The sequence below is a fragment of the Candidatus Thiothrix phosphatis genome, from assembly GCF_035668035.1.
Lineage (GTDB): Bacteria > Pseudomonadota > Gammaproteobacteria > Thiotrichales > Thiotrichaceae > Thiothrix > Thiothrix phosphatis.
Map to the genome: position 1 here is coordinate 1 of NZ_JAYMYJ010000139.1, position 47,029 is coordinate 47,029.

Annotated in this window: 46 protein-coding genes and 2 pseudogenes; 28 read left to right on the forward strand and 20 right to left on the reverse strand. The window is 55.3% G+C overall.

The features are described 5' to 3' along the window. The first annotated feature begins 45 nt into the window (after positions 1-45). A complete protein-coding gene (locus tag VSS37_RS16365) occupies positions 46-1,644 on the forward strand; it encodes a protein kinase family protein (RefSeq protein WP_324696931.1) in 1,599 nt (532 codons plus the stop codon). A 101-nt stretch (positions 1,645-1,745) separates the two neighbouring features. On the opposite strand, the gene VSS37_RS16370 is transcribed toward VSS37_RS16365, so the two are convergent. Beyond that, positions 1,746-2,330, reverse strand: a complete 585-nt coding sequence (locus tag VSS37_RS16370) for a TMEM175 family protein (RefSeq protein WP_324696933.1) — start codon at positions 2,328-2,330, stop codon at positions 1,746-1,748. 70 nt (positions 2,331-2,400) lie between these two features. Between VSS37_RS16370 and VSS37_RS16375 the strand changes: the two genes are divergently transcribed. Beyond that, a complete protein-coding gene (locus VSS37_RS16375; RefSeq protein ID WP_324696934.1) occupies positions 2,401-2,529 on the forward strand; it encodes a hypothetical protein in 129 nt (42 codons plus the stop codon). Then, a complete protein-coding gene (locus VSS37_RS16380) occupies positions 2,526-3,884 on the forward strand; it encodes an MFS transporter (RefSeq protein ID WP_324696936.1) in 1,359 nt (452 codons plus the stop codon). Before VSS37_RS16375 ends, VSS37_RS16380 begins: the two co-directional genes overlap by 4 nt. A gap of 357 nt (positions 3,885-4,241) precedes the next feature. On the opposite strand, the gene VSS37_RS16385 is transcribed toward VSS37_RS16380, so the two are convergent. The 3 genes from VSS37_RS16385 to VSS37_RS16395 are packed head-to-tail and all read right to left on the reverse strand — an operon-like array spanning position 4,242 to position 5,987. Continuing rightward, complete coding sequence (locus tag VSS37_RS16385) at positions 4,242-4,682, reverse strand: protein YgfX (RefSeq protein ID WP_324696937.1); 441 nt, start codon at positions 4,680-4,682, stop codon at positions 4,242-4,244. A gap of 7 nt (positions 4,683-4,689) precedes the next feature. Beyond that, positions 4,690-5,427, reverse strand: coding sequence for an S-methyl-5'-thioinosine phosphorylase (locus VSS37_RS16390; protein WP_324696938.1), 738 nt, complete (start codon positions 5,425-5,427; stop codon positions 4,690-4,692). 2 nt (positions 5,428-5,429) lie between these two features. Next, entirely contained in the window at positions 5,430-5,987 is a 558-nt protein-coding gene (locus VSS37_RS16395; RefSeq protein WP_324696940.1) for a hypoxanthine-guanine phosphoribosyltransferase, read from the reverse strand. A gap of 187 nt (positions 5,988-6,174) precedes the next feature. Here VSS37_RS16395 and VSS37_RS16400 point away from each other — a divergent pair, with 187 nt between their 5' ends. After that, positions 6,175-6,912, forward strand: coding sequence for a hypothetical protein (locus tag VSS37_RS16400; RefSeq protein ID WP_324696942.1), 738 nt, complete (start codon positions 6,175-6,177; stop codon positions 6,910-6,912). A 78-nt stretch (positions 6,913-6,990) separates the two neighbouring features. On the opposite strand, the gene VSS37_RS16405 is transcribed toward VSS37_RS16400, so the two are convergent. The 6 genes from VSS37_RS16405 to VSS37_RS16430 all read right to left on the reverse strand — a co-directional run bounded on the left by VSS37_RS16405 (position 6,991) and on the right by VSS37_RS16430 (position 13,286). Next, positions 6,991-8,016, reverse strand: a complete 1,026-nt coding sequence (locus VSS37_RS16405) for a quinone-dependent dihydroorotate dehydrogenase (RefSeq protein ID WP_324696943.1) — start codon at positions 8,014-8,016, stop codon at positions 6,991-6,993. A gap of 44 nt (positions 8,017-8,060) precedes the next feature. Beyond that, a complete protein-coding gene (gene htpX, locus VSS37_RS16410) occupies positions 8,061-8,945 on the reverse strand; it encodes a protease HtpX (RefSeq protein ID WP_324696944.1) in 885 nt (294 codons plus the stop codon). A 70-nt stretch (positions 8,946-9,015) separates the two neighbouring features. After that, complete coding sequence (gene parC, locus VSS37_RS16415; protein ID WP_324696946.1) at positions 9,016-11,256, reverse strand: DNA topoisomerase IV subunit A; 2,241 nt, start codon at positions 11,254-11,256, stop codon at positions 9,016-9,018. Positions 11,257-11,346: 90 nt separating this feature from the next. Next, a complete protein-coding gene (locus VSS37_RS16420; protein ID WP_324696948.1) occupies positions 11,347-11,847 on the reverse strand; it encodes a cyclic nucleotide-binding domain-containing protein in 501 nt (166 codons plus the stop codon). A 77-nt stretch (positions 11,848-11,924) separates the two neighbouring features. Continuing rightward, positions 11,925-12,812 carry a CPBP family glutamic-type intramembrane protease gene (locus tag VSS37_RS16425; protein WP_324696949.1) on the reverse strand — a complete coding sequence of 296 codons (888 nt, stop codon included), beginning with the start codon at positions 12,810-12,812 and terminating at the stop codon, positions 11,925-11,927. Between the two features lie 159 nt (positions 12,813-12,971). Next, positions 12,972-13,286, reverse strand: a complete 315-nt coding sequence (locus tag VSS37_RS16430; RefSeq protein WP_324696951.1) for an ArsR/SmtB family transcription factor — start codon at positions 13,284-13,286, stop codon at positions 12,972-12,974. A gap of 132 nt (positions 13,287-13,418) precedes the next feature. Here VSS37_RS16430 and oppB point away from each other — a divergent pair, with 132 nt between their 5' ends. The 4 genes from oppB (at position 13,419) to VSS37_RS16450 (ending at position 16,889) form a co-directional block, all read left to right on the forward strand. Continuing rightward, positions 13,419-14,339 carry an oligopeptide ABC transporter permease OppB gene (gene oppB, locus VSS37_RS16435; protein ID WP_324696952.1) on the forward strand — a complete coding sequence of 307 codons (921 nt, stop codon included), beginning with the start codon at positions 13,419-13,421 and terminating at the stop codon, positions 14,337-14,339. 70 nt (positions 14,340-14,409) lie between these two features. Beyond that, entirely contained in the window at positions 14,410-15,258 is an 849-nt protein-coding gene (locus VSS37_RS16440; RefSeq protein ID WP_324696953.1) for an ABC transporter permease subunit, read from the forward strand. Positions 15,259-15,275: 17 nt separating this feature from the next. Next, positions 15,276-16,049 carry an ATP-binding cassette domain-containing protein gene (locus tag VSS37_RS16445; RefSeq protein ID WP_324696955.1) on the forward strand — a complete coding sequence of 258 codons (774 nt, stop codon included), beginning with the start codon at positions 15,276-15,278 and terminating at the stop codon, positions 16,047-16,049. A gap of 54 nt (positions 16,050-16,103) precedes the next feature. After that, positions 16,104-16,889 (forward strand): hypothetical protein, encoded by a 786-nt coding sequence (locus VSS37_RS16450; RefSeq protein ID WP_324696957.1) that lies wholly within the window; start codon positions 16,104-16,106, stop codon positions 16,887-16,889. A gap of 19 nt (positions 16,890-16,908) precedes the next feature. On the opposite strand, the gene VSS37_RS16455 is transcribed toward VSS37_RS16450, so the two are convergent. The 8 genes from VSS37_RS16455 to VSS37_RS16490 form a co-directional block, all read right to left on the reverse strand. Next, positions 16,909-18,474, reverse strand: coding sequence for a methyltransferase regulatory domain-containing protein (locus VSS37_RS16455; RefSeq protein ID WP_324696958.1), 1,566 nt, complete (start codon positions 18,472-18,474; stop codon positions 16,909-16,911). 69 nt (positions 18,475-18,543) lie between these two features. Further along, positions 18,544-19,035, reverse strand: coding sequence for a hypothetical protein (locus VSS37_RS16460; protein ID WP_324696960.1), 492 nt, complete (start codon positions 19,033-19,035; stop codon positions 18,544-18,546). A gap of 92 nt (positions 19,036-19,127) precedes the next feature. Continuing rightward, on the reverse strand, positions 19,128-20,498 hold the full coding sequence (locus tag VSS37_RS16465; protein WP_324696962.1) for a leucyl aminopeptidase family protein: 1,371 nt from the start codon (positions 20,496-20,498) through the stop codon (positions 19,128-19,130). 11 nt (positions 20,499-20,509) lie between these two features. Beyond that, positions 20,510-22,243: a hypothetical protein gene (locus VSS37_RS16470; RefSeq protein WP_324696963.1), complete on the reverse strand. Its 1,734-nt coding sequence runs from the start codon at positions 22,241-22,243 to the stop codon at positions 20,510-20,512. Between the two features lie 99 nt (positions 22,244-22,342). Continuing rightward, positions 22,343-22,720 carry a YchJ family protein gene (locus tag VSS37_RS16475; RefSeq protein ID WP_324696965.1) on the reverse strand — a complete coding sequence of 126 codons (378 nt, stop codon included), beginning with the start codon at positions 22,718-22,720 and terminating at the stop codon, positions 22,343-22,345. Positions 22,721-22,813: 93 nt separating this feature from the next. Beyond that, complete coding sequence (locus VSS37_RS16480; protein WP_324696968.1) at positions 22,814-23,398, reverse strand: DUF1007 family protein; 585 nt, start codon at positions 23,396-23,398, stop codon at positions 22,814-22,816. Positions 23,399-23,433: 35 nt separating this feature from the next. Beyond that, positions 23,434-23,958 (reverse strand): hypothetical protein, encoded by a 525-nt coding sequence (locus VSS37_RS16485; protein WP_324696970.1) that lies wholly within the window; start codon positions 23,956-23,958, stop codon positions 23,434-23,436. A gap of 4 nt (positions 23,959-23,962) precedes the next feature. Beyond that, positions 23,963-24,565, reverse strand: coding sequence for a HupE/UreJ family protein (locus VSS37_RS16490; protein WP_324696972.1), 603 nt, complete (start codon positions 24,563-24,565; stop codon positions 23,963-23,965). A gap of 112 nt (positions 24,566-24,677) precedes the next feature. Here VSS37_RS16490 and VSS37_RS16495 point away from each other — a divergent pair, with 112 nt between their 5' ends. From VSS37_RS16495 to cobB, 7 genes are all read left to right on the forward strand, one after another. Then, positions 24,678-25,388 carry a class I SAM-dependent methyltransferase gene (locus VSS37_RS16495; RefSeq protein ID WP_324696974.1) on the forward strand — a complete coding sequence of 237 codons (711 nt, stop codon included), beginning with the start codon at positions 24,678-24,680 and terminating at the stop codon, positions 25,386-25,388. Positions 25,389-25,448: 60 nt separating this feature from the next. Next, positions 25,449-25,763, forward strand: coding sequence for a putative signal transducing protein (locus tag VSS37_RS16500; protein WP_324696976.1), 315 nt, complete (start codon positions 25,449-25,451; stop codon positions 25,761-25,763). An 82-nt stretch (positions 25,764-25,845) separates the two neighbouring features. After that, a complete protein-coding gene (locus VSS37_RS16505) occupies positions 25,846-27,327 on the forward strand; it encodes a leucyl aminopeptidase (RefSeq protein ID WP_324696977.1) in 1,482 nt (493 codons plus the stop codon). A gap of 49 nt (positions 27,328-27,376) precedes the next feature. Further along, the gene (locus VSS37_RS16510) at positions 27,377-27,805 is read left to right on the forward strand and encodes a DNA polymerase III subunit chi (protein WP_324696979.1); all 429 of its coding nucleotides are present in this window, start codon (positions 27,377-27,379) and stop codon (positions 27,803-27,805) included. Positions 27,806-27,818: 13 nt separating this feature from the next. Continuing rightward, on the forward strand, positions 27,819-28,160 hold the full coding sequence (locus VSS37_RS16515) for a hypothetical protein (protein WP_324696981.1): 342 nt from the start codon (positions 27,819-27,821) through the stop codon (positions 28,158-28,160). A gap of 67 nt (positions 28,161-28,227) precedes the next feature. After that, on the forward strand, positions 28,228-31,053 hold the full coding sequence (locus VSS37_RS16520) for a valine--tRNA ligase (RefSeq protein ID WP_324696982.1): 2,826 nt from the start codon (positions 28,228-28,230) through the stop codon (positions 31,051-31,053). A gap of 16 nt (positions 31,054-31,069) precedes the next feature. Next, entirely contained in the window at positions 31,070-31,777 is a 708-nt protein-coding gene (cobB, locus tag VSS37_RS16525) for a Sir2 family NAD+-dependent deacetylase (RefSeq protein ID WP_324696983.1), read from the forward strand. Positions 31,778-31,803: 26 nt separating this feature from the next. Here cobB and VSS37_RS21875 read toward each other — a convergent pair. Next, positions 31,804-32,025, reverse strand: a pseudogene (locus VSS37_RS21875) (IS1-like element transposase); the annotation flags it as partial. Between the two features lie 103 nt (positions 32,026-32,128). Here VSS37_RS21875 and aroC point away from each other — a divergent pair. From aroC to VSS37_RS16555, 5 genes are read left to right on the forward strand one after another with little or no spacing between them, the layout of a single operon-like run. Beyond that, the gene (gene aroC / locus VSS37_RS16535) at positions 32,129-33,226 is read left to right on the forward strand and encodes a chorismate synthase (protein ID WP_324696985.1); all 1,098 of its coding nucleotides are present in this window, start codon (positions 32,129-32,131) and stop codon (positions 33,224-33,226) included. After that, the gene (locus VSS37_RS16540) at positions 33,223-34,419 is read left to right on the forward strand and encodes an MFS transporter (RefSeq protein WP_324696987.1); all 1,197 of its coding nucleotides are present in this window, start codon (positions 33,223-33,225) and stop codon (positions 34,417-34,419) included. Before aroC ends, VSS37_RS16540 begins: the two co-directional genes overlap by 4 nt. After that, positions 34,400-35,188 carry a biotin--[acetyl-CoA-carboxylase] ligase gene (locus VSS37_RS16545; protein WP_324696989.1) on the forward strand — a complete coding sequence of 263 codons (789 nt, stop codon included), beginning with the start codon at positions 34,400-34,402 and terminating at the stop codon, positions 35,186-35,188. Before VSS37_RS16540 ends, VSS37_RS16545 begins: the two co-directional genes overlap by 20 nt. Continuing rightward, positions 35,188-35,946, forward strand: a complete 759-nt coding sequence (locus VSS37_RS16550; protein WP_324696990.1) for a type III pantothenate kinase — start codon at positions 35,188-35,190, stop codon at positions 35,944-35,946. The genes VSS37_RS16545 and VSS37_RS16550 overlap by 1 nt, the downstream gene beginning before the upstream one ends. Then, complete coding sequence (locus tag VSS37_RS16555) at positions 35,931-36,599, forward strand: SPOR domain-containing protein (protein ID WP_324696992.1); 669 nt, start codon at positions 35,931-35,933, stop codon at positions 36,597-36,599. Before VSS37_RS16550 ends, VSS37_RS16555 begins: the two co-directional genes overlap by 16 nt. Here VSS37_RS16555 and VSS37_RS16560 read toward each other — a convergent pair. After that, positions 36,577-37,002, reverse strand: coding sequence for a sirohydrochlorin chelatase (locus VSS37_RS16560; protein WP_324696993.1), 426 nt, complete (start codon positions 37,000-37,002; stop codon positions 36,577-36,579). The genes VSS37_RS16555 and VSS37_RS16560 overlap by 23 nt on opposite strands. Positions 37,003-37,240: 238 nt before the next feature. On the opposite strand from VSS37_RS16560, the pseudogene VSS37_RS16565 reads away from it, so the two are divergent. The 8 genes and pseudogenes from VSS37_RS16565 to VSS37_RS16600 form a co-directional block, all read left to right on the forward strand. Further along, a pseudogene (locus tag VSS37_RS16565) lies at positions 37,241-37,477 on the forward strand (hypothetical protein); the annotation flags it as partial. Positions 37,478-37,718: 241 nt separating this feature from the next. Then, a complete protein-coding gene (gene hsdR / locus VSS37_RS16570; RefSeq protein WP_324696995.1) occupies positions 37,719-40,187 on the forward strand; it encodes an EcoAI/FtnUII family type I restriction enzme subunit R in 2,469 nt (822 codons plus the stop codon). Between the two features lie 71 nt (positions 40,188-40,258). Further along, positions 40,259-40,516: an AbrB/MazE/SpoVT family DNA-binding domain-containing protein gene (locus VSS37_RS16575; RefSeq protein ID WP_324696996.1), complete on the forward strand. Its 258-nt coding sequence runs from the start codon at positions 40,259-40,261 to the stop codon at positions 40,514-40,516. After that, complete coding sequence (locus VSS37_RS16580) at positions 40,513-40,908, forward strand: type II toxin-antitoxin system VapC family toxin (RefSeq protein WP_324696998.1); 396 nt, start codon at positions 40,513-40,515, stop codon at positions 40,906-40,908. Before VSS37_RS16575 ends, VSS37_RS16580 begins: the two co-directional genes overlap by 4 nt. A gap of 30 nt (positions 40,909-40,938) precedes the next feature. Then, on the forward strand, positions 40,939-42,741 hold the full coding sequence (locus tag VSS37_RS16585; RefSeq protein WP_324697000.1) for a type I restriction-modification system subunit M: 1,803 nt from the start codon (positions 40,939-40,941) through the stop codon (positions 42,739-42,741). Further along, positions 42,741-44,750: a restriction endonuclease subunit S gene (locus tag VSS37_RS16590; RefSeq protein WP_324697002.1), complete on the forward strand. Its 2,010-nt coding sequence runs from the start codon at positions 42,741-42,743 to the stop codon at positions 44,748-44,750. Before VSS37_RS16585 ends, VSS37_RS16590 begins: the two co-directional genes overlap by 1 nt. Beyond that, complete coding sequence (locus tag VSS37_RS16595; protein ID WP_324697003.1) at positions 44,750-46,363, forward strand: AAA family ATPase; 1,614 nt, start codon at positions 44,750-44,752, stop codon at positions 46,361-46,363. Before VSS37_RS16590 ends, VSS37_RS16595 begins: the two co-directional genes overlap by 1 nt. Before the next feature lie 6 nt (positions 46,364-46,369). Then, positions 46,370-47,008, forward strand: a complete 639-nt coding sequence (locus tag VSS37_RS16600) for a hypothetical protein (RefSeq protein ID WP_324697005.1) — start codon at positions 46,370-46,372, stop codon at positions 47,006-47,008. Positions 47,009-47,029 lie beyond the last annotated feature (21 nt).

The window sequence follows — 47,029 nt, forward strand, 5'->3', positions numbered from 1 at the left end:
TAGAGGTTCCCTGTTGACTAGGGACAAGGGCGAGATTTTGGAATAATGTCTATTACAGAAACAAGCTTGGCGTCTTTCTATTATGCCTACGATTTAATGGACTTTGAAATAAATAATGAAAAAAAACATGTGATTCTCGCAGCGGTAGCTCCATGGCTGACGAACCATCCAGACTTTATATCTATGTTTCCACAGGTATTGGGTAGATTTTCGCTAGCAGATTCCCCCTTGAAAGTTATCGATGCATGCCAATCTGGAGGCATTTATTGGATAGTATTTCCTACAGCCAAGGGAGAAGAAACACTCGCCGACACGATCACCCATACATCTGCTTCTTCCTTATCCCCCGTAGAAACACAACATATCTTGCATCATGTGTTACGGGCGAGCAAACAGATTGCCCCTAAAGGCGGGTTCGGATTCTTGGAGCCTGGGGCTATTTTCCACCAAGATGACAGCTACCGGCTTTTGAATGCGCCATTGGCTATTATTTTACGAATATTACTCAGTTCAACAGACGAGGAAAAAAAACAACTAGCCTTGCAATCTGCCTATCTTAGCCCTCAAATTGCCAGTGGCATTCTGCCAACTCCACAAGATGACACCTTTTCGATAGCCTGTATTGCCTATCATCTGCTGTGCGGAACCCATCCATTTGCAAACGCCAACAGCTTGCAAGCGCTTGCTGACCATATGAATCCAACGCCACTCACGCATCTGAAGCCAGAACTACAAGAAAGCCTACAACGCGGCCTATCATTGGAGCGTCACTTACGCCAATCATCCCCATATGAGCTATTACACGCTTTCACAGAAGTGCCTGTGGCACCGGAACCTTCGAAACCTCGTTATTCTTGGTTCCCCAAGACCGCTCTTGCCGCTGGCATAGCTTTTGCGACTGTCATGGCAGGCTACTACTTGCACACACCGCAAACACAACAGACCATCGCCCCACAGCCACCAGAAGTTGCCATAACACCAATAGTAGAAAACGAGGCATCTCCACAAGACCATTCTTCGCCAATGGTAGCTGAATCACACGCCACCACTTCCTCGGAAGGTGATGCCCCATCAGCACAAACACTTCCCGTACCCCAAAAGCAAGCACTATCTGGGAAAGTTTCAGAAATTACCCCTAGCAATCAGGTAAAAAGTAAGCCTACCGAACCCACATTAACATTAACGCCTACAGCAAGCGTCGCATCAGCATTGACGAATAAAAAACTTTCCACCACATCGGCCCCGTTAACAAACAGTGACGTACCTAAGAACAACCAAGCTGAAAAACAACTGGCCAATCAAGATATTAACAACACAGACCCAAGTCGAAACGTTGTTCGCCAACTTGAAACACCTCACGCCCCAATCCCGAGCTGGCAAGAAAAGGTGGCCACAACACTAGCGGATCAGCCTGTTGCTGAAGACCACCAATATCCTTATGAGCCTCGCATTGAGCAATCCGCGACCCTCGCCACACATCCCACTTCTGCATCTCCGTTAAAAGTCATACAGGTAGGAAAAGATTCTTTTGTCATTAAAAGGGCTGGATCCCCACCAGCACATCAAGCCTCAATGCCTGCCCCCTCATACGCAGTAAAAATGTCATCTACTGACAAAAACACCCTTATCATCACTACCGAGTGATCACTCGCCTAATGCTGGGCAATTTTACAAAAAAATGCCCAGCTTTCTTGCATGCACAGGCCACACATCTAGTGACAACGGACATTTGCCGCTCCGCGCTATTAATTGGCTTCGTGAAACAACGCCCGTTCAATCCGTTGGTCTGGGACAATCCACATCAACGCCACCAGCACATAGATAAGCACCGACAGCCCGCTTGCCCACGGCGCGATAAGCACCGCCGCAGCGTAAGCCACCGACGACGACTTGCCCTTCCAATCCTTGTCCACAGCCTTCTTCAGCACAGAATCCACGCCCTGAGAGGCGATAATCAAACGCTGTAACAACCAGTAAGCCAGCGACGCCATGAACAGCACTACACCATAAACCATGGACGGCATGGCACCAAAATGGTTTTCCCCCATCCAACCAGTCGCAAACGGAATCAGCGAAAGCCAGAACAACAGGTGCAGGTTAGCCCACAGGATCTGCCCAGTGACGCGCCGCACTGTATGCAGCATGTGGTGGTGGTTATTCCAGTAAATGGCGATGTACAAAAAGCTCAACACATAGCTGAAAAACACCGGCCATAGTGGCAATAAGGCAGATAATTCCTCGCCATGCGGCACCTTGATTTCCAGCACCATGATGGTGATGATGATGGCGATGACACCATCGCTGAACGCTTCCAGACGATTCTTTTCCATATATATTCCTTTGTATGAGCAGTCTCATGGTATTTACCTGTCTTCACGCCATGGGTCAACAAAACATGGCATGATTCTTCCGGCAGCGGAAAGCACGGTATTACAAATCCGTAATATGGCAGAGGCAAGCTATGCGCAAATCCTGAAAAACCGCTACCATAAGCCGATTTTCCGTTTCACCGAGTTTTGCACCGAATGAATAGTCTGGAATGGCGTGTCACCGCTTCGCTGGCCGCAATCTACGCCGTGCGGATGCTGGGATTGTTCATGATCCTGCCCGTATTTGCGTTGTACGCACAAACCCTGCCCGACTCCACGCCAGCCTTGGTCGGCTTGGCGATTGGCATCTACGGTCTCAGCCAAGCCATTTTCCAAATTCCTTTGGGGCTGTTGTCTGACAAGGCGGGGCGTAAGCCGGTCATCGTTGGTGGCCTGCTGGTGTTCGCCTGCGGCAGCGCCATTGCCGCGATGGCACATTCCGTCTGGCTGATTGTGGTTGGGCGCGCCATCCAGGGCATGGGCGCAGTGGCCGGGCCGACCATGGCGCTCGCCGCCGACTTGACCCGGGAGGAAAACCGCACCCGCATCATGGCAGTCATCGGCATGGTCATTGGCATGTCCTTCATGGGCGGGATGATTCTGGGGCCGATCATCAGCCAGTTTGCTGGTGTGCCGGGCATTTTCTGGTTGACCATGCTGCTGGCGCTATCCGGCATTGCGTTGGTGGTGCTGGCCGTCCCCACCCCCGTCCACAGCACCCAACACCGCGACACCGGCATTATCAAGGGCTATCTAGGCAAGGCACTCAACAACCCATCCCTGCTACGGATGAACATCGGGGTGTTCATTATCCATCTGGTGATGACATCCAATTTCCTGGTGCTGCCCGGCATTTTTGTCAACGATCTGGGGTTGGCACGCCCTGAACACTGGAAAGTGTACCTACCAGTGTTTGCTGGCTCTTTCCTGCTGGCCATCCCACTGATCATCATTGCTGAGAAAAAGCACAAAATCCGCACCCTGCTGCTGGGGAGCACCGCCGCCTTGTTGTTGGCGGAAGTCGGCATGGCGCTGGGGCATACCCATACCGGCTGGCTGCTCGCGTCATTTTTCCTGTTCTTCGTCGGCTTTAACTTCCTCGAAGCGGTGCAGCCGTCATTGGTGGCGAAATATTCTGACGTCAATACCAAAGGCACGGCTATGGGCATCTTCAGCAGTGCGCAGTTCCTCGGCATTTTTGCGGGTGGATCGCTGGGCGGCATGGTTCATCATGCCTGGGGTGAAACCGGCGTCTTCGCTTTTTGCGCCATCGTGGTCGGCGTCTGGTGGTTGTTGGCGCTGCAACTGCCACAGCCCAAATTCTACGCCAGCCAATTGCTGAAACTGGACCCGCTACTATTCTCCGACAAAACACGCTTGCATGAAGATTTGCTGGCCGTGCCGGGCGTCAAGGAAGTCGCCGTGGTCGCCGAGGAAAGCGTCGCCTACCTGAAAGTCGACAAGGAACAGCTGGATCAAAACGCGCTCCGTGCATTTTCGGCAGCGCCCGCATAGCCGCATTTCAGCCAAGATGCGGGCATGTCAGGCAATGGAATCAGTCATAGCCCAGCACCACAACCCGATCCACATCCGTTTCATGCAACCGAATAGGGGAATCAGGATGCACGGGACGCTCTATACCCTGAGTTTGGGGAGGAACGTGTCCCTGAGGGTTTTCTTGCAACGGTTGCTTGTCTTTTTCGTTGTGATTGCTTGAATGCATTGTAGTGCCTGCCTTACTGTTGTTGGATTTAATCTTAAGTAAATAAAAAAATAACATAACTTGGCTGAAAGCCAGCTTGCTGTAACCCCCTTAATTGCTGGAAGGATCATAAACAAGTGGCCGTCAACAGAAAAAATCGCCCTGTTTGCTTACGGCAAGTCCGCCGTGCCGAATTTTACCCTCACCCGCAACTGCCGCCATAGATCCTGTGGCAAACTGTCCGGGAACAGAACCAAACTATACAACTTCCCCGTTTGGGAACGCAGGTTCAGCACACATAACCACGGATGCAAGAAACTGTTGCCCTCCAGCCGGACAAAACGGCTGCCATCAGTTGTGCGCAGCAGGCAATTATCCACTTGATAAAATGTCATCTCCCGCACCGCATACGGAAACGAACGCGTAATATGCAAACGCCAGTAATACCAGCCGGAAAAGACTATCGCCAGCGCCAACAACAACTTTCCCCATAGCGCCATGCCGGGCAGCAACGCCACGGCAAGCATTGTCACGGCATGACTTCCCAGAATAAACGCGGCCAGCCAACGGGAAACGACAGGTTGCAAGTAAAGCGGTGGCTGGCTGTTCACCGGCTGGTCAGCAAATCAGGGCGCGTAGCAACGCCCGGGCGTTCGCCATTCCCGCCACCAGATTCTGGCGGATTTCATCCATGCTGATTTCCTTGCTCTCCTTGCCTGCCGCCCAGTTGGCCACGACAGCGCAACTGGCATAACACAAGCACAACTCACGGGCGAGGGAGGCTTCCGGCATCGCCGTCATGCCGACGACATCACAGCCGTCACGCTCCAGGCGGGCAATTTCCGCCGCCGATTCCAGGCGCGGCCCCTGAGTGGCGGCGTATACGCCGCGCGGAACCACATCCAGATTGGCGCATTCCGCCGCCGTCAGCAATGCGATGCGCATGTCCTGGCAATATGGCCAAGAAAAATCAACATGGGTGACATGGGTCAACCCATCTTCAAAAAAAGTGTGCGCACGGCCATAGGTGTAGTCGATGATTTGGTCGGGAACGGCCAGCCGTGTGGGTGCCATCTCTGGCGTAATCCCCCCAACCGCCGCAATCGCCACGATTTTTTCCACACCCAGGCTTTTCAGCGCCCACAGGTTGGCGCGGTAATTGATCCGGTGCGGCGGAATGGTGTGGGTATAACCGTGCCGGGCTAGAAAGACGATCCGCTTACCTTCGATCATGCCGTGCGTCACCGGGCCAGACGGCTCCCCGTAAGGCGTATGCACCACCTCGCGGTGGATCACTTCCAGCCCTTCAATCTCTGTCATGCCGGTACCGCCGATAACGGCAAATTCAATGCTCATGTTTATAATCCCTTGACTGCGTAAATGCCGTTGGCGTTGCGCCAGTATTCCTTATAATCCATCCCAAATCCAAATACATAGCGGTCGACCAGTTCAAGAGCGGAAAAATTACGCTCAATCCCATCCACCCGGCGGTCATGCTGCTTGTCGGCCAACACCGCCACCTTGACGGACGCCGCGCCCTGTTCCCGGCACCAACTGGCGATTTCCCGCAGGGTATAGCCTTCATCAAGAATGTCATCCACCAGCAACACATGGCGACCTTTCAACGGTGTATCCGGCTTATGCAACCAGGTGATGCTCTTGCTGCCGCTGGTTTTGCCCCGATAACGGGTGGCATGCAGGTAATCCTGCTCCAACGGAAAATCCAGGCGAGTCAGCAGATGCCCGGTGACGATCACCCCGCCGGTCATGACGCATAAAACCAACGGATTCTTTCCACCAAGTTCTGCCGTAATTTCCTCCGCCATACAGTCCAAGACAACCGCGATTTCTGCGGCGGAATGCAGCAGGTCAGCTTCTTCCCGCGCCAAGGCAGCCTGTTCTGGTGTAATGTCCATAAACTTGTCTGCTCCTCCAAAGTAACTGGCGCCATTCTAAACTTAAATCCATCCGGCTTCATGAAAAAACTGTAAATCTTGGAGGGTAGCTATTGCAATAAATCAATCAGAATATTATGATTTGCTTATATTAAGTCCCATCTCTTTAACACGCCAATGGGCGTTTGATCCGCTAGAGGTATATTGCATGAAACAGACCAAAATTGTACTACTCGCTACGCTCCTGGCCGTATCTGGCGTTGCTTCTGCCGACTTTTTTGACGGCTTTGACAACGGCAACGGCGTTGGCCAAGGCACTGGCTCCGGCCAGGCCAACACCAGTGGCTATGGTCAGGGCTATGGCAATGGCGCAGGCGACGTCAATGGTTGGGGTCGTGGCCGCGGCAACGCCGACGGCGATGTTGACTTCAGCATCACGTTCAAAGGCAAAGGCAAAACTGACATGAACTCTGATGTTTATGGCAGTGGCCGGGGCGACACCGCCGCCAACCTGTATGGCAACGGCTACGGTTATGGCAATGGTTACAACAACCTGTACGGCTACACCAACTCTTACACCAACAGCAGCCCATGGGGTGGTTATCCATCATGGGGTGGCTACGGCATGCCTAACATGATGCAGCAAGCTCCTGCAGTCCAGGGGCAAGCCCCTGCCGCTATGCCAATGCAGCAAATGCCTGGTTATGGTTATAGCCCAATGATGATGCCTGGCTATGGTTACGCCATGCCACAGACGCCAAGCTTCGAACAGCTCCAGAAACAGATGGAAGAACAGCGCGCCCAAGCTGAAGCTTTCTTCAAGAAGATGGAAGAACAGCGCAAGGCCATGGCCGCACAGCAACAGCCTGCTGCGCCTGCCGCCGCCCCTGCTGCTGAAGCCAAAACTGAAGCTGCCCCTGCCGCCCCTGCTGCAGAACAGAAGTAAATTGGAATGACAGACACACCCAACGGTGTCGATGCGTAATGACAAAAAGGGGCGTGATTAATCACGCCCCTTTTTCATTTACCGCGTGGATTCCACACACTCGCGGATCAGTTCCGGCCCCCGGTAAATAAATCCACTGTACACCTGCACCAGCGAAGCCCCTGCCGCCATCTTGGCTTGCGCATCCGCTCCGGAAAGGATTCCTCCCACCCCGATAATGGGAATGCGGTTATCCATATCCGCACGGAACTGGCGGATAACCTCCGTCGAATGTTGCGTCAACGGCCCTCCGCTCAGGCCGCCCTGCTCTTCCCCATGCAATAACCCCGTGACAGCCGACTTATCCAGTGTGGTGTTGGTCGCAATCAGCCCGTCAATCGCCACGGACGAAAATACCGCCGCCATTTCACGGATCTCTGTTTCCGTCAGGTCAGGCGCAACCTTGATCGCCACCGGCACATAACGCCCGTGCTGTTGCGCCAATTGCGCCTGTTCCTCACGCAGGGTATGCAACAGCCGCTTCAGCTCATCGCCATACTGCAACTTGCGCAAACCCGGCGTGTTCGGCGATGAAATGTTCACTGTAATGTAATGTGCATGCGGATACGCCTTGCGCAAGCCAATCAAGTAATCATCCTCCGCCTGTTCCACCGGCGTATCGAAATTCTTGCCAATATTGATGCCAAGAATCCCCTGGTAACGGGCTTGGCGAACATTGTCCAGCAGGCGATCGACACCATGGTTGTTGAACCCCATCCGGTTGATGACTCCCTGCACTTCAGGCAGGCGGAACAGGCGCGGCTTGGGATTGCCCGGCTGTGGGCGCGGCGTGACTGTGCCAATTTCGATAAAACCGAAACCGAGCGCCGCCAACGCATCGATGTATTCACCGTTTTTGTCCAACCCGGCAGCCAATCCGACCCGGTTCGGAAAGTCCAGCCCCATTACCCGCACCGGAGCGGAAGCAACGTCCGGCAATTCGCTTCCGCCAGCAACCAGCCCCATGAGGCCAGCCTTATTGGTCAGGTTGAGGGCGTTGAGCGTCAGATGGTGGGCAGTTTCAGCAGGAAGCAGGAACAGGAGGTCGCGCAGGAGTGTATACACAGGAAAATCCCCGGTTTTGACTGGAACCGGGGATTATCGGGGAATCAGGCAGCGTTTTCCAGCGCAGCAATGCGTTCTTCAAGCGGTGGATGGGTCATGAAGATTTTGCGCAAGCCAGTGCCCAAACCACCAGCGATCCCGAATGCCGCCATCTCGCCCGGCAGGTCATTGACGGCATGGGCTTGCTGTAGGCGCTTCAACGCGCTGATCATTTTGTTCCGGCCAGCCAGATTGGCACCTGCCGCATCCGCGCGGAATTCACGCCAGCGGGAGAACCACATGACAATCGCGGTCGCCAGGAAGCTCAGGAAAATTTCCGCCACCATGGAGCCAATCCAGTAGCCGATGCCAACACCGTTATCGTCGTCGTCACGGCGCAGGAAATTGTCAATCGCCAGACCAATCACCCGGGCGAAAACGATCACGAAGGTGTTCAGCACGCCTTGCAACAAAGTTTGCGTCACCATATCGCCATTGGCGACGTGGCCGATCTCATGCCCCAGCACGGCCTCCACTTCATCCGCACTCATATGCTCAAGCAAGCCCTGGCTAACTGCCACCAACGCATTGTTGCGGTTGGCTCCGGTAGCGAAGGCATTGGGTTCCGGCGAATAGAAAATGCCGACTTCGGGCATGCCGATGCCGGACTTTTCAGCCAGACGGCGCACGGTTTCCACCAACCAACGTTCTTGGGCTGTGCGCGGCGTTTCAATGATTTCCACGCCCATACTACGCTTCGCCATCCACTTGGACATCATCAAGCTGATGAAGGAACCGCCAAACCCGAACACGACCGCCATCACCAAGATGCCGCCCATCGTGCCGCCATGCAGATTAATGCCGAACACCGCGCTGATGATATTCAGCGTAATGAACAGCACTGCCATGACGGCCAAGTTGGTCAGCGCCAACATGATTATCCGCATCATTTTTTTAACCTCTATATTGGAATGTCATGCCATGAATATTAGGTGATGCAGACCGCGATTCAAGTTTTCCCTACTGATTACCACCAATCTCCAGACCAGTAACATGCTGGAAGCCTTTCGGCAGCAATTTGCCGCGCTTGCCACGCTCGCCACGGTACTCCTCCAACTCAGCGCCCTTGATGGCTTTGAACTTTTTACCTGCTTGCACCAGCAAGGCTTCATCCTGCGAGATGATAGCGGCGAACAGCAGGGTTTCATCAGCGATCCCCAGCCCGCCCTTTTTCAAGGAAATCAGCTTGTTGCCCTTGCCTTTGGACAACACCGGCAAGTCCCGCAAACTGATCACCAGCAGACAACCGGAGGATGACGCCAACGCCAGCACGTCAGTTTCCCTATTCCTGACCAGCAGAGGCGGCAGGATCATGACATTGTCGCCTGCCGTCAGCGTCACCTTGCCCGCCTTGACCCGACTTTGCATGTCGCCTAACGGACACAGGAAACCATAGCCCTCAGCTGAAGACAGCAGGTGCTGGTCGCTATCCCGACCCATCAGCGCATACCGGAAAATTGCCCCGGCGGGCGGTGCCAGTTTTCCGGTAAGCGGCTCCCCTTGCCCACGCGCCGACGGCAATGCATTGGCGGGCAACGAGTAAGTGCGCCCGGTGCTGTCCAGCAGCACCACCGCCTGACTGGAGCGCCCTCGCGCTGCACACAAAAAACTGTCGCCCTGTTTGTAACTGAGGCTGGCCGGATCAATGTCGTGGCCTTTCGCGGCGCGTATCCAACCCATTTTCGACACCACCACCGTCACCGGCTCGGCGGGCGTCAGCGCGGCCTCATCCAATGCCTGCGCGGCGGCGCGTTCCTTCAGCGGCGAACGGCGGGCGTCGCCATACAGCTTGGCGTCCTCCTTCAACTCCTTGCGGATCAGGTTGGTCAGCTTCTTGTCGGAGCCAAGCAGGGAAAGCAACTCTTCCCGCTCTTTCTGCAACGCATCCTGTTCTCCACGGATTTTCATCTCTTCCAGGCGCGCCAGCTGGCGCAGTTTGGTGTCGAGGATGTAATCAGCCTGTATTTCAGTCAAATCGAAGCGTTTCATCAGCACCGCTTTCGGCTCGTCTTCGGTGCGGATGATGTGGATCACTTCATCAAGGTTGAGGAAAGCAGTAAGCAAACCTTCCAACAAGTGCAGGCGCTTTTCCACCTTGTCCAGACGCCATTGCAGGCGGCGTGTGACGGTCTGACGGCGGAATGCCAGCCATTCGGCCAGAATCTGCCGCAAGTCCTTGACCTGGGGGCGCCCATCCGTACCGATCATGTTCATGTTGACGCGGTAACTGCGCTCCAAATCGGTGCTGGCGAACAGGTGCGACATCAGCATGTCCACGTCCACCCGGTTGGAGCGCGGCACAATCACTAGGCGCACCGGCTGTTCGTGGTCGGATTCGTCGCGCAAATCCTCCACCAGCGGCAATTTCTTCGCCTGCATCTGCCCGGCGATCTGCTCCAGCACCTTGCTGCCGGACACTTGGTACGGCAATGCAGTGATCACAATGTCGCCGTCCTCCAGTTCGTAACGGGCGCGCATCTTGAAAACGCCATTGCCCTTTTCGTAGAGGCTGACGAAATCCACCGCCGGGGTGATGATTTCCGCTTCGGTCGGAAAGTCGGGCGCAGGCACAAACCGGCACAACTCCGGTAGCGTTGCGTAGGGGTGATCCAGCAGGTGAATACAGGCGTCGACCACTTCGCGCAAGTTGTGCGGCGGAATGTCGGTCGCCATGCCAACAGCAATCCCGGTAGCCCCATTCAGCAACACATTGGGCAGGCGCGCAGGCAGGATGGTTGGCTCTTCCAACGTGCCGTCAAAGTTGGGTGCCCAGTTGGCCGTACCCTGCCCCAGTTCCTGCAACAGCACTTTGGCGTAGGCGGTCAGGCGCGACTCGGTATAACGCATGGCGGCGAAAGATTTCGGGTCATCCTGCGAACCCCAGTTGCCCTGCCCATCCACCAGCGGATAACGGTAGGAAAACGGCTGCGCCATCAACACCATCGCCTCATAACAGGCCGAATCACCGTGTGGATGGAACTTACCCAACACATCGCCAACTGTGCGCGCTGACTTTTTATGCTTGGACGCTGCGTTGAGGCCGAGTTCCGACATGGCGTAGACGATGCGTCGCTGCACCGGCTTGAGGCCATCGCCGAGGTGTGGCAAAGCGCGGTCAAGGATGACGTACATCGAATAATCGAGGTACGCCTTTTCGGTGTATTCCTGCAACGGAAGGGTTTCAATACCTTCGTAATTCATGCCAATCCTTGTTCTTTTGGGACAGTTGGGATGGGCGGTATTGTATACGGCCTTCGCCGGGAATAAACCTCTTCCTTTTTTCCTAAAAAATTAATACCGCCCGTGATACTTGGTCACGTAGTTGGTCATTTCCACCAGTTGCAGGTTCATGCGCCGCAGGATGCCGTGCACAGTGCGCATGATGGCGCGCATGACCTGATAGACCAGATGCGGATCCTCATCAAGCAACTTTTCGAGTTCGGGACGGGTCAGGCTAAAGACTTCAACATTGTTCAGGGCGCGAATGGCGGCGCTGTGCTCAAGACCGTCAATAAAACCAAGCTCACCCGCCATCTCGCCGGGACGCAACACTTGCAGCACTACCCAGTCACCGCCCCCCGTCAGTTTGACCACCTCCAGTTCACCGGAAGTAATGATATGGATGGAATCATCCTGTTGCCCTTCTTCAAGCAACATCATGCCTTTTTCAAGGCCACGAGCCGTCACAACACTGGCAAGTTTTTCGCATTGCTCCGGACTCAGTTCGAGACCCAGCGGCGACTGTTGGATGATACTGGCGTTAATAATGAAATTTGGACTTTGGTTAGACATGATGCTCCTCCTCTGCTGTTATGGTATTAGCAAAGTAATGCATCGGGCGGTCTTGCCGTTTGATAATTCTCAAACTTCTAACTTTTACGCCACATAAATACAATCCAGTAGAATGCCGCCGCTATTATTGTAAAGCTGATCAGGCTATTGATAGGGTCTAGTGAGCTGGCCATGAAAATGGACGGCGCGGGCAGGGCTGAATCCTCATAATCCATGATCAGCACGGCAAACAGGTTATTGGCGGCGTGGACGCCAATCGCCAATTCCAGAGAATTGCTTTTGACCGTAATAAATGCCAGAAACAAAGCCAGCAAGAAATACAGCAACGGCACCAGATAAGCGTCTTCCGCCATTTCCGGATTGGTCAGGTGAGCCGCCATGAACAGCAGCGAAGAACCCACAATGGGAATCGCCTTGTTGCTGGTCAGCCTTCCCAATCCCTGCATGATGTAGCCGCGAAACAGCAACTCCTCCGCCGCCGCCTGTAACGGCGTAACCACCAACGCCACCGGCAGGAACAACAGGAACTGCCGCGCATCAAATGTCACCTGATATTCCCCCGGCTTGAACATGGCCTCAACCAACGTAGCCAGTGCAATCAGGGTAAAAAACACCACAAACCCTTGCAGGACACGCCGCCAATCAATTTGCTCAAGCGGGGTCACGACTGTCCGCAGATAGCGTTGATGGACAAAGCGGACAGCGAAATAAAGCCCCAGCAACATGCCCAAAATGGTGAAATTGATGCCAAGATAAGGCCAGATGCTGTCAACCCCTTCAAACCTCAGATTGCCAAGATCAACATTGGTGGAAGGGTCAGAATCGCTTTGCACCATGACAATCAGCAACATCAACGGCAGCGCACCGATAACCTGCCAAAAGAACGCTATCAGTACGATGCTGACAAGGTAACGCCACCAATTATTTTTGCCGAGGCTGGCAAGGGTAAGATAATGTGTATTCATTATTTTTCCTTAATTGTCTAAATCACATCACACAGAGTGTAGCTTATATTTTGCCGAACGTATGTCTTATCAGACAATCCTGTCAAAAATAAAAATCAACAAGAAGCTGATCAACGTGAAAAAGTGATGACAAAAGGATGAAATGAATGGATAAATTGCCTATTTCAAGGAAGAGCAGGCGTCAAGCAGCGCCACATGGGACTCAGCCAGCCGGTAGTAAACCCGATTGGAAACTTTATTGGACGACAGTAAGCCCTTGTCGCGCATAATGGCCAAATGTTGGGAAACATTGCTTTGGGTTGTGCCAACATGATCGACAATGTCCTGAACGGTCATTTCAGTGTTTTTCAGCAGGCACATGATTTTCAGCCGTAACGGATGGGAGGCCGCCTTCAGGGAGCGGCACGCCGCTTCAATGTTGTCATTATCGACCGGCACGCCATCCAGTCTGATGCGATAATCCAGATCACTCATTAATATCACCCGTATCCAGGTAGTCTGTAAAATGTTCGGCTAGCGGGTTAAAAATTGTAAATTAGCATATTAGAATGCGCTAAATTATAGGAACTTTCCACCAGCTTGTCACTTTAAGCCGGAAAAATTATTGTGTTGCAGTATGTATTCAAACGTTTGCTGGGCGCATTGCCCACCTTGCTGATAATCGTCACCCTAGCGTTCTTTCTGGTGCGGCTGGCTCCGGGTGGGCCATTTGACCGCGAGCGCCCGGTTCCACCGGAAATCGCCGCCAACCTTGACCGTGCCTACCATCTCGACCAGCCGTTGCCGGTGCAATACGGCTATTACCTGCTGAACGTGGCACGGGGGGATTTCGGCCCCTCGTTCAAATACAAGGATCACAGCGTCAATGAGCTGATTGCGGCGGGATTCCCCATATCCATGCAGCTTGGCGTCACCGCCATGCTGCTGGCGTTGCTGCTGGGCATTCCCGCCGGGATGCTGGCAGCGCTGAAACAAAACCAGCCACTGGATCATGCAGTGATGGCGTTGGCGATGACCGGCGTCACCATCCCCAATTTCGTGATGGCACCGCTGTTGGCGCTGGTGTTCGGGGTATTCCTGCGCTGGTTGCCGGTGGCGGGCTGGGATCAGGGCTGGAAATCGGCGGTGCTGCCGGTGGTGGCGCTGGCCCTGCCGCAAGTGGCGTATGCGGCGCGGATGATGCGCGCCAGCATGCTGGAAACGCTCAACAGCCCACACATCCGCACCGCGTTCGCCAAGGGTTTGCCGCTGGGGCTGATCCTGCGGCGGCATGTGCTGAAAGGGGCGCTGTTGCCAGTGATCTCCTGGCTAGGGCCGGCAACGGCGGCGATCATCACTGGCTCAGTAGTGATCGAGCAGATTTTTGGCATCCCTGGGATCGGGCGACATTTTGTGCAAGGCGCGCTGAACCGGGATTACACGTTGGTGATGGGCGTGGTGGTGTTTTACGGGGCGTTGATCATCGCCATGAACCTGCTGGTGGATGTGGTTTACGGGCTGCTTGACCCGAGGGTGCGCTATGAATGACGCAAAGGATTGCCCCCCTTCCCTGACCCTTCCCCCACAAAGGGGGCAGGGAGAAAAGAGTGGGGGAAACTTGAATCAAAGCTTGTGGGGAAAGGCTTGGCGGCGGCTATTACGTAACCGGATGGCGGTGGGCAGCGCGCTGGCATTGCTGGCGATCAGCTTGTTGTGCCTGCTCGGCCCGCTGTTCAGCCCACACCCATTTGACGAAATCTACTGGGACAACATGGGGACACCGCCGGATTGGGCGAATGGTTTCTGGTTCGGCACGGATGCGAATGGGCGCGACCTGTTCGTGCGCACGCTGATCGGCGGGCGAATTTCGCTGATGGTGGGCTTGGCAGCGACCAGCGTCAGCCTGTTGATCGGGGTGCTGTACGGTGCCGCCGCAGGCTACCTGGGCGGGCGCACCGATGCGCTGATGATGCGTTTTGTGGATGTGCTGTACGCCCTGCCCTTCATGTTTTTCGTCATCCTGCTGATGGTGTATTTCGGGCGCAGCATTTTCCTGATCTTTGTGGCGATCGGCGCGGTGGAGTGGCTGACGATGGCACGCATCGTGCGCGGGCAAGCACTGTCGTTGAAAGGCCGTGCATTCGTGGAGGCGGCGCGGGTCAGCGGGGTCAGCCATTTCGGCATTATCCGCCGCCATATCGTGCCAAACACGCTGGGGTCGGTGATCGTGTACGCGACGCTGACGACACCGCAGGTGATCCTGTTCGAATCGTTCCTGAGCTTTCTGGGGCTGGGAGTACAGGAGCCGCTCACCAGTTGGGGCGTGCTGATTGCCGAAGGCGCGGCGCAGATGGAAACCGCGCCCTGGATGCTGCTGTTCCCGGCGGGGTTTCTGGCGGTGACGCTGTTTTGCCTCAACTTTCTGGGGGATGGGCTGCGGGATGCGCTCGACCCGAAAAGCATCTGAGCAGGTATAATCTCCCTATGCCATTACTTGACATCCAACAATTACAAGTCCGCTTCAATACGCCGGAAGGCCCGGTGGAAGCCGTGCGCGGGGTGGATTTGCAGCTCGAACCGGACGCAACCCTGGCGGTGGTGGGCGAATCGGGCGCGGGCAAAAGCCAGCTGTTCCATGCCGTGATAGGCTTGTTGCCACGCAACGCCTGCGTTGACGGGCAGGCGCGTTTCGCCGGAACCGAATTGTTGCGCCAGCCAGCCTCGGTGCTGAACCAGTACCGGGGAAAACAGATGGCGATGATTTTTCAAGACCCGATGAGCGCGCTGAACCCCCTGCTCACCATCGGGCGGCAACTGACCGAAGTGCTGGAAACCCATCAGCGCATGCGGGCGAAACCGGCGCGGGACAAGGCCATCGCCATGCTGGAGCAGGTGCGCATCCCGGACGCCGCGCGCCGTTTCCACAGCTACCCGCATGAAATGTCCGGCGGGATGCGCCAACGGGTGATGATTGCGATGGCGCTGCTGTGTGAACCGCAGCTGCTGATCGCCGATGAACCAACCACCGCACTGGATGTGACCGTGCAATCCGAAATCCTCGCCCTATTGCGCGACATCCGCGCCCGCCGCGCCATGGCGATTGTGCTGATCACCCACGACCTGCCGCTGGCGGGTGGCCTGTGTGACCAGATTGCCGTCATGCGCCATGGCAAAGTGGTGGAAAGCGGCGCAACCGACAGTATTTTCCAACAACCCCGCCACCCTTACACCCGCGAATTGTTGGCAGCGCGACGCTGAACATTTATAGCCCCCGATAGTCTAAAATCAGGAAGATAACGGGAGGGAACATTTATGAACACAGCAAGCCGCGTCCTGTCAGGCTGCATCATCGCCATCAGCAGCCTGTCACCTATCAGCGGGTGTGCGGCGACAACGCCCTCAACCCCTGTTGCATCCGCCGCGCCCGTCAATTTGTCCCCGCCCAACTTCGCCGAAATGTGGCAGCCCGGTTGGCAATGCGGACAGGAAGCCCCCGTCAGCAAAGCGCTGGTGCAATCCATGCTTGATAATCACGCGCTGTATGGCTATGCCCTGAATGATGTTCCGCTACCGATGCTATTGGGGAAAAATCCTGCCCAGTCAGGCTCCATCCTGTTCACTGAATCCCAGGGCAGATGGCATGCCTGGCCAATTGCGGAGGGCGGCGAGGTGCTGGCGGCCTACAGCACACCCGCCTTCAACCGAGTGATGCTGTTCGCCACCTGGGGACGCCAGGGGCCGGGCAATGATTACATCCTGCTGCATGGCAAACACCAACTGGGTGAGTTTGGCTGTTCTGTTATCCACCTGCCTGCGGAACTGAACCGCCCTGACTGGGGCAACCAGTATCCTGCCATCCAGGCGTTCAACATGGATGCGGAAGGGCGCGGAACCTTGGTCACCGCTGCCAACCAGCCCAAAGGGCGAGCCGCCACCACCCGTTGGTATCAGTACGCCTCGCCTGATTGGGGCAGAAACTGGGGTGAAGCCGCCCCTGTCGCCAGCGTACCTGCCAAGAAAGGGGGCATTTTCCAGCCAATCCGGGAAATATCGCCCCCCACATGGTTTGTGCGCCGCCTGCTGGCCAGCAGCAATTGACCGTTGGCTTTCCGTGCGATCATTCCGCAGCCGAGAACAAACCATGACGGGCGAACACGTCCAGCAGGTGCTTCACATTGCTGCCAATTTCCTTTTCCAGCCCCGGACCAGTGGTTTGTGACTGCTTGCCGCCAGGAATTTCCAGGCGGCCATCCAGCACTGCCGCATTCAAATGTTGGGCAAGCTCCGCTACCGTGCGTGTGCCATCCAGCTCCTGCAACAGGCGGCGGGAAAATGCATCCAGACTAAGGGCCTGATGGCGGATGGTGGCAATGCTTCCCCACCCTTCCGCCGCCTGCAAACGCGCCAATGCCGATGCCTGGGGATATTCCGGCACCCCTGGCCGGGAGACGCAAGGCTCAAGACGCCCGTAAACCGCCCGATAGCTATACAAGCTGAACAGCTCGCTCACCAGTTCATGGCGTTCCCCAGCGAAATTCGCGCCGCCCGCCTCCCGTACCCGCGACTCCGCCTGCGCAAAAAGTTCGGCAAAATCCGGCGTATAGGGGTGGACTGCCTGCAAATACAGCAACGCCGCCTTGCTCAACGGGTGGGAAACATTCAATTCACTGCCATCCGGCGTCAGAAAAACCGCCGCCTGGGTGTTGCTGAGGTTCGCCTCGCCCTGCAAACGCAAACTGGCGCTGAAGAAAAAGGTGGTGAACACGTCGATGTCGATTTCCCGCTCCAACGGCAGGTCGGCACGGCACAACAAGCTCTTGCGGAACGCCCGCATCCGCACGAAATCCATCCACTGTTCGTGCTGCAAGGGGTCGTCAATATCGGCCAGCGCCGCCTGGGCCGACTGGCCCAGGGTCGTGTCAAACAAGGTGTGCAGGTCGGTTTCACATACATATTGCAAGCCATGCCGTTCGGCGTCCGCCAGAAACTCGCTGAACAGAAAGGCGTTGTTTTCGGCAGCCAGATATTCATGCAACAGGTAGCTGGGATGCGCGTCCAGCAGGTAGGCGATTTCTTTCTGCATGTAGCGTTGGCTATCCGCTTCCGCACCCTGCAATGCCTGTTGCAGACGTTTGAGGGCAGCAATCGCGGCCTGGTATTTGGCGTCCGCGCCAGAAGCTGGGCGGGTGGCGTGCAACAGCAGGTCACGCAGGCTACCGCGCATCCGCCAACCAGGCAGCAAATTGTAGCTGATGTAGGCCAACCCGTTCGGCGTCAGGCAGTCGTGCGCCAGTTGCAGTATTTTCTCCCGCACCGCAGTCGGAGCCCAAGAGTACACCCCATGCGCGATAATATAATCAAACTGGCCGATCACAGCGGGTTCCAGTTCCAGGATGTCGCCCACCGCCAACCGGATGTTCGGCATCGCCAGTTGCCGGATGATACGTTGGCCAATCTCGACCTGAGGCGCGGAAAGCTCCACCCCGACAAACTCGCTGCGCGGCAACGACCAAGCCATTGGAATGATATTGCCACCAGTGGCCGACCCCAGCTCCAGCACCCGGCACTGTTGGGCGGTGGCCGTCTGAACACCAAACAGCCTCCCCAGCGCTGCCAGATTATCAGGATGCGTCTCGGGAAATGGATTGGTTTCGTAGGTGAGTTCGTCGTAAAAATCGACCATTGCGACCGGCGTTCCTGTGATTGATCATTCTACATTGTCGCGGCATTCGGTCGGCAGGTACAGTCAAAATCAACGCAGCGGCAACACCACCAGCATCCTGAACTCAGTACGGGGGCCATCCTGGTTCCTGATCCAGAAATTCTGCGCCGCCACTTGCCGATCCGATAATGTGATGAATTGCATGTCATAACCAGAGGCCACTTTTACACTATCATAACGTTGTGGATTGGCGGCAGCACTCCAGGCCACATCGCCCGTATTCACGTTGAGGATATAGGCGGAAGCCACCGGCGCATTCAAATGATTTTCTGCAATCAGTTTATACAGTTCCCGCTGCATGGACAGATCATCATCAACCGGCCCGAAACGGCCATTACCGTCATAATTCAGATGACCAAGCAAATCGTAGAGCAACTCACCCTGCACTTCCGGATTTGCTGCCGCCTTATAGGGAAACACCAGCGAGGACGCCGCCAGGAAAGCCAGCATCAGCCCCATCAGGGCAATGCCCAAGGCAAACCTACGGGCAATGACATGACGAGCCAACAACCATTGAGGCATATTCTTCAACCTTATCTAAACACTCAATGTTACAGAGTATAGACCAGAACCAGAAAGATGAATGCTGCCTGAATGGATTAGTTCAAAAATTTTTATATCGTCCGATAAACGGACTCAAGGTAAGCGTAAACTGCAAATAGCCCCATCGCTTCGCCCCCCACCGGACGCCCCGCCCGTTCATGGGTATTCCACGCCATAATATCAAAATGCGCCCAGGCAACGCCTTTCGGCACAAATTCATTCAGGAACAACGCCGCCGTGATCGCCCCGCCATAACTGCCGCCACTGTTGGTGAAGTCCGCGCAATGGCTCTTCAACTGCTCAAAATAAGGCTGATGCAGCGGCAGATTCCAGATCAGCTCTCCGGCAGCCTCTGACGCCGCCTGAAGCTGTGCGGTCAGCTCCCGGTTATTGCTGAAGAAAACCGGAATTTCCGTACCCAACGCCACTCTTGCCGCGCCGGTCAGGGTGGCGAAATCCAGCAGCAATTGCGGTTTTTGCGTGGCGGCCTCATTCAGGGCGTCACACAGCACCAGCCGTCCCTCGGCGTCGGTATTGTCCACTTCGACCTGTTTCCCGGCACGGGTGGCGAGAACGTCCCCAGGGCGAAAGGCATCCCCACCAATGGCGTTGTCCACCGCCGGGATCAGCACCCGCAAGTGCACCGGCAACTTCAATTGCATGACCAATCTGGCAAGCCCTAGGACATGCGCCGCGCCACCCATGTCCTTTTTCATCAGGCGCATGTATTGGGAAGGCTTGATGTCCAGCCCGCCAGTGTCGAAACAGACGCCCTTGCCCACCAGCGTGACGGACGGGTGCATAGGGTTCCCCCAACGCAATTTCAGCAGCCGGGATTCATGCGCGCTGCCGCGCCCTACCGCATGAATGGCAGGGTAGTTTTCCGTCAACAAGTCATCACCGACGATTTCGCTGAAATCCGCCCCAAACGCCTGCGCCAACTGTTCAGCCGCTGCGGACAGATGTTCCGGCATCATGTGGTTGGCGGGCTGGTTGATCAGATCCCGCACCAGCGTCACCGCCTGGATATAGGCTTGCGCCTTGTCCTGCAATTCCGGCAGATACAGGACTGGCTTGGGTTTGTTGTCCGGCCTGAGATATTGTTCAAACCGGTAGCCACCCAGACCCCAACCGATACTGGCGAGCAAACGGTCGGATTCTGCCCATGCGCACTCCAGATGGTAACAGCCGCCCGGCAATTTGCCCGGCAAACTGGCAATCGCCCAACGCGCGTTATCCGCCTCGTCGTAACCCGCCAGCACCTTGCTGATTCCGCCCCGGCCATCAGGCAACAAACAGAGCTGCCCTGCCTTGGCGCTGAAATCGTGCAATTTCGCCCACCGCCGCTCGGCCTCAGGCAGGGAAGGCTCCAGCGCCTCCCAACCTGCTTTGCCCAGAGGATAAATGGCGATGGAGCTGGCCGGTTTTTCCTGTGTAAACATGTGTTCCCCTGTCAATGGCGGCAATCCTGCCACCAGCATGGCGTGCTGTTGATAAAGTCCAGCAGCGCCTGATATTTCGGTGCTTGGCTGGTTGGCTGGGTAATGTATTCCTTGACGCCCCACGGGCCTTGCTTGTTGTAGACGCGGGGCGCGGTGTAGTGCATCAGCAACGTGCCGCCTTCCGCTTTCCAGCCATTCAGGAAGCGGTCGTAAATGCCGCGCATCCGTGGGTCGCGGTTGGCTGCATACAGCAATGGGTTGGGGAATTCGTCATCCGTGCGGGTTTGGAAATCCGCCAGCCCCTGGCCTGCCTCATACGCCACCAACTGCACGCCGTATTTGTCCGTGATCGCTTTCTGGGTGCGGATATACTCCATGACCTTGTCATGCGAATAACGGTAGGCCGGATTGGTGATCAGCCCCAGCGCGTCATCCACGCTCTTGATGGTGCGCACTTCGGCATGGCCGCCAAACACATACGGGCCAATGGCGAACGCATCGGCATGCTTATAAGCGTCATTTTGGCTCAACACAATTTCAGTCAGCTGCGGATTGATGGTCCAGCCTGACAGAATGCGCACCAACCGCTGCGAACCGCCGAACACGTCTTCCCAAATTTTGAAGATTTCCACCGAACGCTGCGAGTAGTAGCGATAGCCAGCGCGCTTGGCGTTGGAATCCAGCCCCAGTTTCATGCCCATATCGATCATGTAATTGCCTTGGGTGAAAATGGTGTTCCAGGTTTCGTTGCTGTATTCAATATGCGGTTTGAGGTTGCGGTTCAGGTGCTGTTTCACGTAAGCCGCGTATTGGCGCACGTAATTGTCATCCGCCGCATGTGGCAGCGTGAACCAAGGGTCAGCGTTCGCACGGTTGGCCAGCTCCACCATGATTTCCAGCGGCGCGCCACGGGTGCCTTCCTTGCCACCCCAGGCCGCCTCGGTCAGCTTGTGGCGCTGATCCCAGGTCTGGATGGTGCTACGGGTGACGCCGCTCATGTTCATGAAGCGGATGGCGCGGAAATCCTTCATGAAATTCATGAAATCCGGATTGAAAATGATGCTGCCAGCATGCTCCACAAAAGACTGGTAATCGCCGCTGCATTCGGAAGCGGAGGCAACGCGCTTAAATGGGTTGCCCGCGCAAATGCCACCCGGCGGCAGGATGCGGATATTGCGCAGGTAATTCTGTGGATTGCTGCGGGTGATCAGCATCGACGCATTCAACATGCCATCCGCGCCTGCGTCGATCTTGATGGTGTCATAACCCTGCCCGTGTTCCTGCAAACTGGCGTCATTCATGTACTGGATGTCGCCCTCCCCATCATACAGGACGGTATAAACGCCAGCCGGGATGACAGCGGCGGGCAGGTTGGAAAGGAAACGGGTTCCCGCTTGCCCACCGTTGAGGTTGGCTGGCCAACCGTCCGTATCGTAGAGGACATTGCCTTTGGTCAACCACGGGCTGGCTTCGGCGAACGGCAGCGCCGCGTGCATCAGGTCGACGAAAGGCATGCTGGCGTCGCTTTCTGTCACTTCATTGGTGTTGGTGCCGATGGGGGAAGCGGAATTGGCAGTGGAATAAGCGCCCCTTGACGCCGTCATGGCAGCGGTTGAGGCGGTGCCGGATGTCAGGGAGGTGGAATCGGAACGGGATGGGTTGTTGCCTGGGGCAGAGCCGCAGCCGGAAAGTCCCAGCAGCAAAACACCTCCAACAACTGCCAGTCGGGTCAGGTCAGCCAGCATAATTAGTCCTTTGTGCAAAATTCTTGTGAGTTCATATTTCCAAATGAAGTCTAGCACGAGGTTTTCGCTTCTGCGATGGATATGCTTTTGGGAAGAACTTCAATGATCCCCATCCACGTAATACCAGCGCCCGCCCTCTTTCACAAACCGGCTGGCCTCATGTAACTGCCCAGTTTGCCCTCCCTCCCTGTAGCGGGCGATGAACTCCACCAACCCTTGCGCATCCTGCCCCCCACCCTGCTCCGTGCGCACGATTTCCAACCCCAGCCATTCGGTTGGCGGCAGTTGCAGCAAGCCTTTCCGGTTGGGCCGGGTGCTGCTGTGCCAACTGCGGTGCAGATATGCGCCATTGCGCAGGACATAAGCGCTGTAACGCGAACGCATCAATGCTTCCGCTGTCGGCGCGGCCTTGCCGTCATGATACTGACGGCAGCATTGGTGATAGGTTTTTCCTGAACCGCAGGGGCAATGATCCATAAATACCGGCATCCTGTGCGTTACACATCAAAGCACGGATGTTACTGGGAGCCTGTCAGCCTGCCAACCAATGATAGCCCGCTGTTTCAGCGCTTATTGACACTGCATGCGCAGCAACTGTGCTGGCTCGCCATCGGCAAACGCCTGCCGATCCTGCAATGTCAGCGTACAGGCCGCTGCCAGCTTTTCGCCCAGACGAATGCGGCTGACATCCTTGTAAATCAGAATCGCACTACCGGTTGAATCCGCCATGGTGATATCCAGATGTTTGCCATGCAAGTCCTGCGCGGCAGGCAACGGCAACAGGAAATTCAGGTTCAGGTGATTGTCAGGCGATAAATCCATGTGGAAATCCGTCGCCGCCGCCAGCGCCAAAGGTTTGCCGTCAAGGCTTAGGTTGGTGAAATAATGCAGCTTGCCAAGATCAGCAATAACCTGTTGGCCAATGGTTTGCAGGGTTTCAGCGCGCTTGGCGGCGGACAAATCCTCGCCTTCCAGCAGCATATCCGTGACTTCGGTATCGTAAAACCAGTTCATGCGCACGCCGGTCAGTTCGCCATTGGCGTTTTCCTGCAACTGCGAAGCAACATCGAGCTGGTAATGGAACCCGTGCGCAAACGCCTGCCCACCCAGGGCCAGCAACAACACGGAAAGGTATGGCAAGCGATTCAGGCGCATCCCGCATTCCCTTGAATAATTTCATGAAAAAATAGCTAACGGTGGGCAAACATCAGCGTCAGCACCATCAGTGCGCTGGCCGCCACCCAGGAACCCAGCACCCGGAGAACAACACCATCCAACAAGGTCCGCAGCCCCAACGCCAACAGCGCCAACAACAACAGCGCCAAGGTGTCAGCGACTGCTACGCCAGTCATGAAAGCATAAATTTTCATCGCTTTCATGCCGGGAATCATCGCTGGGGAAGAATCCATCCCCAGCAAAACACCGGCGACAGCGGCCAGCAACAGATACAACCACACCGGCAAACGCAAGCGCAACGCCAGCAAGCAACCCGCGCCGCCTGCGGCGATCAGCAGGGGCATGCCGATACCCCACCGCACCCCATACAGCTGGGCCGACCCCAGCCCAACAACTATCGCCACCGCGAAAGCCAGCCAGCCTGTACGCACAGGCTGCGCACCTTGCTGCCCCAGCAACAGGCCCAATCCCGCCAATACCATCACATGCGCTGGAAAGTGCCAAAAATGGCCCAATCCCCGCAGAAAAAACTCCATCATCGATTCAAACAACCAGCAGCCCGGTCAACAGGCCGACGCCTGCCAACGCAATCACGGCACCGCCAGTACGGACAGTCACCGCCCCCCAATGCCAGCGGGACAGCTCGCCAAAAGCGATGCCTGTCAAATGCAGCAACCCGGTCGCAATCACAAAGCCCAGGCTGAACAGCAGTGGGTTGGCAGCTTCAGGCAATTCCGTCCCGTGCGCATGGCCATGAAAAATGGCGAAGACCCCAACCAACACCGCCGCCACCCACAACGGCGGGCGCACCGCCAACGCCACCATCAGCCCCAACACTAGCGCAGAAGCGGCAATACCCGTTTCCACCGCAGGCAGGGGCACGCCGATCACACCCAACGCGCCGCCGAAAGCCATCACCAACGGGAACACCACCGGCAGCACCCAGATGGCCGGACGCCCCAGAAATGCGCCCCACAATCCCACCGCCACCATCGCCGCCACATGATCCCAGCCAAACAGGGGGTGGGTGAAGCCGCTCATGAACCCGCCGCTGATGGTGCCGGGGTCCACATGCGCCAGCGCCGCCGAAGTCGAAAGGGCAAACAACACCAGCACGCCTGCAACCTGTTTCAGTAATGAAGCCATCAGTCCACTCCCGTCAATAAGCCTTGATGTGCAGGAATTGTAGCCTAAAAACCTGGGAGCCCCGCAGGGATTCATGCCAAAATAAACTTTTCGTAACCATCCGCTGACCGCCATGCAAATCCAGAACCCAAGTGCCTCCACCCTATGCAACGAACTTGAACTGATCGGCCAACGCCTCCCGCTCACAAACGCCACCGTGCTGGAGTTGGGCTGTGGCAAGGCGCAGATGACCCTCCGTATCGCCGAACGCTTTCCCATCGCCCGCATCATCGCCACCGAAGTCGACCAGATCCAACACGCCCTCAACCTGGTCAGTGAGCACCCTGCCAGCATCGAATTCCGCACCGGCGGCGCAGAAGCCATCGACATGCCCGACAACAGCATTGATGTGGTGTTCATGTTCAAGTCCCTGCACCATGTGCCGCGCGAACGGATGGGGGCCGCCTTGCAAGAAATCGCCCGGGTGCTCAAGCCCGGCGGGATGGCGTGGATTTCCGAGCCGGTGTACGCAGGCGACTTCAATGACATCCTGCGCCTGTTCAACGACGAAAAAACCGTGCGCGAACTGGCGTTCAACGCCATCCGCGAAGCCGTCGACGCCGGGGTGCTGGAATCGGTGGAGCAAATTTTCTGCAATACCGAAAGCCATTTCACCGACTTCGCCGAATTCGAGCAGCGCATCCTCAAAGTCACTCACACCCACCACCAATTGGACGAGGCGCTGTACCAAACCGTGAAAACCCGTTTCAACGCCCATCTTAGCCCGGAAGGCGTGCGCTTCGAAAATCCGGCCCGTTTTGACATCCTGCGCAAACCCGCTTGATTTGGCCCACTGATAATCAGGATTTGCCGTAGTGCAGGGAAAAAACAGTAGAATCACCCGATGATGAAACGTGTCTACACCTCCGCTACCCCGATGATGGCCGGTTTCCTGAAAGATGTGCTGGAAAATGCTGGCATCCACTGCATCCTGAAGAACTATTTCCTCAGCGGCGGCACGGGCGAACTGCCCATCAATGAAACCTGGCCAGAGTTGTGGGTGCAGGCGGAGCACGAAACCTGTGCCCTGGCGATTATCCGCATGACCCTGGAAGCGCAGGCCAACGCCCCTGACTGGACTTGCCCCAACTGCAATGAACGCATCGAAGGCCAGTTCCAAACTTGCTGGAATTGCGGGTATACAACCGACGCCACCTAAGCGCAACAACCCGTTTCAGGATTGGAATCCTGTCGTGTAAACTGTGCCCGCTACAACAAAAGCCATCTGAAGGGACAACACCATGAACTATCACTTTGAGCCGTCCGCCAACGCCGCCACTTTGCATACCGACTGCATCATCGTGGGCGTTTACCGGCAGGGCAAACTGTCCGCCGCCGCCGCCCAGTTGGATGCGGCCAGCGCAGGCGCGTTGCAAAACCATCTGGACATCGGCGACTTTTCCGGGGACAAAAACCGCACCAGCATGCTCTATAAGCTGCCCGGCGTGACCGCCCAACGGGTGCTGCTGGTCGGCATGGGGGAAAAGGACAAACTGACGCTGGAAGCACTCGCGCAGATAACCCAGACCGCTGTCAATGTCCTAAAAAGCAGCAAAGCGGGCAACGCCATTGCATTCCTGACCGACGAAATCGTCTCTGAACACTTGCAGGACGCCGTGCGCCAGTCTGTCGTGGCGGTCGCGGATGCGTTGTACGCCTTCGACACCTACAAGAGCAAGAAAGACGACCGGCCGGAACTGGAAGCCTGGACTCTTGCCCACACCATCGCCGGTGATTTCAGCACAGCCATCCGCCAGGGGGCCGCCATCGCCGAAGGCATGCGTGTCAGCCGCGACCTCGCCAACAGCCCAGGCAATGTTTGCACCCCAACTTACCTGGCCGAAACTGCCCAGGAACTGGCGAACTCATCCAACAAGGTTGACATTGATGTGTTGGAAGAGTCTGACATGGAAGCGCTGGGCATGGGTTCCTTCCTGTCTGTCTCCAAAGGCAGCATCCAGGACGGCAAGATGGTGATCCTGCAATACCACGGCGGAAACGTCGGTGATGCGCCGCTGGCGCTGGTCGGCAAAGGCATCACCTTCGACACGGGCGGCATTTCCCTCAAGCCGGGCAACGCCATGGATGAAATGAAATTCGACATGACCGGCGCCGCCAGCGTGATCGGCGCACTCACCGCCTGTGTGGCGATGCAGTTGCCGCTGAACGTGATTGGCGTGATCGCCGCCGCCGAGAACATGCCCGGCGGCAAGGCCAGCAAACCCGGCGACATCGTCACCAGCATGTCCGGCAAAACCATTGAAATCCTCAACACCGACGCCGAAGGCCGACTGGTGCTGTGCGACGCGCTGACCTATGTGGAGCGCTTTAACCCTGCCGCCGTGATTGACATCGCCACCCTGACCGGAGCCTGCATCACCGCACTGGGGCACCACACCTCCGGGCTGCTCAGTAATAATGATGCGCTGGCGGAAGAAGTGCTGGCCGCTGGCAAACAGGCGTGTGACGAAGCGTGGCGCTTGCCGATGGGGGAAAAATACCAGGAACAGCTCAAAAGCAACTTTGCCGACATGGGCAACATCGGCGGCCCACCGGCAGGCGCGATCACTGCGGCCTGTTTCCTGGCGCGCTTTACCGAAAACTATCCGTGGGCGCATCTCGACATCGCGGGCACAGCTTGGAAAAGCGGCGCAGCCAAAGGTGCCACCGGGCGTCCGGTGCCATTGCTGTGCCAGATTCTGATCAACCGGGCCGGTGTTTGACCCCTTGCATTCCTGACCTTCCCCGCCCAGGGGAAGGCACAAACCCAATATGACCAAGATTGATTTTTATGTCGGAAATACCAGCAGCCTGCAAGCGCGGCTGATCCTGGCCTGCAAGGTGGTGGCTAAAGCCTGGCAGCAGCGCTTGCACACTTACATCCATACAGACGCCCCTTCCACCAGCCAACGGTTGGATGATTTGTTGTGGACGTTCAATGACTTGTCGTTCATTCCCCATGCCATTGCCCCAGTCCGTGAGCAAAATGAATTCATTCTAATCGGCCATGACCATGAACCGATGGAGAATTGCGGGCTACTTATCAATGTCTCCAATGAAATTCCAGCATTTTTCTCACGTTTTGAACGATTAGCTGAAATTCTGGATCAGGAGGAACCCGTGATACGCGCTGGTCGCAAACGCTATCAGTTTTACCGTGACCGCGGCTATAATCTGGACTACCATCAACTTAAGATTTAAGCAACGATTAATCATGATGAGGCAAGATTTCGACAAAACCATTCGTATCCCGGTGATTACCGATCTGGTGCGGGCAGGTGACAATGAAATTGTCGAACAAGTGCGGAACCCCCGCTCGCGCCAGCAACGCCGTGAAACATTTGAACAACGTTTGAAAGAGCGCATTGCCGAACTGCAATCCGCCACCGGGCAGGACGAATATTCCGGCTTGGCCCGCGCCCACGCCATCCGTTCCGAAAACAGCAAACAATCCGCCCCACCCACAGCCCCGCCCCGTATTGATCCGGCAGTGGAAAAACATATCGACCAAGCGCGCGACGAGCTCATCCGTGAGCTTTCCGGCATGCTGAAGTGATTTCCCCCGCAGGGAATAAACCCGCTATAATGCCGCTCTTTTTCATCCTTTCTGAAAAGCGGCGGACATGGACAAGACCTACCAACCCCAAGCAATCGAACAACGCTGGTACCAACATTGGGAACAAAGTGGTTACTTCGCCCCACAGGGTGACGGCAAACCGTATTGCATTATGATCCCCCCCCCCAATGTGACCGGGACGCTGCACATGGGGCATGGTTTCAACCAGATGGTGATCGACACCCTGATCCGCTATCACCGCATGAAGGGCGACAAAACCCTGTACCAACCGGGCACTGACCATGCTGGCATCGCCACGCAGATGGTGGTCGAACGCCAGTTGAATGCACAAGGCGTCACCCGCCACGATTTGGGTCGGGAACAATTCCTCGAAAAAGTCTGGGAGTGGAAAGAACACTCCGGCAGCACCATTACCCGCCAATTGCGCCGCCTCGGCACCACGCCGGACTGGGCGCGGGAACGCTTCACCATGGATGAAGGCTTGTCCGCCGCCGTCCGCGAAGTGTTCGTGCGCCTGTACGAGAAAGGGCTGATCTACCGTGGCCAACGCCTAGTGAACTGGGATCCGGTGCTGCACACCGCCGTTTCCGATCTGGAAGTCATTTCCGAGGAGGAAAACGGCTTCATGTGGCACTTCCGCTATCCGGTGGCGGATGTTAGCGGCCATGCCACCGACGAATTCCTGACCGTCGCCACCACCCGCCCGGAAACCATGTTGGGCGACTCCGCCGTCGCCGTCCACCCCGATGACGAACGTTACCAGCACCTGATTGGCAAGCAAGTTGTGCTGCCGCTGGTTGGCCGCCTGATCCCCGTCGTGGGCGATGAGTACGCCGACCCCGAAAAAGGTACGGGTTGCGTCAAGATCACCCCTGCACACGATTTCAACGACTATCAGGTCGGCAAACGCCATAACCTGCCGTTGATCAATATTTTCACCATCGACGCCTGCATCAATGATGTGGCACCGGAACAATACCGTGGCCTGGAACGCTACGCCGCGCGCAAGCAGATCGTGGCGGACATGGACGCACTCGGCCTGCTGGCGGAAATCAAGGATCACAAGCTGATGGTGCCGCGTGGCGACCGCTCCGGCACCGTTATCGAGCCGTACCTGACCGACCAGTGGTACGTCGACCTGACCCGCGAGGTGCAGCCGGATGGCCGCCCCGGCGGCAAGGCCGCGATTGCCCAACCCGCAATTGATGCCGTGGAAAGCGGGAAAATCCGCTTCATCCCCGGCAACTGGGTGAACACCTACAACCACTGGATGTACAACCTCGACGACTGGTGTATTTCCCGCCAGTTGTGGTGGGGGCATCGCATCCCGGCGTGGTATGACGACGCAGGCAATGTCTACGTCGGGCGCAGTGAGGAGGAAGCCCGCAGCCAACATCAACTGCCTGCCGACCTTGCCCTGCGTCAGGACGAAGACGTGCTCGACACCTGGTTCTCCTCCGCACTGTGGCCGTTTTCCACCCTTGGTTGGCCGGATGTGGACGATGCGGCACTGAAAACCTTCTACCCGACCAGCATGTTGATGACCGGCTTCGACATCATCTTCTTCTGGGTCGCGCGCATGATCATGTTCGGCCTGAAATTCATGGGTGATGTGCCGTTCCGCGATGTCTACATCCACGGTCTGGTGCGCGACGCGGAAGGCCAGAAAATGTCCAAATCCAAAGGCAACGTGCTTGACCCGCTGGACATCATCGACGGCATCGACCTGGAATCGCTGGTCGCCAAACGCACCAGCGGCATGATGCAGCCGCAACTGGCCGCCAAGATCGACAAGGCCACCCGCAAGCAATTTCCGGACGGGATCGAACCCTACGGCACCGATGCGCTGCGTTTCACCTTCGCCTCCTTCGCCACCGCAGGGCGCGACATCCGCTTCGACCTGCAACGGCTGGAAGGCTACCGCAATTTCTGCAACAAGCTGTGGAATGCGGCGCGTTACGTGCTGATGCAGTGCGAAGACCAGGACACTGGGCTGGACGCCAGCCTGCCGGTGGAGCTTTCCGCCGCTGACCGCTGGATTCTGGCGCAATTGCAACAGACTGTCGCCGAAGTGGCCGACCATATCGACAACTACCGCTTCGACCTTGCCGCCAAAGCCATGTACGAATTCGTCTGGCACGAATACTGTGACTGGTATCTGGAACTGACCAAGCCCGTCCTCAGCAAGCACAATGACAATGATGCGGCCAAACGCGGGACACGCCGCGCCCTGGTGCGCGTGCTGGAAAGCGCCCTGCGCCTGATGCACCCGATCATGCCCTTCATCACCGAAGAAATCTGGCAGGGCATCAAAGGGCTGGCGGGCATTTCCGGCGACACCATCATGCTGCAACCTTTCCCTGTTGCTGATGAAGCCCTAACCGACAAGGCGGCGCTGGCTGAAATCGAATGGGTGAAAGCCTTCATCATGGGCATCCGCCGCATCCGCTCCGAAATGGACATCAAGCCAGGGCAAGCGCTCGACGTGCTGCTGCAAAACTGGAGCGATGCCGACAAGACGCTGTACACCAACAGTGAAGCCTATGCCCGCGCGCTCGCCAAGGTCGAATCCGTCACTTGGCTGGCGCAGGACGAAACGGCACCAGAATCCGCCACCGCCTTGGTGGGTGAAATGAATGTGCTGATCCCTCTGGCGGGCCTGATTGACAAGGACGCCGAAATCACCCGCCTGAACAAGGAAATTGAGAAGCTGCAAAAAGCGCTGGCCGGGTTGGAAGGCCGCCTCAACAATCCGGCGTTCACCGAAAAGGCAAAGCCGGAAGTGGTGGCCGCAGCACACCAACAGGCGGAGGAACAGCGTACCGCCTGCGCGCAGTTGCAGGCGCAACTGGAAAAAATCAGGGCGCTGTAAGAGGAGAAAGGCATTTATGAACCAGTACCCTAGCATTGTCATCCTGACGGGCGCGGGCATTTCCGCTGAATCTGGCATCCAGACCTTCCGCGCCGCTGATGGCTTGTGGCACAACCACCGCATTGAGGAAGTGGCGACACCTGAAGGCTTCGCCGCCAACCCCGCACTAGTGCACGAATTTTACAACGCCCGCCGCCGCCAGTTGCATGACCCGGCGGTGCAGCCCAACGCCGCCCACCTTGCCCTCGCCCGCCTGGAGCAGGAATACCCTGGCGAAGTGCTGCTGGTGACCCAGAATGTCGACGACCTGCACGAACGCGCTGGCAGCACCAACCTGATCCATATGCACGGCGAACTTGGCAAAATCCGTTGCCAGCACAGCGGCCAGGTCTACGGTTGGACTGACGACCTGGATACCCGCACGGTTTGCGAATGTTGCGGGAAACCCGGCAACCTGCGCCCGCACATTGTCTGGTTTGGCGAAATGCCGCTGCTGATGGAAGACATTTACGCGGCACTGGAGGAATGCGACCTGTTCCTTTCCATTGGCACCTCCGGGCAGGTCTACCCGGCGGCGGGGTTCGTGGAGGTCGCACGGGAGGCAGGCTCCAGAACGGTGGAGCTGAACCTCGACCCAAGCAACAATAGCGCCCGTTTTGACAAATCGTTCAACGGCCCAGCCACCCAGGTTGTGCCGATGTTCGTCGAAAGGCTGTTGGAATAAGCGCTACCCGAGTTTGAAAAGACATTACGGGCAGTATCCCGCACCCCGCCACTGTTGACCGCCATTTCCACCACCTTCTCCTTGATGCCGGGTTGGCGGGCCGCATAACGGTATGTCAGCATGAAGCTTTTCTTTGCGCAGTCTGGGTTGTCACAACGGTAACGCGGTTCGCCCCGTGCACTGTGACCTACTTTTCGGATTCGCGGGCTGCCGCAATCTGGACAGTGAATTTCTTGATGGCATGCCATCGCTCAAGCATACAGGATGCTTCAGGTTTGACCCACCACCGATAAATGGTTATGTTGAAAACAGGCTGCCAGGGCTTTTTAATTGCTGTTACAATCGCAGCCTATGTCAGGAAATAGCTTTGGAAAACTGTTTGCCGTGACCTCCTTCGGCGAGAGTCATGGCCCCGCAATTGGCTGTATCGTGGATGGCTGCCCCCCCGGGCTTGCCCTTGCGGAAGCCGACATCCAGATTGATCTCGACCGGCGCAAGCCGGGGCAGAGCCGCCACACCACCCAGCGGCGTGAAGCAGATGAGGTGCAAATCCTTTCCGGCGTGTTTGAGGGCAGGACGACTGGCGCGCCAATCGCGCTGATCATCCATAACACGGATCAGCGATCCAAGGACTACAGCGACATTATGGATCGTTTCCGTCCAGGCCATGCGGATTACACCTATTACAAGAAATACGGGTTGCGTGATTACCGTGGTGGGGGGCGTTCATCCGCACGGGAAACCGCCATGCGTGTGGCCGCTGGCGCAATCGCCAAAAAGTGGCTGCAAGAACGTTACGGCGTGCTTATCCGTGGCTATCTGTCGCAGTTGGGGCCGATTGTGGCGGAAAAGCTAGATTGGGAGGAAGTTTCCAACAATCCGTTTTTCTGTCCGGACGCTGGCAAAGTGCCGCTGATGGAGGAATACATGGACGACCTGCGCAAGGAAGGCAATTCTGTCGGTGCCAAAATCACCACAATTGCATCCAATACGCCGCCGGGTTGGGGCGAACCGATTTTTGACCGGCTGGATGCTGATATTGCGCATGCCATGATGGGCATCAATGCCGCCAAAGGGGTGGAAATCGGTGCAGGGTTCGCTTGTGTGGCGCAAAAGGGGACGGAACACCGTGATGAAATAACCCTGGATGGCTTCCTCAGCAACAATGCGGGCGGCATCCTGGGCGGCATTTCTTCCGGGCAGGACATTATTGTGCATACTGCTTTCAAGCCGACCTCCAGCATGCGTATCCCTGGGCGCACGGTGAATCTGGATGGCGAGGCGGTGGAAGTCGTCACCAAAGGCCGCCATGACCCCTGTGTGGGCATCCGCGCCACGCCGATTTGTGAGGCGATGCTGGCGATTACGCTGATGGATCACGCTTTACGCCATCGGGCGCAAAATGCCGATGTTGTCACCAGCCTGCCGGACATTCCTGCCTCCCCTTGAATCAGCCCCCTGTCAATTCTGAGCCGCCTACAAAGCCGCCTTACGGGCGGCTTTCGGTTTTCTATTTCGCTTATTTTGCGGCCTTGGGCGTCTTTGTGCCTTACTGGACGGTGCACCTGAAACAGTCCGCCGGTTTTTCGCCCGCACAAATTGGCGAGCTGATGGCGGTGTTCATGGCCACCAAAGTGGTGGCCCCCTTTCTCTGGGGCTGGTTGGCGGATCATTCCGGACAACGCCTGCGCATTATCCGGGTCGCTAGCCTATTGGCGTTGGTGTGTTTCGCTGGCGCTTACTGGCGGCAGGATTTTGGCTGGATGGCGCTGGTGATGGCGGGTTTCGGCTTTTTCTGGAATGCTTCCCTGCCGCAATTTGAGGCCTTGACCCTCAACCATTTGGGCGCGCATATCGGGCGTTACAGCCGGATTCGTTTGTGGGGCTCCATCGGTTTCATCGTGATGGTGGCGGGGTTGCCCGCCGTGCTGGAACAGCAGGAAATCAGCCGGGTGGTGGACGCAATGCTGCTGCTGTTCCTGGGCATCTGGCTGTCCACCTGGCTGGTGCAGGACAAGCCCCATGCTGCCAGGGCTGCTGTCAGGGACAGCCGTTTGCGCGAGGTGCTGCGCCAGCCTGCGGTGTGGATGCTGTTGCTGGCGTGCGCGCTCCAGCAGGCCAGCCACGGCGTTTACTACACGTTTTTCAGCATCTACCTGGAAGACCATGGTTATTCGCGCAGTTTCACCGGCTGGATGTGGGCGCTGGGTGTGCTGGCGGAAGTGGGGCTGTTTCTGGTCATGCACGGCTTGATCCGCCGTTTTGGCGCGGCGCGGTTGTTTATGTTGGCACTGTTCCTGACCAGCCTGCGTTGGGTGGCGCTGGGCGCATGGGTTGATGAGGTGTCGGTGTTGATGGTTTCACAACTGCTGCACGCCGCCACTTACGGTTTGTTCCATGCCTCCGCCATTCACTTGATTCACCACCAGTTTCCAGGGAAATTGCAGGGCAGGGGGCAGGCGCTATATTCCGGCCTGAGTTATGGGATTGGCGGGGCTTTCGGCAGCCTGTCAAGCGGCTATGCTTGGGAATGGCTTGGTGCCGCCCAGACTTTTTACGCTGCCGCCTTGGTCGTAGGGGTGGGTTGGATATTGTCCATGATCTATGTACGGGAGGAAACCGATGTTGCCATCAGCCACTGACGCTTTGCAGGAAGATGCCATCCGCCGCCGCCTTGACCCTGCGGTTGCCTCGGCGCTGCATGGCCTGCATATTTTCCCGCAACTGGATTCCACCAACCGTTGGGCCTTGCAGGACGGGCAGTGTGGCGATGTCTGCCTGGCGGAACAGCAGACCGCTGGCCGTGGCCGTCGGGGTCGGCAGTGGCTGTCTCCGCCGGGCATCAATTTGTATTTCTCACTGCGCTGGTGCTTCGGGCAAACGCCGGAGCACCTGCCGATGCTGGGTTTGGTGGCAGGGCTGGCGGTGGTGGAGGCATTGGCAGATTGTGGGCTGCATGGACATGGCCTGAAATGGCCGAACGATGTGTACTATGATGGTGAAAAGCTAGGTGGAATCCTGTTGGAAGCGGTTGGCGCGTTGGAGCAAATTGTCATAGGTATTGGTTTGAACGTGAATATGCAGGCGGAGGTTGGCGACGGCATTGGCCAGCCATGGACGAGTTTGCGTATGGCGCTTGGCGCGCCTGTCGCCCGCAACATGTTGGCGGCGGCGCTGCTAAACCGTTTGGTGCCACGTCTACAAATGTTTTCTCATCTGGATATGGCGCAATTCCGGCAGGACTGGCAAGCTTGGGATGTGCTCGGTCAACGTGAAGTGCGGGTGGTGGCTGGCCCTGAGGTTTTGCTGGGGCTTGCATCAGGCGTTGATGATCGCGGACAATTACGCATCAAATTATATGATGGATCAATAAGAACCTTGTCGTCGGCGGATGTATCGGTACGGATGTAATGGTTTTGCTGGTGGATGCAGGCAACTCACGCCTGAAATGGTCAGAGCTGGATGCGGCAGGTAGCCTGTCTGCACAGCAAGCGCGCGCCTATGGGGAACGTCCGGCGTTAGCTGCATTCATTGACTTGCTGGATGCTTATCCAGCAGTCGGACATATTATCCTGGTGCATGTGCTGACCCAATTGTTTGCTGACAGTGTGCGGGAAGTTTGTGCGCTGCGCGGCGTCAATTTGCGGATGGTGCATTCCGTTCCCCAAGCCTATGGCATCATCAGCGGCTACCAGAACCCTACCTCCCTGGGCGCTGACCGTTTCGTCGGATTGGTCGCCGCCCGCCGCCTGGCGGGTGACCAACCCTGTATTGTGATTGATTGCGGCACTGCCATTACGGTCGATGCTGTGGAGGGTGACGGGCGGCATCTGGGCGGCTTGATCCTGCCAGGGCTGCAATTGTCGGCAGAAGCGTTGATCGCACGGGCGCAAGGCAGACTCAGCCTGTCTTTCGAGCAGCCGGGCATTTTTGCTGATGGCACGGCGCGGGCAATCGGCAGTGGCTGCCTGTTTGGGCTGGTGGGGGCGATTGAAGGCATTTGTACGCGCATGCAACTCGCCATGTCTGCCCCGCCCTTGCGCATCTTGACGGGTGGGGATGCCGCCCATCTGCGCTCGTGGCTGCATGATGGGTTTCTGGTGCAGCCTGATTTGCTGATGCATGGCTTGCGTTATATTGCGGAGCAGGAAGCATGTACCAGTTGCTGATTGCACTGCTGTTCCTGAACCTGTCGGCGTTTGCCTGGAACGCATTTCTGGCACCGAGCCATGCCAGCCCCCAGTCCGTGTTGCTGGAGCCGGGTGTGCCGTCACTGGCCTTGCGCACGGATGTCGATAGTGTGATGTACAGCAGCAATTCGGCGGCTACGGAAAGCAGTTGCTACACCATCGGCCCCTACAACAGCGAGCGGGCTGCGCAATTGGTGGCGGGCAAGGTGCGCAATTTTGGCTTGGCGGTGCAAATCCGCAAGATGCAGAGTATGGAGACGCTGAACTTCTTTGTGTACATCCCGCCACTGGCCGATTATGCGCAAGCGGAAAAGACGGCACAGGATATTGTCAAGAATGACGTGCGCGATGTTTACATCATCAATGAAGGGCCATACCAAAACGCCATTGCATTAGGTTTTTTCAATAACCTGAACAAAGCCAAACGGCATGCCGAGTATATCCGTTATTTGGGTTATGACGCGCGTTACACCGAGCAGCAGGAGCCGCGCGAAGTGTTCTGGGTAGATTACGATGAGCCGTTTGGCAGCAATACGCCCGTGCAGGCATGGAGCGCGGCGGTGGATGCGACTTCTGAAGTGCAACGGATTCCGCGCGCGTGCAGCAATATCATTCCGGCTGCTGCGCCTTAAGGCAGGCAGGGTAGGAGCAGCCGTCGCCGTCGCAGTCACAGGCGTGGGCGGCGGATTGCAGGATCAGGCTAGGCATGAGCGGGGAAACGCCCAGGTAGGGGGCCATGCGGATTTGGATGTGGGGATGCTCGCGCTGTTTCGCCCGCACCAGTTCCGGCACGTCAGTGACAACATGGCGGCCTGCGGAGAGAAAAAAAGGCATGATGGTGATGGTGGTGGCACCTTGCTCGATGCAATGCTGGACGCCATCCGGGATGGAGGGTTCAGCAAGTTCCAGAAAAGCGCTGCCGACATACCCGTAGGTGTCGCCGGATTGTCTGGCGATGTGATAGGCGAGGGCACGGATTTCGTCGTTGGATTCAGGGCGGCGGCTGCCGTGGGCAATGATGAGCAGGGCTTGCATGGCAATTTCCTTGGCTGAATGTTTTCCTTCTGATGGGTTCCGAGAAGGACGGGTTCGGGGTGACCTGACCCAGCAATCCCGGACACCTCAAGATGCGGGAGCTTTAGCCTCAAATTCCACCGGATTGAGATAGCCGAGTGTACTGTGCGGGTGGTCGCGGTTGTCAAGCTGTAAAAGAAATGAGTTGCCGTAAGCATCCTGCTAAAATCCGCACTTTGCGACTACCACCCCCACACCCATGGACAAATTCATCCGCGTTCGCGGCGCACGCACCCACAACCTGAAAAACATCGATGTCGACCTGCCGCGTGACAAGCTGATCGTGATCACCGGCCTGTCAGGTTCGGGCAAGTCGTCGCTGGCGTTCGACACGATCTTTGCGGAAGGGCAGCGGCGCTACGTGGAGTCGCTTTCCGCCTACGCCCGCCAGTTCCTGTCGATGATGGACAAGCCGGACATCGACCACATCGAAGGGGCGTGCTAGGAGGGAAATGATGAGTTCGGGCGCTATGCGGATTTGGCGGTGGCTGGCATTACCCAGCAGATGCGCTGGATCGAGCCGGGAACCTTCCTGGTGGGTTCGCCCTTGCCTGATTTTTCTGTTGATTAATTTTATTAATTCTGGTCAATTGTTGCCTTTAGCAGGCATTTTGCTGTAGGGCATGGTTCGACGTACCGCTACAGTTTTTGCAATTATGCGAATGAAAGCAAACGGCATGAAAGACCATGAATTAACCGAACGTGATATTTGCACCAAACGGATTGTACCCGCAATCCTGAAAGCCGGGTGGCAGCAGAATCAGTTTGGTGAGGAGGTTAGCCTGACAGCTGGCCGGGTAAGGGTGCGTGGAAAGCTGGCAGCACGCATCACCAACCCCGATGCGAAAGGTGGCCCGAAACGCGCCGATTTCGTTTTATACGCCCGCCCTGACCTACCCATTGCCGTTATCGAAGCCAAGCAGGCCATTTACTCGTTGGGTCGAGGGATGCAACAGGCTCTAGCTTATGCGGAATTGCTGGATGTGCCGTTTGCCATCAGCAGCAACGGCAAAGGTTTTTTGTTGCACGACTGTACCGGGTTGTCTGATCCGGTCGAGCGTGAGCTGGCTCTGGATGCTTTCCCCACCCCTGATGAACTATGGGCGAAATACCGGGAGTGGAAAGGTCTGCAAAACCCGGATACCGTGAAACTGATCGAGCAGCCTTATCACACCGATGGCAGCGGCAAGGAGCCGCGCTATTACCAGCGGGTAGCTATCAACAAGACTATTGAGGCCATTGCCAAAGGCCAACAGCGTATCTTATTGGTCATGGCGACCGGCACAGGCAAAACCTATACCGCGTTCCAGATCATTTGGCGCTTGTGGAAAGCCAAAGTGAAGAAACGCATCCTGTTTCTGGCTGACCGCAATATTCTGGTCGATCAAACCATGCAGCAGGATTTTGCCCCGTTTGGCAATGTCATGCACAAAATCACCAACCGTGAAGCCAAAAAGGTTTACGAAATCTATCTGGCTTTGTATCAAGCGGTGACGGGCAAAGAGGAATGGAAGCAGATTTACCGCCAGTTTCCGGCAGATTTCTTTGATCTGATCGTGATTGATGAATGCCATCGCGGCAGTGCGGGCGAGGATTCCGCATGGCGTGAGGTGCTCGATTATTTCAGCGATGCAACCCATCTCGGCTTGACTGCCACACCCAAGGAAATCAAGCCGAAAAAGGGTGAGGAAACGATTACCGACCCTGAATACAACCTCAAGTATTTTGGCAATCCGATCTACACCTATTCGCTCAAACAGGGCATCGAAGACGGTTTTCTTGCGCCTTACAAAGTGATCAGGGTGGCCACGGATGTGGATGCGCTGGGTTATACACCGGAGAAGGACAAGACCGACAAGCACGGTCAGTTGCTGGAACAGCGTCAATACAACACCAAGGATTTTGACCGTAATCTGGTGCTGACCAAGCGTACTGAATTTGTCGCCAGCAAAGTCTGGGAATACCTCAAGGCGACTGACCCGAAAGCCAAAACGATTGTGTTCTGTGATGATCAGGACCATGCCGAGCGGATGCGGCAGGCGCTGGTCAATATCATTCCGCAGGCGGCGCGTAACCGTCGCTACGTGATGCGCATTACCGGTGATGATAATGAGGGCAAAGCGCAGCTTTCCTACTTCATCGACAATGACGAACCTTATCCGGTGATTGCCACCACCTCCAAGCTGCTGACCACCGGGGTGGATGCGAAAACCTGCAAGCTGATTGTGCTGGATCAAACCATCAACTCCATGACCGAGTTCAAGCAGATCATCGGCAGGGGTACGCGCATCCGCGAGGATTACAACAAGCTGTATTTCACCATCATGGACTTCAAGGGGGCAACCCGCTTGTTCTCCGACCCGGATTTTGATGGCGAGCCGGTCGCGGTGTTTGAGCCAAAACCGGATGAATCGGTTGTGCCGCCCGAAGATTTGGATGATGGCTCAATCGGTGAAACGGAAATTCTGCCTTATGAGGCAACGGAGGGCAGTGATGCTGGCAGCGCAGAAACGGAAGGCGGTGACGATAATTCCGGTTCAGGCGGTGGGACAGGGCGAACCAAATATGTGGTAGACGATGTGGGCGTAAAACTTGCTGTGGAGCGCACCCAGTATCTGGATGCTGACGGCAAGTTGATTACGGAGTCCTTCCGCAGCTCCCTGAAAGAACAGGTCAAAAACTCACTGACGGAAGAATTCAAATCGCTGGATGATTTCCTGAAACGCTGGAACTCCGCCGAACGCAAACAGGCAATACTGGAGGAACTGGCAGCGCAAGGGGTGCATCTTGATGTGTTGCAACAGGCTGTCCCCAACGGTGAGGAACTGGATGTGTTTGATCTGGTGGCGCACGTCGCTTTCGACCAGAAACCGCTGACCCGTCGGGAACGCGCCAACCAAGTCAAAAAACGCGATGTGTTCGGCAAGTACGGCGAGCAGGCGCGGGCAGTGCTGGAAACCTTGCTGGATAAATTTGCCGACCTCGGCGTGCAGGACATTGAAGACGCCAAAATTCTGGAATTGCCACCGTTTGACCAGTTTGGAACGAAGCACCAGATTCGGCGCAAGATTTTCGGTAGTCCCGAGCAGTATCAACAAGCATTGCGTGAATTGGAGAATGCCTTGTACCAGCAGGATGTTGCGTAATCCACCACGCTTTGCAATAAGTATTACCTTGAGTAATAATGTTTGAGTCAAGTAATACTGGAGGGCCGGGTATGAATGCGTTTGTATCGACAGTGACACAAAAAGGACAGGTAACGATCCCCAAGAGTGTACGGGATAATCTGCATTTGATGACAGGTGACAGGGTTGAATTTATTCTCAATGATCGGGGCGAAGTCGTCCTCAAACCTGTTACCCGCAAGGTAGTAGAAGTTGCCGGGTTACTGAGCAAATACAAAAAGTCCCGCCCTGTGACTATCGAAGAAATGGATCAGGCGGTTGCCCAGTACATTAGGGATACAGCTTCATGAGAGCGATTGATACCAATGTGCTGGTGCGCTTTCTGGTGCAGGATGACGAAAAGCAGACACAGGTATCTACCCAATTGTTGACCGATGCAGAAGCAGATAAACAACCGTTATTTGTCAGCAATGTGGTCGTGCTGGAATTGATGTGGGTTTTGCGCAGTATTTATGAAGTGCCTCGGGACGAGATACTGGTTTGCTTGAACAACCTGCTTTCCATGATGGCGCTGGAATTCCAGGATTCCCTGATCGTCCACGACTTTGTAAGTAGCGCACAGAACAATACCTATGATTTGGCAGATCTGTTGATTTCTCAGGTTGCGAAGGGCAAAGGTTGTGATACCACACTGACCTTCGACAAAAAAGCCGCCAAAGCGCCCCATTTTACCCCGCTATAATCACAAGCCCTCTCCCAGAAAGGAATCCGGATGAACCTCAGCAGTACTATCAAGAGTATTCAGGACATTATGCGCAAGGATGCAGGTGTCGATGGTGACGCGCAACGCATTGGCCAGTTGACCTGGATGCTGTTCCTGAAAGTCTTTGACCAACGGGAGGAGGAGTGGGAAGACGACGCTCGGGACAACAAGGCAAGCTATGTTTCCCCCATCCCCGATGGTTTGCGCTGGTGCGATTGGGCAGAGCCGGTCAAGGATGCGCAAGGCAAAAAACAACCCAGTATGCCCGCCAGTGAGTTGATCGACTTTGTGAACAATACGCTGTTTCCGGGTTTGCAGGCTATTAATCCGGCACTTGGCAAAAAGCACAAGGTTATCCACGAGGTTTTCCGCGACTCCTACAACTACATGAAGTCCGGGCAGTTGATGCAGGAAGTGATCGAGAAGCTGGATGATGCCATCGACTTCCACGACTTCAAGACCCGCGCCAATCTGGGCGATGTGTACGAACAAATGCTCAATGACCTGCGCGGGGCGGGGAATGCGGGCGAGTTTTATACGCCACGGGCGATTACCCAGTTCATGGTGCAGATGGTCAACCCACGTCTGGACAAGCGGGAAAAGGTGCTTGATCCGGCTTGTGGCACGGGCGGCTTTTTGACGGCAGCAATCGACCACTTCAACCATCAAATCACCGACAAATCCGGTACGGACGATAAAAAGGCAATTGAGGAACTGATTTTCGGCTTTGAAAAAAAGCCGCTGCCGCATTTGCTGTGCACCACCAATTTGCTGCTGCATGGCATTGATGCACCCAGCCAGATTGAACACCGCAACACGCTTGCCCGTGCGTGGAATGACTGGAGCAAAGCGGAAAAGATGGATTGCATTGTCACCAATCCACCGTTTGGTGGTTATGAGGAGGATGCGGTTGGTGGCACTTATCCGGCTGACCTGCGCACCCGCGAAACTGCCGATATGTTCATGGCGCTGATCGTCAAAAAGCTGCTGAAAGATGACGGCGGGCGGGCTGCGGTGGTGTTGCCGGATGGCTTCATGTTCGGCGATGGCATCAAGGGCAAGCTGAAAGAAAGGCTGTTGAAAGAGTGCAAGCTGCATACCATCGTGCGCTTGCCCAAAGGCGTATTCGCACCCTATACCACTATCAAAACTAACTTGCTGTTCTTTACCCGGCGTAAGCCTGAAACCGACGATGACGATCAGGATGAAAGCTTCAAAACCGACACCATCTGGTTTTACGAGCATCCGTATCCGCCCGGTTACAAAAGCTATTCCAAAACCAAACCGATCCGGCTGGAAGAGTTCGACGCGGAAAAGGCATGGTGGGGCACGGAAGACAACGACTTTGCCGACCGTGAAGAAACCGGACTGGCGTGGAAGTTTGACTTCAAAACCCTGCAAGCCGAAAAGTGGGCTGAAGCCAAACCGCATTGGGATAAAGCCGAAGATTTCAATAATCAGGCGAATGCGCTGGAAAGCGAAGCCAGAGACTTGCGCAAGAGTCTGGTGGGCAGCACCGATGCCGACTACCGTAAGCAAATAGAAACCCAGATTGAAGAACTCAAAGCTAAAGCCGAACCCTTGCGCCTGAAAGCGCGGGATGCGCAGGCGGCGGGCGACCGTATCTATTGGCCTATCTTCAACCTCGACCAGAAAAACCCGAACGCTCCGGAAGAAGAAAGCCACGATCCTGATATATTGCTGGGCAAGTACAAAAAACTCCTCGGCGAAATCGAAGAAACCGAAAACACCCTCAAAGGCGAACTGGCCGCAGCACTGGCTCACCACTTCGCGGAAGAGGAAGCCGCCTGATGGATGCCAAACAGTTTTTGGCAGAGTTCGGACACATCGCCAATGCACCAGGCGGTGTACAACGCCTTCGGGAAATGATTTATCAGCTAGCTGTGACGGGCTTATTAAGTCAACAAGTTGAAGATGCCAAGAGTCTGCTACAAAAGATTGAACTGGAGCGAGAGAGGCTGATAAAGAAAGGCAAATACAAGCGAATACCTAAGCTGGAAAAAGAGCCTTTACTGGTTGCTCGAAATATCAGTATTCCTAAGGCTTGGGTGTGGACTCGCTTGTTGGATATAGGTGAAATTAGCCCTAAAAATAAGTTGGAGGATGAAGAAGGAAAAATAGCTGATTTTATACCCATGAGTGGTATTTCTGAGTTACATAAGGCCGTATTAGTAAGTGAAGTTAGAGGATGGAATGAGATTAAAAAGGGGTACACCCATTTTGCTAATAATGACGTTGTGGTTGCGAAAATCACTCCCTGTTTTGAGAATGGAAAAGCAGCTGTTATCCGAGGTTTGCAAAGTGAACTAGGAATAGGTGCAGGTACTACTGAGTTACATGTGGTTCGTATGATCCATGAAGGTGTATTGCCTGACTATGTTTATATTTTCCTTCGCTCTCCTTATTTTAAAGTCGAAGGTGAAAAAAACATGACAGGAACAGCGGGGCAGAAGCGTTTACCTACAGAGTTTTTTGCTACTTATCCTTTTCCCTTACCCCCAACAGAAGAGCAATCCCGCATTGTCGCCAAAGTCGATGAACTCATGGCGCTTTGCGACAAACTCGAAGCCCAACAACAGAAAAAACGCCAATTACAGAACAAGTTGCGTCAGTCTGTTTTACAAGCTGTTGCCAATGCGGAAAGCCCGAAAGAGTTGCAAGATAGCTGGGGGCGATTGGCGGGGAATTTCTCGCATTTGTTTGCAGAGGCGGAGGATGTAGAAGAGCTACGTAGTTTGATTCTTGACTTGGCAGTTTCTGGGAAATTACTTACTCCAGATATGTTCAGTAAGACTCAAACAGGCAAAGATGTCTTGACGAAAATAGAACACCTTAGAAAGTTATGGATGGGAAAAGCAAAAGATCAGGAATTAAAAGAAGCAAAAGCCATGTTTACAAAGCTTCGTAACCAAAGAGTTAACTTCCCTATCGATGTTATACCTCAACACTGGCAGTGGGTAACTTTATTGCAAGCCGCCCAAGTTGTTATTGATTGTGATCATAAAACTCCACAATATGTCGAAAATGGCATTCACCTGATAAGAACAACGGATATTCGAAATGGGATAATGAATTTATCAAACACACGAAAGGTGTCTGATGAAGGTTATCGTTCAAGGTCACGGCGACTAACTCCGAAAGCGGGAGATATTTTCTTTACAAGAGAAGCTCCAATGGGTGAGGCGGCATTGGTTCCAAAGTGCCAAACTGTTTGTTTAGGTCAAAGACTCATGCTTATCCGGGTTTTTGAGGAAGTACTTGATAACCAGTTTGTGATATATGCTATTCGGAGTCCAAGTTTCCAAAAGCGTTTATCTAATGATGCTGTCGGTATGACAGTAAAGCATATCAATGTAAAAGATGTTGAAAATCTGTTTATCCCTCTACCTCCAAGACAGGAGCAAGCTTTAATTGTTCAGCAATTAAATCAGTTCATGCTTCAATGCGACTCTTTTGGGGTGCAACTTCGTTCTGCTCAGAAGACGGCTGAGCGATTGGCGACGGCTGCTATTGCCAGTCTGACTGGTATTTCCACCCCACAACAGGAAGAACCCATGAAAGTCCCACAAACCGAATTGAAAGCCCCGGTACGTTTGGGGACAGCCCAACCACCCAGCAATATGCAAGCCCCATTGGCAAGCCTGCTTGCCCGCCATAACGGAGAAATGGGCGCAAATGACCTGTGGCAGCGCTTCGGCGGGGAAGTCGACGCTTTCTACGCCCAGCTTAAAACCGAAGTGATGCACGGCTGGATCGCCGAACCCACCGGGGCGCAAATGCTGGAGAAGGAGGCCGACTGATGCGACTGCAACGCCTGTGGCTCAAACAGTTCCGTAACCTGCATGATGTGACGGTGGATTTTGCCGAGTATTACGAACCTTCGCCAAGGCAGCCAGCCGATGCGGAGCTGAAACCCATCCGTAGTCATGCCCTGATAGGTCAAAACGGCACGGGTAAATCCAACCTGATGGAAGCCCTGATCACGATTTTTCGTAATATTGATCTCGATTTGCCTGCTCCGTTTGATTATGAGTTGGAATACCGTATTGGCAGCAACAACATAAAAATCGTTGCGGATACCGTCAATCAGGCGCGTCCGTATGTCTGGGTTAATGAAGAAAAGCAAACACAAGGTTTTTTGCTCAGTAACGACTACGAATACCTGCCCGCCCATATCTTCGCGTACTACTCTGGCAAAAATGACCGGATTGAATCTCTGTTTCAAACCCATCAGGAACGCTACAAGAAAATCCTGCAACAGGATCAGGATGATCTGATTCGCCGCCTGTTCTACTGCCGTGGCGGGCATAGTCAATTGGTGCTGCTTTCCTGCCTGTTATCCGAGGATAAAGAATTCAAGAAATTGCTGGGCAATCTGGGAATTGAATCCATCGAGTCCGCCAACTTCGTACTGAAAAAGCCCTACGCGCTGCGTGATTTAAAAGAGACGGATATTCTCGAAGGCGATCCACGTTTCTGGTATGCCCGTGGCACGGTCATTCATGGTTTTCTGGATGAACTTTGGAAAGTGGCTTGGGCACCGATTCAGGAAACCCGTAACGTCACCATTGATTTTCGCCGCCGCCCGGAAAAGCAGGAACTGATGTACCTGTTTGTACCGGATCAGTCCGCACTGGAAAAACTGGGCGAAATGGTAGGAACGCCGGAACGCTTTTTCCGTTATGCCGAAGCGGCCTATATCGGGGACTTATTGGAGGAAGTGCGGATCACTGTTAAAAAGCGCGGTGCAGATGGCGCTATCAGTTTCAAGCAGCTTTCCGAAGGCGAGTTACAGATGTTAACTGTGCTCGGCCTGATGCGTATTACCCGGCGTGATAACTGCCTGTTCCTGCTTGATGAACCGGATACGCATCTGAACCCGATCTGGAAGCTACGTTATTTTGATGATATTGAAAAAATCCTCAGCGCAGATGACGATGAGTCCAATAAAGGCGAATCTCAGATACTGGTAACAACCCATGACCCAATCATGGTGGGTAGTCTAAAGCGTGAGCAAGTACATATCCTGCGTAAAACAGGGCAAAAAACGGAAGTTTTCCCACCAGACGAACATCCTCAGGGTATGGGAGTAACAGGATTATTGAAAAGCAATCTGTTTGGCTTGTCTTCTACGCTTGACCCGGAAACAGAACGCCGTTTGTATCGCCGCAACGAATTGTTTGCCACAGAAAACCGCACACCGGAACAGGATGATGAATTACGTTATTTGAGCGCCGATTTGGCTGATCTTGGTTTTTCCAGTGCTGATTTTAAAGACCCGCTTTATGCAAAGTTGGTTTACAAAATGGCGCAGCGCAGGCGTTTGAGCAAGCCTCCGACGACCCCCGGAGAACAGGCAGAACAGGATGCCATCGCCGATGAAATTATCAATGAAATCCTCAACGAAGAGTAAAGGGCTATGCGATTTATTGATATGCAAGGGAAAACTCCCGCCAATACACCAAGAAACCCAGATTTTCCACAATGGGAACCTTGGACGCAGGAGGCATGGAGAGTGTGGCTTGACCAGTCCAATGTGTACAAACAGGAACTGGAACGCCTACACCAAGCGGGTAATATTGTGGGGCGCAATCAGTTTATTGATGATCATTCATCCCATTGGGGTAAGTTGAAACCCTGGCTAGAAGTGCTTTCGTTGGGGAAATGCTGGTTTTCAGAAGCCAAGGAAATTTTTTCACATTACGACGTTGAGCATTTCCGTCCTAAAAAAGAAGCCAAAGCTTTGGACGGCACGATTCGGGATGGCTATTGGTGGCTGGCATTTGATTACACTAACTTCCGTTTATGCGGGAATGTTGGCAACCGCAAAAAGGGCGGATGGTTCCCGCTGAATAATGAGTCCTGCCTTTCCAGCTTCGATAATCCACGGGAGGAATCGGAAGACCCATACTTACTTGATCCAACCAAGGCGTCGGATGTGGAGCTGATTACGTTTGACGAAGAAGGTAAAGCTATTCCCGAACCCGGTTGTTCAGATTGGGAAAAATACAGGGTAGAAGAGACCAGGGAACCTCTAAAAACCCACCGCCGCGCCTGATTATGAGATAATGGCCACTGA

Coding starts and splice junctions, on each gene's coding strand:
- VSS37_RS16370 (WP_324696933.1), bottom strand. CDS start 2,330: ATGGAAAAGAATCGTCTGGAAGCGTTCAGCGATGGTGTCATCGCCATC.
- VSS37_RS16580 (WP_324696998.1), top strand. CDS start 40,513: ATGAGAGCGATTGATACCAATGTGCTGGTGCGCTTTCTGGTGCAGGAT.
- parC (WP_324696946.1), bottom strand. CDS start 11,256: ATGAATTACGAAGGTATTGAAACCCTTCCGTTGCAGGAATACACCGAA.
- VSS37_RS16490 (WP_324696972.1), bottom strand. CDS start 24,565: ATGGCTTCATTACTGAAACAGGTTGCAGGCGTGCTGGTGTTGTTTGCC.
- VSS37_RS16585 (WP_324697000.1), top strand. CDS start 40,939: ATGAACCTCAGCAGTACTATCAAGAGTATTCAGGACATTATGCGCAAG.
- aroC (WP_324696985.1), top strand. CDS start 32,129: ATGTCAGGAAATAGCTTTGGAAAACTGTTTGCCGTGACCTCCTTCGGC.
- VSS37_RS16560 (WP_324696993.1), bottom strand. CDS start 37,002: ATGCAAGCCCTGCTCATCATTGCCCACGGCAGCCGCCGCCCTGAATCC.
- VSS37_RS16520 (WP_324696982.1), top strand. CDS start 28,228: ATGGACAAGACCTACCAACCCCAAGCAATCGAACAACGCTGGTACCAA.
- VSS37_RS16395 (WP_324696940.1), bottom strand. CDS start 5,987: ATGGACATTACACCAGAACAGGCTGCCTTGGCGCGGGAAGAAGCTGAC.
- VSS37_RS16495 (WP_324696974.1), top strand. CDS start 24,678: ATGCAAATCCAGAACCCAAGTGCCTCCACCCTATGCAACGAACTTGAA.
- VSS37_RS16420 (WP_324696948.1), bottom strand. CDS start 11,847: ATGTCTAACCAAAGTCCAAATTTCATTATTAACGCCAGTATCATCCAA.
- hsdR (WP_324696995.1), top strand. CDS start 37,719: ATGAAAGACCATGAATTAACCGAACGTGATATTTGCACCAAACGGATT.
- VSS37_RS16400 (WP_324696942.1), top strand. CDS start 6,175: ATGAAACAGACCAAAATTGTACTACTCGCTACGCTCCTGGCCGTATCT.
- VSS37_RS16460 (WP_324696960.1), bottom strand. CDS start 19,035: ATGCCTCAATGGTTGTTGGCTCGTCATGTCATTGCCCGTAGGTTTGCC.
- VSS37_RS16455 (WP_324696958.1), bottom strand. CDS start 18,474: ATGGTCGATTTTTACGACGAACTCACCTACGAAACCAATCCATTTCCC.
- VSS37_RS16380 (WP_324696936.1), top strand. CDS start 2,526: ATGAATAGTCTGGAATGGCGTGTCACCGCTTCGCTGGCCGCAATCTAC.
- VSS37_RS16550 (WP_324696990.1), top strand. CDS start 35,188: ATGGTTTTGCTGGTGGATGCAGGCAACTCACGCCTGAAATGGTCAGAG.
- VSS37_RS16465 (WP_324696962.1), bottom strand. CDS start 20,498: ATGTTTACACAGGAAAAACCGGCCAGCTCCATCGCCATTTATCCTCTG.
- VSS37_RS16425 (WP_324696949.1), bottom strand. CDS start 12,812: ATGAATACACATTATCTTACCCTTGCCAGCCTCGGCAAAAATAATTGG.
- VSS37_RS16510 (WP_324696979.1), top strand. CDS start 27,377: ATGACCAAGATTGATTTTTATGTCGGAAATACCAGCAGCCTGCAAGCG.
- VSS37_RS16475 (WP_324696965.1), bottom strand. CDS start 22,720: ATGGATCATTGCCCCTGCGGTTCAGGAAAAACCTATCACCAATGCTGC.
- VSS37_RS16480 (WP_324696968.1), bottom strand. CDS start 23,398: ATGCGCCTGAATCGCTTGCCATACCTTTCCGTGTTGTTGCTGGCCCTG.
- VSS37_RS16485 (WP_324696970.1), bottom strand. CDS start 23,958: ATGATGGAGTTTTTTCTGCGGGGATTGGGCCATTTTTGGCACTTTCCA.
- VSS37_RS16515 (WP_324696981.1), top strand. CDS start 27,819: ATGATGAGGCAAGATTTCGACAAAACCATTCGTATCCCGGTGATTACC.
- VSS37_RS16555 (WP_324696992.1), top strand. CDS start 35,931: ATGTACCAGTTGCTGATTGCACTGCTGTTCCTGAACCTGTCGGCGTTT.
- VSS37_RS16430 (WP_324696951.1), bottom strand. CDS start 13,286: ATGAGTGATCTGGATTATCGCATCAGACTGGATGGCGTGCCGGTCGAT.
- VSS37_RS16595 (WP_324697003.1), top strand. CDS start 44,750: ATGCGACTGCAACGCCTGTGGCTCAAACAGTTCCGTAACCTGCATGAT.
- VSS37_RS16575 (WP_324696996.1), top strand. CDS start 40,259: ATGAATGCGTTTGTATCGACAGTGACACAAAAAGGACAGGTAACGATC.
- VSS37_RS16365 (WP_324696931.1), top strand. CDS start 46: ATGTCTATTACAGAAACAAGCTTGGCGTCTTTCTATTATGCCTACGAT.
- VSS37_RS16390 (WP_324696938.1), bottom strand. CDS start 5,427: ATGAGCATTGAATTTGCCGTTATCGGCGGTACCGGCATGACAGAGATT.
- VSS37_RS16500 (WP_324696976.1), top strand. CDS start 25,449: ATGATGAAACGTGTCTACACCTCCGCTACCCCGATGATGGCCGGTTTC.
- VSS37_RS16375 (WP_324696934.1), top strand. CDS start 2,401: ATGATTCTTCCGGCAGCGGAAAGCACGGTATTACAAATCCGTAATATG.
- cobB (WP_324696983.1), top strand. CDS start 31,070: ATGAACCAGTACCCTAGCATTGTCATCCTGACGGGCGCGGGCATTTCC.
- VSS37_RS16450 (WP_324696957.1), top strand. CDS start 16,104: ATGAACACAGCAAGCCGCGTCCTGTCAGGCTGCATCATCGCCATCAGC.
- VSS37_RS16505 (WP_324696977.1), top strand. CDS start 25,846: ATGAACTATCACTTTGAGCCGTCCGCCAACGCCGCCACTTTGCATACC.
- htpX (WP_324696944.1), bottom strand. CDS start 8,945: ATGATGCGGATAATCATGTTGGCGCTGACCAACTTGGCCGTCATGGCA.
- VSS37_RS16470 (WP_324696963.1), bottom strand. CDS start 22,243: ATGCTGGCTGACCTGACCCGACTGGCAGTTGTTGGAGGTGTTTTGCTG.
- VSS37_RS16590 (WP_324697002.1), top strand. CDS start 42,741: ATGGATGCCAAACAGTTTTTGGCAGAGTTCGGACACATCGCCAATGCA.
- VSS37_RS16445 (WP_324696955.1), top strand. CDS start 15,276: ATGCCATTACTTGACATCCAACAATTACAAGTCCGCTTCAATACGCCG.
- VSS37_RS16600 (WP_324697005.1), top strand. CDS start 46,370: ATGCGATTTATTGATATGCAAGGGAAAACTCCCGCCAATACACCAAGA.
- VSS37_RS16545 (WP_324696989.1), top strand. CDS start 34,400: ATGTTGCCATCAGCCACTGACGCTTTGCAGGAAGATGCCATCCGCCGC.